Source organism: Salinivibrio sharmensis, from assembly GCF_001995985.1.
Classification (GTDB): Bacteria; Pseudomonadota; Gammaproteobacteria; order Enterobacterales; family Vibrionaceae; genus Salinivibrio; species Salinivibrio sharmensis.
The window spans coordinates 1-57263 of sequence record NZ_MUFC01000013.1; the positions used below are offsets into that span (position 1 = coordinate 1).

General features: G+C 49.4%; 57 protein-coding genes and 1 pseudogene (1 of these 58 running past the window's edge). 16 read left to right on the forward strand and 42 right to left on the reverse strand.

What is annotated here, in order from left to right; genetic code table 11:
• Positions 1-173: 173 nt before the first annotated feature.
• The 3 genes from BZG74_RS11885 to BZG74_RS11895 all read left to right on the forward strand — a co-directional run bounded on the left by BZG74_RS11885 (position 174) and on the right by BZG74_RS11895 (position 2123).
• A complete protein-coding gene (locus tag BZG74_RS11885; RefSeq protein WP_077772795.1) occupies positions 174-557 on the forward strand; it encodes a cytochrome b562 in 384 nt (127 codons plus the stop codon).
• 37 nt (positions 558-594) lie between these two features.
• On the forward strand, positions 595-1326 hold the full coding sequence (locus BZG74_RS11890; protein ID WP_392397594.1) for a lipoate--protein ligase family protein: 732 nt from the start codon (positions 595-597) through the stop codon (positions 1324-1326).
• 65 nt (positions 1327-1391) lie between these two features.
• Positions 1392-2123: a glutamine amidotransferase-related protein gene (locus BZG74_RS11895; protein WP_077662506.1), complete on the forward strand. Its 732-nt coding sequence runs from the start codon at positions 1392-1394 to the stop codon at positions 2121-2123.
• Between the two features lie 93 nt (positions 2124-2216).
• Here the strand turns inward: BZG74_RS11895 and pcp are convergent, their stop codons facing one another.
• From pcp to BZG74_RS11915, 4 genes are all read right to left on the reverse strand, one after another.
• Entirely contained in the window at positions 2217-2861 is a 645-nt protein-coding gene (pcp, locus tag BZG74_RS11900) for a pyroglutamyl-peptidase I (RefSeq protein ID WP_077772797.1), read from the reverse strand.
• A gap of 74 nt (positions 2862-2935) precedes the next feature.
• A complete protein-coding gene (msrB, locus tag BZG74_RS11905) occupies positions 2936-4075 on the reverse strand; it encodes a peptide-methionine (R)-S-oxide reductase MsrB (protein WP_077772798.1) in 1140 nt (379 codons plus the stop codon).
• 120 nt (positions 4076-4195) lie between these two features.
• Positions 4196-4906, reverse strand: coding sequence for an LrgB family protein (locus BZG74_RS11910; protein WP_077608514.1), 711 nt, complete (start codon positions 4904-4906; stop codon positions 4196-4198).
• Positions 4907-4912: 6 nt separating this feature from the next.
• Entirely contained in the window at positions 4913-5344 is a 432-nt protein-coding gene (locus BZG74_RS11915) for a CidA/LrgA family protein (protein ID WP_046075946.1), read from the reverse strand.
• A gap of 129 nt (positions 5345-5473) precedes the next feature.
• Between BZG74_RS11915 and BZG74_RS11920 the strand changes: the two genes are divergently transcribed.
• The gene (locus BZG74_RS11920) at positions 5474-6376 is read left to right on the forward strand and encodes a LysR family transcriptional regulator (RefSeq protein WP_077772799.1); all 903 of its coding nucleotides are present in this window, start codon (positions 5474-5476) and stop codon (positions 6374-6376) included.
• A gap of 203 nt (positions 6377-6579) precedes the next feature.
• Here the strand turns inward: BZG74_RS11920 and BZG74_RS11925 are convergent, their stop codons facing one another.
• From BZG74_RS11925 to folM, 14 genes are all read right to left on the reverse strand, one after another.
• Positions 6580-7215 (reverse strand): hypothetical protein, encoded by a 636-nt coding sequence (locus tag BZG74_RS11925; protein ID WP_077772800.1) that lies wholly within the window; start codon positions 7213-7215, stop codon positions 6580-6582.
• 655 nt (positions 7216-7870) lie between these two features.
• Positions 7871-9118, reverse strand: a complete 1248-nt coding sequence (locus BZG74_RS11930; protein ID WP_235605757.1) for a hypothetical protein — start codon at positions 9116-9118, stop codon at positions 7871-7873.
• Between the two features lie 209 nt (positions 9119-9327).
• Positions 9328-10401, reverse strand: coding sequence for an LPO_1073/Vpar_1526 family protein (locus BZG74_RS11935; RefSeq protein ID WP_077772802.1), 1074 nt, complete (start codon positions 10399-10401; stop codon positions 9328-9330).
• The gene (locus BZG74_RS11940) at positions 10391-10573 is read right to left on the reverse strand and encodes a hypothetical protein (RefSeq protein WP_077772803.1); all 183 of its coding nucleotides are present in this window, start codon (positions 10571-10573) and stop codon (positions 10391-10393) included. Before BZG74_RS11940 ends, BZG74_RS11935 begins: the two co-directional genes overlap by 11 nt.
• A gap of 96 nt (positions 10574-10669) precedes the next feature.
• Positions 10670-11317, reverse strand: coding sequence for a GNAT family N-acetyltransferase (locus BZG74_RS11945; RefSeq protein ID WP_077772804.1), 648 nt, complete (start codon positions 11315-11317; stop codon positions 10670-10672).
• A gap of 520 nt (positions 11318-11837) precedes the next feature.
• The gene (locus tag BZG74_RS11950) at positions 11838-12719 is read right to left on the reverse strand and encodes a metal ABC transporter permease (protein WP_077772805.1); all 882 of its coding nucleotides are present in this window, start codon (positions 12717-12719) and stop codon (positions 11838-11840) included.
• Complete coding sequence (locus BZG74_RS11955; protein ID WP_077772806.1) at positions 12716-13561, reverse strand: metal ABC transporter permease; 846 nt, start codon at positions 13559-13561, stop codon at positions 12716-12718. Before BZG74_RS11955 ends, BZG74_RS11950 begins: the two co-directional genes overlap by 4 nt.
• The gene (locus BZG74_RS11960) at positions 13558-14439 is read right to left on the reverse strand and encodes an ATP-binding cassette domain-containing protein (protein WP_069362891.1); all 882 of its coding nucleotides are present in this window, start codon (positions 14437-14439) and stop codon (positions 13558-13560) included. Before BZG74_RS11960 ends, BZG74_RS11955 begins: the two co-directional genes overlap by 4 nt.
• The gene (locus BZG74_RS11965; RefSeq protein ID WP_077639996.1) at positions 14426-15328 is read right to left on the reverse strand and encodes a metal ABC transporter substrate-binding protein; all 903 of its coding nucleotides are present in this window, start codon (positions 15326-15328) and stop codon (positions 14426-14428) included. The genes BZG74_RS11960 and BZG74_RS11965 overlap by 14 nt, the downstream gene beginning before the upstream one ends.
• A 191-nt stretch (positions 15329-15519) precedes the next feature.
• Positions 15520-16227 carry an HAD family hydrolase gene (locus BZG74_RS11970; protein WP_158020651.1) on the reverse strand — a complete coding sequence of 236 codons (708 nt, stop codon included), beginning with the start codon at positions 16225-16227 and terminating at the stop codon, positions 15520-15522.
• A 101-nt stretch (positions 16228-16328) separates the two neighbouring features.
• Entirely contained in the window at positions 16329-16898 is a 570-nt protein-coding gene (locus tag BZG74_RS11975) for a YceI family protein (RefSeq protein ID WP_046075932.1), read from the reverse strand.
• Positions 16895-17434, reverse strand: coding sequence for a cytochrome b (locus BZG74_RS11980; protein WP_077772808.1), 540 nt, complete (start codon positions 17432-17434; stop codon positions 16895-16897). Before BZG74_RS11980 ends, BZG74_RS11975 begins: the two co-directional genes overlap by 4 nt.
• Positions 17435-17545: 111 nt before the next feature.
• On the reverse strand, positions 17546-17911 hold the full coding sequence (gene folX / locus BZG74_RS11985; RefSeq protein ID WP_046075930.1) for a dihydroneopterin triphosphate 2'-epimerase: 366 nt from the start codon (positions 17909-17911) through the stop codon (positions 17546-17548).
• A 21-nt stretch (positions 17912-17932) separates the two neighbouring features.
• Complete coding sequence (gene folM, locus BZG74_RS11990; RefSeq protein ID WP_077772809.1) at positions 17933-18631, reverse strand: dihydromonapterin reductase; 699 nt, start codon at positions 18629-18631, stop codon at positions 17933-17935.
• A 193-nt stretch (positions 18632-18824) separates the two neighbouring features.
• Between folM and BZG74_RS11995 the strand changes: the two genes are divergently transcribed.
• On the forward strand, positions 18825-19415 hold the full coding sequence (locus tag BZG74_RS11995) for a DNA-3-methyladenine glycosylase I (protein WP_077772810.1): 591 nt from the start codon (positions 18825-18827) through the stop codon (positions 19413-19415).
• Here the strand turns inward: BZG74_RS11995 and BZG74_RS12000 are convergent.
• From BZG74_RS12000 to BZG74_RS12010, 3 genes are all read right to left on the reverse strand, one after another.
• A complete protein-coding gene (locus BZG74_RS12000; protein WP_077772811.1) occupies positions 19412-19894 on the reverse strand; it encodes a C40 family peptidase in 483 nt (160 codons plus the stop codon). The genes BZG74_RS11995 and BZG74_RS12000 overlap by 4 nt on opposite strands.
• The gene (locus BZG74_RS12005; protein ID WP_077772812.1) at positions 19891-21120 is read right to left on the reverse strand and encodes a GGDEF domain-containing protein; all 1230 of its coding nucleotides are present in this window, start codon (positions 21118-21120) and stop codon (positions 19891-19893) included. The genes BZG74_RS12000 and BZG74_RS12005 overlap by 4 nt, the downstream gene beginning before the upstream one ends.
• Positions 21121-21336: 216 nt before the next feature.
• Positions 21337-23319, reverse strand: a complete 1983-nt coding sequence (locus BZG74_RS12010) for an exoribonuclease II (RefSeq protein ID WP_077772813.1) — start codon at positions 23317-23319, stop codon at positions 21337-21339.
• Positions 23320-23670: 351 nt separating this feature from the next.
• On the opposite strand from BZG74_RS12010, the gene BZG74_RS12015 reads away from it, so the two are divergent.
• Together BZG74_RS12015 and BZG74_RS12020 are read left to right on the forward strand one after the other, a co-directional pair.
• Positions 23671-25473: a DEAD/DEAH box helicase gene (locus BZG74_RS12015; protein ID WP_077772814.1), complete on the forward strand. Its 1803-nt coding sequence runs from the start codon at positions 23671-23673 to the stop codon at positions 25471-25473.
• 234 nt (positions 25474-25707) lie between these two features.
• The gene (locus BZG74_RS12020) at positions 25708-27168 is read left to right on the forward strand and encodes a TrkH family potassium uptake protein (protein ID WP_077772815.1); all 1461 of its coding nucleotides are present in this window, start codon (positions 25708-25710) and stop codon (positions 27166-27168) included.
• Here the strand turns inward: BZG74_RS12020 and BZG74_RS12025 are convergent, their stop codons facing one another.
• From BZG74_RS12025 to BZG74_RS12035, 3 genes are all read right to left on the reverse strand, one after another.
• Positions 27169-28836 (reverse strand): pyridoxal phosphate-dependent decarboxylase family protein, encoded by a 1668-nt coding sequence (locus BZG74_RS12025; RefSeq protein WP_077772816.1) that lies wholly within the window; start codon positions 28834-28836, stop codon positions 27169-27171. It lies immediately after the preceding gene.
• Between the two features lie 165 nt (positions 28837-29001).
• The gene (locus BZG74_RS12030) at positions 29002-30912 is read right to left on the reverse strand and encodes a methyl-accepting chemotaxis protein (protein WP_077772817.1); all 1911 of its coding nucleotides are present in this window, start codon (positions 30910-30912) and stop codon (positions 29002-29004) included.
• Between the two features lie 504 nt (positions 30913-31416).
• Positions 31417-31650 carry a DUF3283 family protein gene (locus BZG74_RS12035; RefSeq protein ID WP_077772818.1) on the reverse strand — a complete coding sequence of 78 codons (234 nt, stop codon included), beginning with the start codon at positions 31648-31650 and terminating at the stop codon, positions 31417-31419.
• A 149-nt stretch (positions 31651-31799) separates the two neighbouring features.
• On the opposite strand from BZG74_RS12035, the gene BZG74_RS12040 reads away from it, so the two are divergent.
• A complete protein-coding gene (locus BZG74_RS12040; RefSeq protein ID WP_077772850.1) occupies positions 31800-32177 on the forward strand; it encodes a hypothetical protein in 378 nt (125 codons plus the stop codon).
• On the opposite strand, the gene BZG74_RS12045 is transcribed toward BZG74_RS12040, so the two are convergent.
• The 4 genes from BZG74_RS12045 to pdsR form a co-directional block, all read right to left on the reverse strand.
• Positions 32145-32351 (reverse strand): DUF1289 domain-containing protein, encoded by a 207-nt coding sequence (locus BZG74_RS12045; protein ID WP_077772819.1) that lies wholly within the window; start codon positions 32349-32351, stop codon positions 32145-32147. The two genes, BZG74_RS12040 and BZG74_RS12045, sit on opposite strands and share 33 nt — an antisense overlap.
• A 78-nt stretch (positions 32352-32429) precedes the next feature.
• Entirely contained in the window at positions 32430-33098 is a 669-nt protein-coding gene (locus BZG74_RS12050; RefSeq protein ID WP_077772820.1) for a glutathione S-transferase family protein, read from the reverse strand.
• Positions 33099-33209: 111 nt separating this feature from the next.
• The gene (gene pdsS, locus BZG74_RS12055; RefSeq protein ID WP_077772821.1) at positions 33210-35435 is read right to left on the reverse strand and encodes a proteobacterial dedicated sortase system histidine kinase; all 2226 of its coding nucleotides are present in this window, start codon (positions 35433-35435) and stop codon (positions 33210-33212) included.
• Positions 35432-36130, reverse strand: coding sequence for a proteobacterial dedicated sortase system response regulator (pdsR, locus tag BZG74_RS12060; RefSeq protein ID WP_077772822.1), 699 nt, complete (start codon positions 36128-36130; stop codon positions 35432-35434). Before pdsR ends, pdsS begins: the two co-directional genes overlap by 4 nt.
• A 202-nt stretch (positions 36131-36332) precedes the next feature.
• On the opposite strand from pdsR, the gene pdsO reads away from it, so the two are divergent.
• Entirely contained in the window at positions 36333-37049 is a 717-nt protein-coding gene (pdsO, locus tag BZG74_RS12065) for a sortase-associated OmpA-like protein PdsO (RefSeq protein WP_077772823.1), read from the forward strand.
• Between the two features lie 106 nt (positions 37050-37155).
• On the forward strand, positions 37156-37584 hold the full coding sequence (locus tag BZG74_RS12070) for a GNAT family N-acetyltransferase (protein ID WP_077772824.1): 429 nt from the start codon (positions 37156-37158) through the stop codon (positions 37582-37584).
• Between the two features lie 7 nt (positions 37585-37591).
• On the opposite strand, the gene BZG74_RS12075 is transcribed toward BZG74_RS12070, so the two are convergent.
• From BZG74_RS12075 to BZG74_RS12085, 3 genes are all read right to left on the reverse strand, one after another.
• Positions 37592-38116, reverse strand: a complete 525-nt coding sequence (locus BZG74_RS12075) for a methylated-DNA--[protein]-cysteine S-methyltransferase (protein ID WP_077772825.1) — start codon at positions 38114-38116, stop codon at positions 37592-37594.
• Positions 38117-38154: 38 nt separating this feature from the next.
• Positions 38155-38586 (reverse strand): DUF3010 family protein, encoded by a 432-nt coding sequence (locus BZG74_RS12080; RefSeq protein ID WP_077772826.1) that lies wholly within the window; start codon positions 38584-38586, stop codon positions 38155-38157.
• Positions 38587-38662: 76 nt separating this feature from the next.
• The gene (locus BZG74_RS12085) at positions 38663-39814 is read right to left on the reverse strand and encodes an HD-GYP domain-containing protein (RefSeq protein ID WP_077772827.1); all 1152 of its coding nucleotides are present in this window, start codon (positions 39812-39814) and stop codon (positions 38663-38665) included.
• Positions 39815-39997: 183 nt separating this feature from the next.
• Between BZG74_RS12085 and BZG74_RS12090 the strand changes: the two genes are divergently transcribed.
• From BZG74_RS12090 to BZG74_RS12100, 3 genes are all read left to right on the forward strand, one after another.
• A complete protein-coding gene (locus BZG74_RS12090; RefSeq protein ID WP_077772828.1) occupies positions 39998-40537 on the forward strand; it encodes an NUDIX hydrolase in 540 nt (179 codons plus the stop codon).
• Positions 40538-40554: 17 nt separating this feature from the next.
• The gene (locus BZG74_RS12095; RefSeq protein WP_077772829.1) at positions 40555-40770 is read left to right on the forward strand and encodes a DUF3820 family protein; all 216 of its coding nucleotides are present in this window, start codon (positions 40555-40557) and stop codon (positions 40768-40770) included.
• A 236-nt stretch (positions 40771-41006) separates the two neighbouring features.
• Positions 41007-41822, forward strand: coding sequence for a hypothetical protein (locus tag BZG74_RS12100; RefSeq protein ID WP_077772830.1), 816 nt, complete (start codon positions 41007-41009; stop codon positions 41820-41822).
• 152 nt (positions 41823-41974) lie between these two features.
• Here BZG74_RS12100 and BZG74_RS12105 read toward each other — a convergent pair.
• Positions 41975-42892: pseudogene (locus BZG74_RS12105) on the reverse strand (IS5 family transposase).
• 272 nt (positions 42893-43164) lie between these two features.
• On the reverse strand, positions 43165-43680 hold the full coding sequence (locus tag BZG74_RS12110) for a hypothetical protein (RefSeq protein WP_077772831.1): 516 nt from the start codon (positions 43678-43680) through the stop codon (positions 43165-43167).
• A gap of 209 nt (positions 43681-43889) precedes the next feature.
• Here BZG74_RS12110 and BZG74_RS12115 point away from each other — a divergent pair, with 209 nt between their 5' ends.
• Positions 43890-45587: an SgrR family transcriptional regulator gene (locus tag BZG74_RS12115; protein WP_077772832.1), complete on the forward strand. Its 1698-nt coding sequence runs from the start codon at positions 43890-43892 to the stop codon at positions 45585-45587.
• On the opposite strand, the gene BZG74_RS12120 is transcribed toward BZG74_RS12115, so the two are convergent.
• Positions 45584-46237, reverse strand: a complete 654-nt coding sequence (locus tag BZG74_RS12120; protein ID WP_077772833.1) for a hypothetical protein — start codon at positions 46235-46237, stop codon at positions 45584-45586. The two genes, BZG74_RS12115 and BZG74_RS12120, sit on opposite strands and share 4 nt — an antisense overlap.
• 406 nt (positions 46238-46643) lie before the next feature.
• On the opposite strand from BZG74_RS12120, the gene BZG74_RS12125 reads away from it, so the two are divergent.
• Positions 46644-47072 carry a hypothetical protein gene (locus BZG74_RS12125; RefSeq protein ID WP_077772834.1) on the forward strand — a complete coding sequence of 143 codons (429 nt, stop codon included), beginning with the start codon at positions 46644-46646 and terminating at the stop codon, positions 47070-47072.
• Positions 47073-47127: 55 nt separating this feature from the next.
• On the forward strand, positions 47128-48108 hold the full coding sequence (locus BZG74_RS12130) for a L,D-transpeptidase family protein (RefSeq protein WP_077772851.1): 981 nt from the start codon (positions 47128-47130) through the stop codon (positions 48106-48108).
• A gap of 125 nt (positions 48109-48233) precedes the next feature.
• Here the strand turns inward: BZG74_RS12130 and BZG74_RS12135 are convergent, their stop codons facing one another.
• From BZG74_RS12135 to malT, 8 genes are all read right to left on the reverse strand, one after another.
• Positions 48234-48479 carry an Lpp/OprI family alanine-zipper lipoprotein gene (locus BZG74_RS12135; RefSeq protein ID WP_077772835.1) on the reverse strand — a complete coding sequence of 82 codons (246 nt, stop codon included), beginning with the start codon at positions 48477-48479 and terminating at the stop codon, positions 48234-48236.
• Between the two features lie 175 nt (positions 48480-48654).
• Positions 48655-49131, reverse strand: coding sequence for a copper chaperone PCu(A)C (locus BZG74_RS12140; protein WP_077772836.1), 477 nt, complete (start codon positions 49129-49131; stop codon positions 48655-48657).
• Positions 49128-49721, reverse strand: a complete 594-nt coding sequence (locus tag BZG74_RS12145) for an SCO family protein (protein ID WP_077772837.1) — start codon at positions 49719-49721, stop codon at positions 49128-49130. The genes BZG74_RS12140 and BZG74_RS12145 overlap by 4 nt, the downstream gene beginning before the upstream one ends.
• A complete protein-coding gene (locus tag BZG74_RS12150) occupies positions 49718-50197 on the reverse strand; it encodes a hypothetical protein (RefSeq protein ID WP_077772838.1) in 480 nt (159 codons plus the stop codon). The genes BZG74_RS12145 and BZG74_RS12150 overlap by 4 nt, the downstream gene beginning before the upstream one ends.
• Positions 50198-50200: 3 nt before the next feature.
• Positions 50201-51130, reverse strand: coding sequence for a DUF368 domain-containing protein (locus BZG74_RS12155; protein ID WP_077772839.1), 930 nt, complete (start codon positions 51128-51130; stop codon positions 50201-50203).
• Positions 51131-51214: 84 nt separating this feature from the next.
• Positions 51215-52981: a PAS domain S-box protein gene (locus tag BZG74_RS15940; protein WP_077772840.1), complete on the reverse strand. Its 1767-nt coding sequence runs from the start codon at positions 52979-52981 to the stop codon at positions 51215-51217.
• Positions 52982-53309: 328 nt separating this feature from the next.
• On the reverse strand, positions 53310-56186 hold the full coding sequence (pulA, locus tag BZG74_RS12165; protein ID WP_077772841.1) for a pullulanase-type alpha-1,6-glucosidase: 2877 nt from the start codon (positions 56184-56186) through the stop codon (positions 53310-53312).
• A gap of 192 nt (positions 56187-56378) precedes the next feature.
• A protein-coding gene (malT, locus tag BZG74_RS12170) for an HTH-type transcriptional regulator MalT (protein WP_077772842.1) crosses the window boundary here: on the reverse strand, positions 56379-57263 show its final stretch. The gene runs 1824 nt beyond the window's last position; 885 of the gene's 2709 nt are visible here — the last part of the coding sequence; its start codon lies beyond the right edge, outside the window; its stop codon occupies positions 56379-56381.

Below are 57263 nucleotides of genomic sequence, written 5' to 3' on the forward strand. Positions count from 1 at the left end.
GTTTCATATTATCTAACTTAAAATCATTATCATTTACAATTAATCATACCATCTGGATGCGGAATGTGTAAGTGCTTTACATTGTTTTACGCTTCTATACTAGGCAATACCCTGAGAAGTGAGTAAGATACAGACGCATTATTATTACTAAAAAACAATTACATGGAGCAAAAATGAAGAAAGTCATACTCACGGGCGCGATGGCGGTGCTGCTGACGTTGAACGTCTCGGCCTCTGAGCTAAAGCCGATCATGAAAGAAATGAAAATGACCTTTAAAGAGGCGGCGAGCGCACAAAGTATCGAAGCCATGCAAGCCCCGGTTGCGAAATTAGAAACCCTGATCGCGCAAGCTAAAGCGGGTAGCTATCCACCGGAAAAAGCAGAGACCTTCATGGAAGGGTTCGATAAGCTGGCGGTGACAGTAGAGGAAATTGATGCCGCGCTGAGCGAAGGCGACCTTGATAAGGCGCAACAAGGTTTGCGCCAAATTGATGCCTTGCGTGAAGAGTACCACGACAAACGCAACCCAAGCATTTGGCAGCGCTTATTCGGTTAATCGCGCAATCAGTGAACGTGACGATAGCGAGGGTATGATGGCGACTCAAAAAACGATTCTGCGTTATCCCTCGCTGTCGGTAGCATCTGCATTTGAGAAAGAACAGGCGTTGATCTACCGAGTAGAGCAGGGTGAACTCAACGAGGCATTACTGCTTTGGCAGCCAGATGCGCAAACCTTGGTGCTGCCAGCAGGCCAAAAATGGCTCCAAACGCCTGAATTGCGTCGCGCCCTATCAGCGTTAGGTTGGCAAATACAGAGCCGCCGAACAGGCGGGGCGCCGGTGCCGCAACTACCCGGCGTGATCAACGTGTCTTACCTGACGGTGTGGCCGAATAACACCCCTTATCATATCCAAACGGCGTACCAGTATTTTTGCACCATTTTGCAGTCTTTTTTCCATCAGTTAGGCATTACGACCACGGTGGGTGACACGCCCGGATCGTATTGTGATGGTGACTACAACCTCAATATTGCCGGCAAAAAAGTGGTGGGAACCGCCCAGCGTATTCTGCATTTAGGTGCGGGTGCAGGCAAACAAACCGTAATGCTGGCACAAGCGTGTCTGCTGATTGATGCCGATTGCCAACATATTGTTGCCCCTGTATCGCTGTGTAATCAGCTTTGTGGTCAAACCGATCGCATTGAGGCCGAGGTGCATACCCCCTTGTCGGCGCACTTAGGTGAATTGCCGACAACCGAACAACTGTTTCAGTTGTTGACTCAAGCGTTTATAGCAAGGCCACTACTCGTGGTGGGCAAGGCTTGAGGCCGCGGCTCAATATAGTATGCTTTAGCACAATCGTGCCTAAAACAAATCCCAAGGAGAGAGGAATGCGCGTCCATCTTGTTATTCACGAGGCGTTTGAAGGCCCAGGAGCCATTTTAGATTGGTGTGACGAGCGTGCCTATCATGTGACCACCAGTCATTTGTATCGGGGCGAGCCGTTGCCAGAAAGCGGTGAAGGCATTGACCTGCTGGTGGTACTCGGCGGGCCGCAGAGTCCAGATACGCCACAGTCTGAGTGTCCGCATTTCGATAGCCAACGCGAGCAAGCGCTGATTAAGCAGTGCATCGAACAAGGCAGCGCGGTGTTAGGGATTTGCCTCGGCGCGCAACTGATTGGTGAAGCCTTGGGCGCGCCGTATCAGAAAAGTCCTGAGCCCGAGATTGGCTATTTCCCCATCCAATTAAGCGAAGATGGTCACATCGACGAGCACATTCCGCACTTCGCACCGCAAGAAATTGTGGGCCATTGGCACAATGATATGCCGGGGCTGACACCAAATAGTCGTGTACTGGCTAGCAGCGAAGGCTGTCCGCGCCAGATCGTGAAGTACGGACCACGGGTGTATGGCTTTCAATGCCACCTTGAGTTGACGCCTCTGGCGGTTGAAGGCTTACTGCAAGCCGCCTATCCAGAGGGTGAGGCCGCTAACAAGCGCTTTATTCAAGACCCTGCCTCCATTCGCGCCTTTGATACGGCTCCGATGAATGCGCACTTGTTTGCCTTTCTCGATAGCGTTCTGACTGACAACGATCTCGTCACTGAGTGGCTGTTTTAAGCAATTAGGTTAGGAGCACGGTAACCGCCACTGTGCTCCACCTACTAAGCGCCATTGTTGGAGCGTCATCGTCTGAGCGCCATCTACCGCGTGTTAGTGCAACATGCCTTCACACACGGCGGTGACATCATCATCCAATAAACTCAGTTCGATGGCTATCTTCATTGCTGCCACCACATCACTTACCGGCATGCTCGGGGCGCGGTGTTTGCACGCTTGTGCTGGGCTGTAGGGAATATGAATAAAGCCGGCGCGTACCTCGGTGTGATGAGCCAGCGCATGCATCAAGCCATAAAACACGTGGTTACACACAAAGGTGCCCGCGGTGTAAGAAACACTGGCAGGATGATGCGCTTCGTTCAATGCGTTCACTAAACGGTTGAGGGGCAAGGTAGAGAAATACGCAGCGGGCCCAGATGGCACCACCGGTGTACCATGCGGCTGCTTACCGGCGTTGTCGGGAATGGGCGCGTCCTGATAATTGATCGCGACCTTCTCTAAGCTTATCTCTGCGCGACCACCGGCTTGGCCAAGGGCGATCACCATCACCGGACTGAGCGATTCTAGCGCGCTGTGTAACGTCGGTAAGCTGTCTGCAAAGGTGCAGGGCAGGCGCACGGCTTTAACAATGCACTCCTCATTAGGCTGCCAGCCTTCTAATGCTTTTGCCACTTGCCAAGACGGGTTATTGCTTTCGCCGCCGAAGGGTTCAAATCCGGTTATCAATATCGTATGCATCCAATGCCTCGCGTAAAAAAGCGGTAGAGCTGTACTCTACCGCAGGTTTCCAAGCCAATCACGCAAAGGTTGGTTTATTCAAAAAGATAGAGATAATCCTCATAACCGGCATCGGCCATTTTATCGACGGGCACAAAGCGCATCGCGGCTGAGTTCATGCAATAGCGCAAGCCGGTGGGGGCGGGACCATCCTCAAACACATGACCAAGGTGCGAATCGGCGACCTTGCTGCGGACCTCGGTGCGCGTGTAGAACAGGGAGTTATCCGGCTTGGTAACCACATACTGCTCATTAATGGGCTGTGTGAAGCTTGGCCAGCCAGTACCGGATTTGTATTTATGAGTGGAGGAGAATAGCGGCTCGCCCGAAACGATATCCACATAAATCCCCGCTTGCTTGTTGTCCCAATATCGATTGCGGAACGCGGGTTCAGTGCCGTCTTCTTGAGTGACTTCATACTCAATGTCTGACAACATCGCACGAATTTTTTCATCCGAGGGGCGCGAGTAGCGGGTGTTCGTTGATGTCATCTCTTCCGCTTTTTGCGCATCAATCATCTCACGCAAGGTGACCGGGTTGTCTTTGCGATCATCACCAAAAATCTCGTCCAGATACTGGTCACGCCCTGATGCATAGCGATAGTAGCTATAGCGAATGCTGTGGTTTTTGTAGTAATCCTGATGATAACTTTCTGCGGGCCAGAATTTCTCGAACGGGATCAATTCGGTTTTCAGCGGCTTTTTGAACACGCCTAACGCTTCAATCTCCGCCATAAAATCCGCGGCAATTTGCTTTTGTGTTTCAGAGCGATAAAAAATCGCGGGACGATATTGTGGGCCACGGTCAACGAACGAGCCTTGGTCATCGGTAGGGTCGATATGACGGAAAAACTGATCGAGCACCTGTTCGTAATCCACGACTTTTGGATCATAGGTGACATCAGTCACCTCAATATGCCCGCTGGTGCCGGACGAAACCTCTTTATAGGTGGGATTTTCAAGCTCACCGCCTGAGTAGCCAGACACCACATCAATCACACCGTTGAGCTTTTCAAGATCAGATTCTGTACACCAAAAGCAGCCGCCAGCAAGCGTCGCTTTATGGTAGCCTTGGTCTGTGGTGGCGGTATCTTTTACCGCCGCATAACTTGCTATCGATAGCAAACTGAACGCTGTAAACGCGATAACGCGCCACATTGACTTGTGCTGTTTCATGATCGCCTCGTTATTGGGGTTGGTGAGGATAAAGACCTGCGCGCCAAGCAGAAACTTTCATCCTCTCCCACTTTTCTATTGTTACAGATAACGTAGCGCAGAAAAGTCCTTAGCGATCACCTACCAAAGCAGCTGACCCAATACAGGGGCAAGCAACACAGTGACCATGCCAGCAATCATCATCACCACACTCGACACCACCCCTTCGGCATGGCCTATCTGATAGGCTTTAGCAGTGCCTGCTCCGTGTGCTGATGCGCCCAAACTTGCGCCGCGTCCTAAGCGCGAGCGAATCGCAATCACGGTCAGAATACTTTCACCAATCGCCATGCCAATCACCCCAGTGAGAACCACAAACAGCGCGGTGAGATCGCTTTGCCCGCCAATCGCTTTGGTGGCTTCTACGGCAAAAGGGGTGGTGATTGAGCGCATCGCCAAACTGCGTTGCAGCAGTTCAGACAGCTCAAACACCCGCGCTAGCACCACAGTACTGGTAATCGCGACCAGCACCGACACAGTGACACCGATTGACAGGGATAACCAATGGCGGCGGATGAGCGCGCGGTTATCATACACAGGGATCGCAAACGCCACAGTCGCCGGACCCAGCAGCCACAGCAGCCAGTACGATTGCGCCATGTAGTCTTGATACGGAATATTAAACCCAACCACTACCGCGACAATCAGCAAGGGCGCGAGCAACAATGGCATCACCAGAATGGAGGGGTGACGGCGATACAGCCATTTGCTCATGTAATAAAAGCCAAGAGTCATTAAAAAGCAGGTAACGCTTAATAACGAGGCGTGAAGCCAAGTAGGTAAAGCAGACATCATGGCTTAGCACTCCGGTTTTAAATCAGGGTGGTGCGTGTGGTGGTGGTTACTGCGGCGGCGCGCCATTTTAACCTCAAAACGGTACACCTTATCGACCACCCAAGCGGTTGACGCAATCACCATCGCGGTACTTAAAATCAGTACAACCATGATTTTACCGCCTTCTTGCAGCAATAAATCTTGGTAGTTGACCACCGCCACCACCGCCGGCACAAAAAACAGCAGCATCTCGGCTAATAGCCACGCCGCCCCGCGGCGCAACCAATCGGCACGGACAATTTTCAACATCAATGCGCCTAACAACAGCAACATACCGGTGAGGTTGGCCGGTAGTGGAATAGCAAAGGTTGTGACCAACCAATCAGACAAAAACCAAATGCCTGCTAAGACAAAGACTTGCAGTAAGGTAAGTAAGGCGTTTTTAATCAATTGCATCGAAGGCGAGCCAAGAATCTGTGAGATGGCTCATAGTTTACGTCTTGGCAGAGAGTGAATAAAGTGACTTTTTTTTATTTAAACTATGCCAAAATGGCATGATTAACGATTGGCTTTTAAGGGCCGTTTATGGATATTCGTGCGTTGCGCTATTTTATTGCCTTGGTGGAAAAGCAGAGCTTTACTGCCGCTTCGGCGTCGTTGCATGTGACGCAACCGACAATCAGTAAAATGGTGCGTAACCTTGAGCAAGATGTGGGTCAGCCGTTGTTGCACCGAGAGGGAAGGCGGTTTTGGTTAACCGATGCTGGAGAGGTGGTGTATCAGCGCGCGCAGAGCATTATTGCTGAGTTCGAGCAGCTAAATACCGAGCTGGACGATCTCAACCAACTGGCGCGCGGCCAGCTTAGATTGGGGATGCCACCGATGATAGGGCCGCTGTACGCCAACGTGTTGCGTGAGTATCGCCGGCGATATCCGAACGTGGCGCTCAGTATTGTTGAATACGGAGGGCGGCGCACCGAACAAGCGCTGATCAATGGTGAGATTGATGTGGCAATCACCATGCTCACCGACACCCAGCCCGAGTGCTTGCAAAGTTTACCCTTACAAACTCACCCCATTTATGCAGTGCTGCCTAACCAAGCCGCGTGGCGTGCGCAAAAAAGCCTGACATGGCAAGAAGTGAAAGACGAGCCGTTTTATCTGTATAGCGCCGAATTTACCTTAAGCGATCGGATTATTGCCCGTTGTGAAGAGCATGGTTATCAGCCCACCATTGCCGCGCGTAGCAGTCAGTGGGATTTTTTAGCCGCTTTGGTGAAAAGTGGTGCAGGGGTGGCGTTTTTACCTGCGCCCTTATGCCAGCGCCTTAGTGCCAGCTTGGAAGACAGTGAGTTATTGCTGGTGAAACCGATAAGCCCAGCGATTGAATGGCAACTTGGGTTAGTCTGGCACGGCGAGCGTTATGTCTCACGCACCGCCGAGGCCTGGATGCAGTTGTGTCAGTCGACAGAGGTGATGGAGAAATAATGACTGCTTTCCCAGAATTGCTACAGGGAGGCAGAGCTATCGCGTGGATAGAAAGCGACGTGAACGATTGAGTTGTGGCAAGGGTAGCAGTGCGAGATTGTGTGATGGGGTGAAAATCATTTAGATTTGTATCGTTTGATGTAGGGCCCAAAACTTCAGGAGCTCAATTACTTTTTTATATGACTAGCCCAAAATTAAAAAAGCTACCTCAGCCTTTTTATGTGATATTGAATATTACTGTTTACTTCGAATAATAGGTTTGAACCATAAGTATCAAACTTTAAAGTTTGCTCCGAAATATTAGTTCTAATTATCACCTTAAGGTGCTGGTTTTTAAAGTTATTAATTTCCCTGACCGATACAAGTATACTCTCTTGATCTTTTATGATTCTGAACTGAGCTGCGTCCTTTTTGTAGTACAACTTTGGCTCAAGGTCGCCTAAAGGATTCCAATGAACCCCTTCAGCTAACCTAAAGTCTAAATCTAGGCCTTCAGTATAATGTTTATATAAGTTTCGCAATGTCCTCGGCTTACAGTCATAAATATATACCTGCACGCTTTCAAGCTTGATTGGTCTATCATAGACATTATAAATCATAAACCTTAATTTAGGGCTGTCGGTTTTTTCATCCACAATTTCTACAAAATCTACCGAAGGATACGATTGCACCGCCACAAGTTTAGATTGGTATAGCGTTTGCTCGGCTAGTTTTGCTGTAAATTTTGTGGAATTTGCAGAGATTCTGGCATAAAGCGCAGCTATTAAAGCGACAACTAACGCTAATGAAGCTATTATTGTATCTAAATAGGAAAGTGCATTAATATCGTCTTGATTCACGTACTACCTCATGAGTTCTCCGGCTCTGCAATGCCACACCAAAAATGGCATGGCTCCCCCCTCTTGAAGATAGGCCACACTGAGGTATGGTCTTTATTATCGGAGGTAACTATGTCTAGTTAATCATACCGTGTCGTTAACTTTACTAGGCGACACTTTATCTTTACACGTTAACTTACTGACTATATTAGCAAACATGCCTGCGATGTGCATAGGCATTGCAGCCTGAAGTGGTGGGCTGGTTATTGGTTCAGGTAGTTGATCCCAGATGTCATGAATCGAACTGTTGTTGCCCTCGCGACAAAACGTACGTATTGTGTTGACGTTTTGCACCATCAAACAGATTATCAAGACTACGCGGCCTAACTCGTCGCTGTCGTAAGGAGAAATACACCAACCGGGTCATTGCACACGCAAGTTGATGAGTATCGGTGAAAACCATTTGCAGAGAGCCTGTTAATGCGGCGGGCACCTTGATGCCTTCTAACGAATTAGGCACTGCAACCGCGCAATGTCATCAGGGCCATGACGTGAGTCAGTAAAAGGCCGAATGTAGAGCGGCAGTCCAAACCAAACTCAATACGCTTCGCGGATGCTTAACGAACGGGGGAATCCATGTAGCCGCATTCAGCGGCTTGTCCGCTTCAATGCTTTGTTAGCTCGATAAATTTCCATCTATAGCAAGAGTTTCAACAACTTTTTCTTGGTAAGACATAACTAAAGGAAAACTATCGACATTCACAAATAGTTTAATTAATTCTTCTTTCTTTACATTTTCGATGTTTGATCCTCTGTAAACAATAGGAGACGTTTTACTTTTATTTCCCCCATCAGAGAGCATTAGATTTAATTTCATTACGCGTGCGAGCTCTTCTTGATAAAGAAAAAACTGTCTCAAATGCGTATCAGTAACGCAGGCCTTACCCGCCTGATTTACTGTTAAGACCTCATCAATGAGTCGGTTTAGCCTAGAACGCGACTTAACTGCATCATCCATAACACCAACCCAACTTTCTTTTGATTCAGAAAGCAAGTTCATAAAATACAAAGTCCTAGCCTTGTTATAATTTATAAATCCAGGCCACATTACATCCTCACTCGATATCTCAAGCGCCCGATCGAACTGTTCACATGCAGACTTCAAATACATGATCACTTCTTCAATAACTGAGGGCGAGCAAGAATCAATATTAGATCTAACAAAATCAAGTCCATCTATCGAAAGGATATCCCTAATCTCCATGCTCAAGGACTCTTTAAGCAAGTGCATACCTTTTTTATTGTAATACAAGCCTAGGTAATTGTGATAAATCGTTTTTGTGACCGGATTTCGCAGAATAGGACCTCGGACATGAAGAAGATCAGCATGGATGTTGAAGTTGCCATTAGCTACAAAACTTTGATAAGAAACAACCGCTTTGAAAAGCTTGATAGTTTCAGTAATTTGTATGGAATTACCTTTACTAATAGATTGGAGAATATCACGTTGCCTATCTATGTTTTTTAGTATCCTATCCATTCGCTTTTTATAGCGTTTTTTGTCAGTTTCAACAGCATTGAAAACTGCAGGAAATAGTACGATTAGATCAACTAAATACTGTAATGTGTCAGCGAAGAGCACCGCCGTATTGGAATCTATTTTTAATTTTAGCTCTATCGACTCAAACAGCTCCTCATCTAAATCCTTTTCGTTTTTAGATTTATATTGACTTATAAGTTCTGGTAGAGAAGTTACATATCTTTCGTTATCGAGAATATTGCCGTCCATCTTGCTTATATTGTTTACACTGTCGATTGAAGTATAAGTGCGAACAGCGATAAATAAGGCCAACAACGCAATACAAAACCCTACTATTGATATGGTGAAATTCAGTAGGTCTTTGCCTTCCTTCAAGTAATACACCCATATTGCTAGACAGCCAGAAAATAGGACAAGCAAAAGAATGGTTATGTATAAGATACTGGTTCTTTTCATTAATTACCTAATGCATTGAGAATATTGTGAGATATCAAGCTAACGCTTGCTTAAGCGGTGAGTGAACGTGTGCCATGTTTGAGCGATAGCGAGTCGGCACGCGTTTACGAATCCTTCTTAAAGCACTTGTTATACGATTATTTAACCCATTTCCCAAGGTCAAAACTTATATCTTTAACTTTTTGCTTATAGTTGGCTTGTGCCAGTGCAATACCAACTGTCGTCAGCTGCAGTTTTGAAAGTTGATTATTTTCACCACCCCAGATATCTAACAAAACACCCAGCCCCGGGATTTTTTCCATCAACCATTCTTTAACCTCATTTTGATTCATCAACTTGGATTTGAAATATTGCCGCAGCTTATTAACTTCCTCGCCATTAATTCCAAGAGAATTTGCTTTTTCAGCTAAAACATTCTCGTCCATGGCGTTAAATTGAAATAAGTTTATTGTATGAAAGCAGTTCATTAACAGTGAATTGAAGTCGGACATAGGTTTTCCAAAAAACTGTTCGAACTCTTGCTCATCAAACCCCTTTTGAAACAATGCAGGATACTGACCAAGCATAAACACTGGAATTTCTTTGTACCAACTTGCTTCCATAAGGGTTACACAACCACTATATGCCAAGTGTTCAAACCATGAGTGATGATATTCAATATCTTGGTCGACAAAAACTAGTAATTCAGTGTTTATATATTTGATTAGGCTATCTAAGTCGTTCACATCCCCCCTGGCTAGACGAGTAAGAGAAAAATTTAGTGATAAAATATTTAGTTGCTCATTTGTGAGTTTGCTAACAACCTCAAGTGCTTCGTCAAGTACGATTTGCTTTGTGTTTCGCTCTGGAGTGGAAGCCCTTTGAACAAGTATGTCTACCAACATGTATTCCAAATCTTCGTCACCAGACTTAGCATATTGCTTTTGAGCTTCAAATAAAGCTGATTGCATTGCAGGCTGCTTCATTTGATTGATACCAGATTCATTTGTGTCTTGTAATTTTTTTAGAAAACTATCGGTAAGTTCTTCAGCTCTATTTTTTGCAAGTTCTGCGGCATCGTGTGAGAGTTGTATAAAATTTGACTTATAAACATCGAGGGCAATATCGCGGGCATCAGTGTAACTAATTCCTTGGTTTATGACTATAGATTGCCCTTGAAGGTTAGTCGACGAGTCACCAGCTTGTTGCTTTTGTACTTGATCATTTATCATTTTTATTACCTATATTGATATCACCGCCTGATTGGTAATTTGTAGAATTGTCACCCGATTTTTGTATTTGCGTTGAACTAGGATTTTTCCTAAACAATGAAAGTAAAAAAATCAGCACAGATACACCAATACCACTGAACACCCACTCTTTATTTTCGAGCAACCAACTCATAAATCCTCCTAATCATATAACGCTTTGCACAGCGGAAAACAAAAGTGGAGGCCACTTTTTGGCCGAAGCTTTTGGTTTTCCGACTGCTGCAACTTGTTAAATGCATTTCCTCTCCATTGGTATGCCACTATCTAGTTCTATGGCTTGTTTTGCAAAATCTGTATCTTCTACCTTAAAACCGTGTTGCTCAAAATACGAAATTTGATCATTTGAGGCTGCTGATAGAGTAATTTTCTTGATATTATTGGACTTACCTAAACTAATTATATTCTCTAGTAGCTCGGAAAATAGCCCTAAGCTTCTATATTCATGAAAGGAATATTCTTGGTTAGACTCATCAACTGGTTCATAAGGGTTACTAAACTCAACATCTGATATGTGAAGATTATTTGGATATGTTCTTGAGAGTAATAGCTGACCACAAATGTCTCTTTCGAGGGAATCATCATCAACATGAGCACGAATCAGAACGATATCTTGCACAACCTTCCGCTTCATTATTTTTTCAACTCGGCGAAATATAAGAGGATCTCGTTCATCAAAATATTTTGATAGCTTCTGAGGATTTACTTTTGCTCCAGCCTCAATGTAATGCATCCAAGCACTGGCTCCAAGCTCAAATAAACACCCAGGTTCTAACTCAGAAATTTCTTCAATATCATCCATTCCGTAATAGTCGATAAGGACGGGTTTATCGAACTTGCTTTCTAAGCTGTCGACTGGATAAACCTCTTCAAGATTCATGCATTACTCCTTTGCATTTAACATTGTATTAGTACGCATGCGAGATTTCCCAAAACCGTTACACGCACTCTTTTTCATCTACTAACTGAAATATCTACAGTCTATCGCCTCTCATACATATCGCTTTTCCGCGAAAATGTACACGCCGCCTATCTCTGTTCCAGCCTTCATACTATCCCCAAGCGTTAAGCTGTCACCGATTGACTAATCAATGCTTTTAATCATCCATTCTGGGGGAGTGTGCATCTGTCACGGATAAACGCGCACGTTTTGCCATGCTACCGCCAGCTAGTTGTCGGCACCTAACACGCCATTGAGTGGGTAGATTTGGGATTAGTGTATCAAGGCCTGTTTTGGTTTTCGTACGCTATTGTCCAAAGTGTTAGGTAAGCCATGTTTTGTGAGGTGGGTACAAGAAGCTGGTTAGAGCGCCAAGGAGCGAGTCGGGATGATGGGGCGGTGCGCGATTAGGGCTATGGCTCTTCTCGCGCACTGCTCAGGTTGGGATCGCCGATGCCGATCAGTGCGATTGCGCCGAATGGGTGGTAGATGGGCGCGTTGCTTTTGTGGTTTGCTGCGTTGGCTGTGGGCGTTGTTGGTTGCGGTGGATTTGATATTGCTGCCACGCGAAGGTCACCACAAAACAGCCGGTGAGTAACAATACAATGGTCGGGCCGGGTGCACTGTCGAGGTAAAACGACAGGGTGACGCCGCCCACGGCGGTGACTAAAGCAATTGCACAGGCAATCCATAACATGCGGCTAAATTGTTTGCTGAGCATAAAGGCGGTGACGCCCGGTGCAATTAACATCGCCACCACTAAGATGATCCCCACGGCATGTAAGCCCGCCACAATGGTAGCTATCATCACCGAGAGCAGGAGCCAATGAAGTTTCTGCACGGGGAGCCCGAGCACGCTGGCTTGCGCGGGGTCGAACGATAGCAGCATTAAATCTCGCCCTTTAAGGAGCACCAGCGCCAGCACGACCAAGCCGGTGATGGCGGCGGTGAGCAGCTGTTGGTGGTTAATCCCCAACAGGTTGCCAAATAGAATATGATCAAGGTGCAAATCAGACGGGAACTGACCTTGCAAAATCAGCCCCAGTGCGAAAAAGCCAGAAAACACAATCCCCAGCAAGGTGTCTTCTTTCACACGGCTATTTTGTTTGAGCCAATGCACACTGGTGGCGCATGCAGATCCGGCGGCAAAGGCGCCGACAATCAGCGGCAGGCCAAACAAGTTTGCTAGCACCAATCCCGGTAGCACCGCGTGTGCCACGGCATCACCAATCAATGACCAGCCTTTCAACACCAAATAGCAAGAAAGCAGCGCGCAGGGTAGTGCCACTAAGATGGCCATCAGCAAGGCATCTTGCATAAAAGTCAGTTGATACGGATTCATTGCAGTGCCTCCTGACGTTTGGCGCGCCGCGCGAGCAAACCGTGTTTGGGGCTAAACACAAAGGCGGCTAAGAAGAGTCCCACTTGGGCCAGCACAATCAGTGCGCCGGCATTAAGGTTGGCGAAATAGCTGATATACACCCCAAACAGTGAGGTGACTGTGCCGATGACACCGCTTAGCACCAACACGGGCCCGAAGCGATCACTCAATAAATAGGCGGTGGCGCCGGGGGCGATCACCAAGCAAATTACCAAAAAGGCCCCGACACTTTTAAGTGCCGCCATGGTGCAAGCGCTGAGCAGCGCAAAAAACAGCACCTTGAGCCCCACCACAGGTAAACCAATGCAGCGGGCGTGGCTTTCATCGAAAAAGGTCAGCATAAAATCACGCCATTTCACCGCCAGTACGGTGAGGCTGACCAAGGCAATGACTAGCATTTGCATCGCATCAAGCGGGGCAATGGCAAGCAAGTTGCCCAGCATAATTTGTTGAATATCGACCGCGACGGGCGAAATGGAGACTAAAAAGAGCCCGAAGGCGAAAAAGCTCGAGAAAATTAAACCGATGATCGCATCTTGTTTGATGTGGCTACGTTGGTGCAAAAACAGCATCACGCTCGCGGCCATACCGCCGGCAACAAAAGCGCCGAGCGAAAAGGGCAGGCCCAGCATATAAGCGCCGGCAACGCCTGGTACAATCGCATGAGAGAGGGCATCGCCCATCAGCGACCAGCCTTTGAGCATCAAAAAGGCCGAGAGCAAGCCGCACACGCCGCCAATCAAGGTGGTGACCAGCAATGCTTTTTGCATGTATTGATAGGCGAGGGGATCGAGTAAGCTCATTCGCGCCGCTCCTGCGCGCTTTGTTCGCGCTTGCCATACACCACCAAGGGCCGCTCGTCGTCGGAAATCACCGACAGTTCGCGCGGATCGGCGTCTTGGTGGAGCTGATCGCTAGGCATGACATACTGGCGCAGTTTGCCGCCAAAAATGGCACTCAGGTTCTCGGTGGTAAAAACATGCTCGGTGTGTCCGCCTGCCACCACCGCGCGATTGACCAACACGGTACGATCGCAAAAGTCGGGCACGGTGCCAAGGTTATGGGTGGCAATCAAAATGGTTTTGCCTTCGTCTTTGAGCTCGAGCAGCAAACGCATAATCGACTCTTCACTGGTGACATCTACGCCAGTAAAAGGCTCATCCAGTAAAATCAGCGGGCTGTGCTGAGCCAGCGCACGGGCGAGAAAGACGCGTTTTTTCTGTCCGCCGGACAGTTCACCAATTTGGCGCTGGCGAAAGGCTGTCATACCCACGCGGGCTAAGGCTTCATCCACTGCCTGATGATCCGCCGCTTTGGGGCGACGCATAAATGACATCTTGCCGTAGCGGCCCATCATCACCACGTCTTCCACTAACACCGGGAACGACCAATCAATCTCTTCTGATTGAGGCACATAAGCGACCAAGCCTGCTTTTTGCGCTTGCTTAATTGGGGTGCCGTTGACTGCGATGCTGCCACTGCCGGGGTTCACAAACCCCATGATCGCTTTAAACAAGGTGGATTTGCCGCTGCCATTGGCACCGACTAGGGCAGTAATGGTTTGCGCTGGCAGCGAGAAGCTGGCGTGTTCAAGGGCACACAGGCCGTTTCGATAGACGACACGTACCTCGTTGACATCTAACACACTGGGCGTGCCGTCGGTTAAATCATAGTGCGTCATGGCGTAACCCCGCTAACACGGTTTCTGTGGTAACTGTCAGTAAGGATAGATAGTCAGGCACGGGTCCGTCAGCTTGACTGAGCGAATCGACATATAAAATGCCACCATAGTGTGCGTCGGTTTCCGCGGCGACTTGTTTGGCGGGTGCATCAGACACGGTGCTTTCAGAGAAGACGGCACGCACTTGGTGTTCTCGTACGGTATCAATCAGCGCGCGGACTTGTTGCGGGGTGCCCTGGCGTTCGGCGTTAATCGGCCATAAATAGGCTTCGTTGAGGTTTAAATCACGCGCGAGATAAGAGAAAGCGCCTTCACTGCTTACCAACCAACGCTGTGATTCGGGGACAGCGGATAAGGCATCTTGCGCACGCGCGAACACGGCTTGAATTTGCGCCTTGTAGGCTTTGGCATTGGCTTGGTAGTGCGTTTGGTTGGCAGGGTCGTACTTAATCAGGGCTTGCTCGATGTTATCGACATATCGCATCGCATCTGAGGGCGACATCCACGCGTGTGGGTTGGGCTTACCACGATACGGGCCCGAGGCAATCACAATCGGCTCCACCCCGTCAGATAAGATCACATTCGGCACCTTATCAATGTGCTGGAAAAAACGTTCGAACCAGCGCTCTAAGCCTAACCCGTTCCACATCACCACATCCGCACCTTGCGCACGCAGAATATCTCCCGGAGTGGGTTGGTAATTGTGGATCTCCGCGCCGGGTTTAGTGAGAGACACTACCTCGGCATGCTCGCCCGCCACGTTGGCAGCCATATCAGCCAGAATGGTAAAGCTGGTCACCACTTTTAACTTGTCCGCGTGTTTTAATTGGTCGGCGTGCGCCATCGGAGAGAGCAAGAGCGCCGCAATAATTAGCAGGTGTTTTCTCATAAGCGTTAATCTCGTTCATTATGCGTGTGACTACGGCGTGAGGTCGCCAGCCGATCATACGTTAAAGATAACGTTTATGATAATCATTCTCAAGTAAGTGGTAATAAAAAGGGCGCGGATAGCGCCCATTCATTGCTGTAATCGATCATTGCTACAACCCATGTGGGGTTGCATACAGAGAGAACGCACATTCAATCACGAATGGTGTCGTGCCTGGCCCACTCCATTATAGTCCAATCTTTTTCTTGCGCGTGCAGGCTTAAGTGTGGGTCGGGGTTGACGGCAAATGCGTTATCAACTTGCTCGAGAAGTGGCACATCCCAGTGCGAATCACTGTAGCCGTAGGTGTGGCCCACGGTATCGTGGCGGTCAGAGAGCCACGCCTGCATATAGTCATGTTTGCCACGAAAATCACGCACACAATGAGAAATGGAGCCGGTGTACACCCCATTTATGGTTTCGAGCTCAATCGCAATCACGGTGTCGAGCTTGAGTAGTTCGCCAATCGGCCTTGCTAAGTGTGCGGCGGTATTAGACACCAGCACACAGTGGTCACCACGGTTACGGTGCCATTCAATCCGCTCTAATGCTTGGGGCACTACGACTGGCGCGACCCGTCTATCGATAAAGTCAGTGACCCAGCGCTCAACAGTTTGGGTCGATTGCCCCTTTATTGGCGTGAGCTGAACGTGCATGTATTGCTCAAGGTTAATACGCGCTTTTTTGAAATCGAGATAGGCTTGCTTTTCTTGCTCAACCACATTTTGCGGGGCGAGATCGCGTTGGCAAAGATACTCCAGCCACGCTTGCTTGGTGTCAGTGGCGATAAGGGTTTCGTCGAGATCGAAAAATGCGATGTTGATAGGTGCCGTCATAGCTAATTGCTGATTGTTTTCCATGCTGCTCATCCTAGACAACAACTATGACGATTGGGTTTCAGTGTGCGACAAAAAAGCCTCGGAAGACCCGAGGCTTAATCATGATATCGATTGACGGTGGTTTACTGACGAATACCTTCTACGTGCAGCTCCATATCAACATAGGTGGCAGGGCCCATGGTAGGAATACCGAAGTCTTCAAGTTCAAGACGGGTGTTACCCATAAAGCCTGCGCGGTAGTTGCCCCAAGGATCTTCACCGTGGCCGACCAGTTCCGCGTCGATTTCAATTGGCTTGGTTTGGCCATGCAAGGTGAGATCGCCTGCAATGGTCATTGAGCCGTCGCCGTTGTCGGTGACCTTGGTGCTTTCAAAGGATGCTTGGCCATATTCGCCTACATCCAAGAAGTCACCGCTACGAATGTGCTTATCACGCTCAGCGTGGTTAGAATCGACACTGGTTGTATCAATCGTCACCGACACACTTGATGCGCCAATGTTATCTGGGTCGAATTCAAACTGGCCGTCAAACTGATTAAAGCGACCTTTGATAAAGCTGTAACCCAGGTGTGGCACTTTGAAGTTGACCGAGGCGTGTGCGCCCTTGGTGTCAATCATATAAGTGTCTGCAAGTGCAGGCCCAGATAAGAGTGTCGCGGCGCTCATTCCCATGGCTAACATGAGTTTTTTCATTTCGAGTTTCCTCCGATCATCTTCCGTAACGTGTTGTCTTTATCAATAAAGTGGTGTTTAAGTGCCATAAGTGCGTGGCCGGCGGCCAACACAATCAAGGTAATGGCAACGTAGTAGTGTACATCCCCAGCAATGTCTGACTGGTTAGGGAATAGCTCACCAGCGCTTGGCACGGTAAACCAGGTGAAGACATCTATGCCTCGGCCATCTGAGGTGGAAATCAGATAACCAGAAACGAATAAAATGATGAGCAACAGGTAGATTGTATGATGTCCCGCCGTTGCTGCTTTACGTTCCCACGCTTTGCCCTCTACATCGGGCATGGTGTGGGTGGCTTTCCACACCAATCTAACCAACGTGGTGAGCGCAAGTAGCAACCCGATTGATTTGTGCCAGTGTGGCGCGGTTTGATACCAACTGCTGTAATAACTGAGATCGACCATCCAGAGCCCAACAGCGAAAAGGCCGATAATCACAATCGTTGATAGCCAGTGTAGCGTACGCATCACCAGATCGTAGCCCGTTTTCGTTGTCATTGTTGTCGCCCCCATTCACTATTCAGACACAGTATATAAGGTGAACGGCAAGACATAACCGGCTCACCTTGAACAAGATGTTCGAATAATTCTAACGAACTCTTTACTGGGTTACGACTCGTCGGCGGTCCAGCTTAAACTGAGTGAAACAGAATCGGCGAAGCGGAGTGCGTGGGGCTTATCAATGGTGACTTGCGCATAACGCACCCAATGGTGGTCACGCGCAATGTCTAGTACGCCGGCGACAAGTTTCTCCAGCAATAAAAAACGACCATTTTCGACATAGTCGATGATTGCTTTAGTGATCACTTTGTAGTTGAGTGCATCATCTACGTTGTCTTCTTCACACGCTTTGTGGCCGGGATAGTGGATCTCAACATTGATCACCACATCTTGCTTTTTCTCTTGCTCGTCGGGATTAAAGCCAATGTAGGTGCGTAGGCGCAGGTTGGTTACTTTAATGACAGCGTCGTTCATAATCTTTCCCTGGTCACGAAATTAAATGAGATGGCGTCCGCCATCCAACTTGATGGACTGGCCAGTCATATGCTGACTGGCGAGAATAAATTCGCAGGCGTTCACCACTTCCTGCTCACCCGGTACGGTGCCCAAAATCGATTTACGGCGAGCTTTATCACGATAGGCCTCATCATCGCCCTCATTAAACATAATTAGCGCAGGTGAAATGCTGTTTACTTTTATGTGTGGTGCGAATTTTTGTGCGAATGAGAGCGTGAGGTTTTCTAGCGCGGCTTTGCTGGTCGCGTAGGCAGTGTGTTTTGCGCTGCCCTTTTGTGCGACATAGTCGGTAAGGTGAATGATGTCACCTTGCTGCATCCAGCGTGCCGCAGCCGTGTTAATAAGATAAGGCGTTTTGGCGTGAATTTGCATCATATTATCGAATAACGTGGCAATATCTTGGCTTTGCGTTTCGCTATCCCACGACGATGCGTTGTGTATGACGGTATCGAAGGTCGGATGCATCGCATCGAGCGACTCGATAAATGCGTAAACGCCCTCATCAGAGGAAAAGTCCGCTTGCAGGCAGTGTGCGCCGCGCGCCCTTAAGTCCGCCACTTGAGGTCGCTCGGTGCGATAAGATAGGGTCACTTGATGACCTTGATGAAGAAAGTGGCAGGCCAGTGCATAGCCGATACGCTGCCCGGCGCCAGTGATCAAGAGATGCTTTTTTGTCACGGGTTTTCCTTTCTGTTTATGGGTGTCATCAACAACACGGAGCAACGGTTCTGTTACGTTTCATAAACTTATCGCGATCAAAGATAGCGTGATATTCAGTGAAACGATAGCTTTTGCATGGTTAAGTCGCTGATTTCGTGCCACAAGCAACAAAACGGCTGCGTAAATATGTATGACAAGGGTGAGGTTAAAGATGGACATTTGCCAATGGGCACAACAAAGCGAGGCTGAGCGGCATTATCACGATACCGAGTGGGGCGTGCCGACATTTGATGATCAAGCGATCTTTGAGTTTATTTGTTTAGAGGGCTCACAAGCAGGGTTAAGTTGGCGACTGATTTTGCAAAAGCGTGCGGCTTATCGCGCGGCTTTCTGCGATTTCGACTTTTACCAACTCGCGAACGTGACCGAACCGAATATTGCTGAGATCATGGCCAACCACGAGATTGTCCGCAATCGCTTGAAAGTGGCGTCTGTGTTTACCAATGCGAAAGCGGCGGTGACGCTGGTGGAAGAGTATGGATCCTTGGCGAAGGCACTGTGGCAGTTTACTGACGGTGTACCGATTGTGAATCAGCACCAATCGGATGCCGATGTCGCCACCGCGACCGACGAGTCACGCGCGATGAGTCGCTTTTTGAAAAAGCGCGGGTTTAAATTTGTGGGCGAGACGATTTGCTATTCGCTGATGCAAGCGCTTGGTATGGTCAATGATCATGTCGTCACGTGTCCGCGCTATCAACCCTGTTGCGAACTGGCTGACTCGGTAAAAGCCTCGCCTTAGAAATAACGACGGAATTGCCAGAAGCGCGCTTGCCAATAAGGATTGTCTAAGCGTGACACTGTCACACCCTTTGAGGAGGAAGCATGCATAAACCGCTGTCCACCCAGAAAGATGCCGACATGGCGAAGGCCGGGGCGAATATGAAAAAACACCAGATCGCCTTGGCGTGCGGATTTATAGTCAATGGCATAGCCGGTTTTTGCTTGGCCGTGGGTGGTGCGCGGTAGTGGCGTGGCGAGCGCTTCTTGATAGACGTGCTGCGTATACGCTGAGCAATCGATACCTTGGTGTGAGGTGCCTCCCCAACGATAAGGTGTGCCTTGCCACTGACGATAAAGTTGAGTGAGTGCCTGGTCTAGCGCGTGGTCGCTAATTGTTTTGTCCGAACTAGGCATGTCAGCTGTCGTTGCGGCGTCACGCTGCGTCGCACAGCCTGCTAACATCAAGGCTAAAAAAGGTATCACTAAAACATGTTTCATACACTGCCCTTAATGCAGTTACGCCCGGCCTCTTTGGCTTTGTACAAGGCTTTATCCGCTAACTGCAATACCTCGTCGGGGGTGTCGGCTTGCGAGGCATCGGCATAGCCAATGCTGACAGTAATATTGACCGGTTTTTTGTCGCTGGCATGTCCGCGCTTTTGCCGGCCTTGCTTGTCATCATGAGGACGAGACTCATCACGCAGCACTAAGGGGTAATTGGCGATATCCTCACGCAGTGCGTCAAGAAACGGTAAGCAGTGCTCGGTGGTTTTTCCTTTAAACAACAACGTAAATTCTTCGCCGCCGTAACGAAAGGCACTGGCGCCCCCTTCACAATGCGCCATATGTTTGGCGACAAGCTTAAGAACATCATCGCCTGTTTCGTGACCGTATTTATCGTTAAATTTTTTAAAGTGGTCAACGTCGAGCATCGCAAGAGTATATTGGCGGCCTAGATGTTTGAGCTCGTCTTCAAGTGCGCGACGACCGGCAATTTCGGTAAGCCCATCAATAAAGGCCAGTTGGTGGCTGAGTGATACTTGGTTGGCAATCAATAACACACCCGCCAACGAAAATATCAGCGAAGAAATGAAAGGCACGTTAAAAAATACGAGGGTTGTGACACCGCATAATACGCTGACAAAAGCGGCATGATCCTCAATGCTATTTTTTCGCAACAGTCGAATGGTGCTGACACAGACCAAAATAGAAAGCAGCACGATCAGCAGCAGTGGCATGGGGCTCACTGACGTCACTCTTACTAATACCGGGTGTTGATGGAGATAGGAGGACAGCTCACCGAATTGCTGCACGAGAAGCGCACACCAACCGATTTCCATACCAATGGCGAGGAAAAAGAACAGGCCAAACCGAGAGGTGAGTTTTTGATCGCGCACGATGATCATATACAGCAAGTTAATCGGTAGTGCGACGGTGAGCAGCAAGTACTCCATGTAGGTCGTACCATGATTGAGTGGCGATTGCAGCCGCGTGAGGATCACTGTGTAGCCCACTAACAAGATCACCACCATCATACCGACGCGGGCGCTTTTGAATAAGTGGCTTAAAAGTAGCGCGGTGAATAACAGAAAATACGGCGCTGCGTATATTAAGTTGTAATAGGGGGCTAGCGAGGCAATCAAGGGTTGATAGCTCGCGGCAAGCAGCAGTAATAAAACAATGGGGGTCCCCATACGGACCACAGATGAACGCAAAAACCCCATGAAACCTCTTATCTGGTTGAGGTAACACCATTAACTTACCACGGATAGCTTCTTAGGGGATGGCCTGACGCTGAGAATGTGATAACTGCAATGGTCTAGCTAGTCAGTTTATTTTAATGATTAGATTATCATTTTGGGGACAAAAAGAAAGCCAAGCGATGGCTTGGCTTTCTGCGGACATTTTGTACCACGGGCGTGGTGAGAGCGAGAACAGGTTTATTCGCTCTGTGACGCCTCAGGCAGGGTAAATACCTGAGTCGGCTTGGCCACAATTGAGCGCGTTGTCTCTTTAATATCGGCAATCACCACTTCTAGGCTATCACCGAGCTTGAACTCAACGTTACCGTCGATAGTCACTGTGCCTGTTTCTTTATCACAGGCAATGCGGGTTTTGTTATCGATGATCAGCGATGATGGAATAAAGGCAGGTGCCCCGTTTTCCAACAAGCGTACACGCATTCCGGCACGGTTGATGTCAAAAATCTCCGCGGTATAGCGGGTTTGCGCTTCCACTTCTGGCTTAAGCAAGCGGGTGTATAGCCAGTCGGCGACATCACGCTCTGCCATACGGTGATGTTTACGATGACCGGCAAGCTCTTCACCCACGGTATCGGCCGGGGCATTGGCTTCGGTTTCGCCGCGAATAATCGCTTTAAGCAAGCGGTGGTTGATCATATCACCGTATTTACGGATAGGTGATGTCCACGTGGCATAGACATCTAAGCCCATTGCGTAGTGTGGTGCTGGCTCATGACCAATCTCGCTGTATGCTTGGAAGCGGCGCAAGCGGTTATCAAGATAGGTGGTGTCTAGGCTGTTTAACCAGCGACGGAGTGCACTGAAGCCTTCAACGGTGGCGAGGCTTTCGCTGTCCGCCTCGCCGTCATGCGCTTTTACCAGCTCGACCACATCGTCGAGCTTTTCGCTGTTAAAGCCGGCGTGTGTGTTGAAGATACCAAACCCGAATGCGTCACGAAGCTTACGACCCGCGCAGATGTTGGCGCTGATCATCGACTCTTCCACGATCCGGTTGGCAATGCGGCGCTGATCGGTGTGGATGGCAATCACGTCGTTGTCTTCGCTGAGCTCAAAGCGATAGTCAGGACGGTCGGGGAAGGTGACAGCATGCGTCTCACGCCACTCAATGCGTGCAAGTGCAAACTGGTGAAGCTGATGAATTTGGTCGGCGATGGCTGCTGTTTCTGGCTGCCACGACGCTTGTTCACCGAGTTCGATGTAATCAGACACTTTGTCATACGCAAGCTGACCGTGTGACTGAATCCAAGCCGAGAAGAATTCAGCGTCATCGATAATGGTGCCATCAGCATCAATATTGAAGGTGCAGCATAGTGCTGGGCGCTTTTCGTTGGCACGCAGTGAACATAAGTCATCACTCAGATCACGCGGCAGCATTGGGATGTTGCGCCCAGGCAAATAAATAGTAAACCCGCGTTCACGCGCGACTTTATCGAGCGCTTCGTCGGCATCAATGTATGCCGTTGGATCAGCAATGGCCACTGTCAGGGTAAAGCCACCTTCTGCGTTGGCTTGGACGTACAGGGCGTCATCCATGTCTTTGGTGGATTCGCTGTCGATGGTCACAAACGGCAAATCAGTCAGGTCACGACGCTCTAGCCCTTGCTCCAGTAGTGGCCACTCATCTTTTGGTGCCGGTTCTTGGTTGGGCAAGTTGTGTTTTGCCAGCGTGACCCACCAAGGGGCTATTTTATCGTCCGAATCAGTGATTTTTTCACTGACCTGGCACATAAAATTGTCATCGCCTTTCAGTGGATGGCGGATGAGGGACGCGACGACCCAGTCACCTTCTTTCAAGTTGTCTTGCGACAAGCCACGCTGCGTTTTTGCGCGCAGGGCGTCTTTCATTTGCGGGTGATCGGGAACCACGTTTAGACGGTTACGGATCCACTGCACACGACCAATAAAGCGATCTAAGCTGGCTTCTACCAGCGTATCCGGCTCAGCCACTTCGCGGTCTTTCTCCGTGCGAACGAAGGCTTCAACACGGTCACCGTGGAGCACTTTCTTCATATAAGGAGGCGGAATGAAAAGGCTGGTCTTGTCATCAACTTCGAGGAAGCCGAAGCCTTTTTCGGTGGCTTTTACCTGGCCTTCTTTTTTTGGCAAGGTTTCTTGGATCTGTTGCTTTAGCTGTGCTAGCAGGGGATTGTCTTGAAACATAACTCGGATCTCGATAAACGGATCGCCACACTATACGGATTCACTGTTTCAAAACCAACCCGTGGCACTAAAATCCTGTGACCTGACTTAAGTGCATGGAAAGTGCGGGGAATACCTGCGAATTTCGATGTTTCTGTGAACAAATTGCTATAAACCTGCCCATACGCCGCAAATTTTGTGAACTTGTTCAACTTTTTCTGGCTTTTTTGGTGTAAATAGCGCAGAATGCACATCCTTAATGACCGAGGCCCATGGCGCTGGTGACTGTCACTGCATGAAAGACAGTGTTGCATGGTTGAGCAGAACGCTTGAGGGGCCCCGTTTCGCTACACTCTATAGATTGGGATCCCAATGCAAGAATCTGTTACCAAATTTCGCCAGTTAGATCTGGCCGACACCCTTTTGTCTGCGCTTGACTCAATGGGCTTTGAAACCCCCACTCCTATCCAAGCCGCTTCCATCCCTGTACTTCTCGAAGGCCGTGATGCACTCGGTAAAGCTCAAACCGGTACGGGTAAAACCGCTGCATTCTCGCTGCCACTGCTGAACAAAGTCGATCTGAGCCAACGTAAACCCCAAGCGATCATCATGGCCCCGACTCGCGAGCTTGCCATCCAAGTCGCAGCGGAAATGAAGACGCTGGCACAGAACATCAAAGGCTTAAAAGTCCTTGAGATCTACGGTGGTGCGTCGATTGTTGACCAAATGAAAGCGCTGAAAAGCGGCGCACACATCGTGGTGGGTACGCCAGGACGTGTGAAAGATTTGATCAACCGCGATCGCCTGAAGCTTGACGAAGTGCATACCTTTATCCTCGACGAAGCGGATGAGATGCTCAAAATGGGCTTTGTGGACGATGTTACCTGGATCATGGAGCAAGCGCCTGAGAGTGCACAGCGCATCCTATTCTCGGCAACCATGCCTCCTATCGTTAAACAAATTGTTGACCGCTTCTTGCGTGAACCGGCACGTGTCGACGTCGCGGGTAGCAACCGCACGGTTGAGAAGGTTGAGCAGCAGTTCTGGGTGGTTAAAGGTGTTGAAAAAGACGAAGCGATGAGCCGTCTGCTAGAAACCCAAGACACCGATGCATCTATCGTCTTTGTGCGCACCCGCCAAGACACCGAGCGCTTAGCTGATTGGTTGTCAGCGCGCGGCTTTAAAGCTGCGGCACTGCACGGGGATATCCCGCAGTCATTGCGTGAGCGCACGGTTGATCACTTAAAGCGTGGCGTGATTGATATTTTGGTCGCGACCGACGTCGTGGCACGTGGCCTTGATGTGCCGCGTATCACTCACGTATTTAACTATGATATTCCGTTTGATGCTGAATCTTACATTCACCGTATTGGTCGTACCGGTCGTGCAGGCCGCGCGGGTAAAGCGATTTTGTTGGTACGTCCTAACCAAATGCGCATGCTGCGCACGGTTGAGCGTGTTACGCAGACCAAAATGGAAGAAATTCAGCTGCCAAACCGCGATAAAGTGGCGGAAGCGCGTGTCGCCCAGCTAGCCGGTGAGTTGGCTGAAAAGAAAGACGGCGACGCCATGGCACCTTTCATTGAGTTGATTGAGCAACTGCAAAACGATATCGACGTAGATGCAACCACCTTGGCGGCGATGCTGCTGCAGCGCCAGCAAGGTAAGCGTCCATTGTTCTACAAAGGCCCTGACCCGATGATTGCAGCGATGGAGCGTGAGAAACAACGCCGTGAACGTCGTCGTGACGATCGTCAAAATGGTACTGACCGTCGTGATACCAACCCGGCTGATTGGGATACTTATCAGTTGGACGTGGGTCGTGAGCAAGGTGTACAAGTTAAAGATATCGTCGGCGCAATTGCCAATGAGCTTGGCTTAAACAAGCAAAACATTGGCGCAATCAAGCTGGCACCAGCACATACATTTGTACAGTTGCCAAAAACCATGCCGAAAGACGTGTTTGCACAATTGCAAAAACTGCGTATTCGCCAAAAAGAGACCAACGCACAGCGTGTTGAAGGTCAAGTCATGCGCGAGCGTCGTGGTGGTGACCGCAATGGTGGCGGACGTGGCCGTAATGAGCGTGGACGTGGTGAACGTCGTTTCAACCGTGACCGCGGCAACGAGCGTCGTGGTAGCGCTGCGCGCGGCGAACGTCGTCAAGCACAGTAAAAAGAGGAAGCCGGGCAGTGATGCCCGGCTTTTTTATAACGTGTCTGCGATGTAATGCCTTGTATGCAGGGTATTAACGACGTAGATATGAGGTCTTAAACCACCATGACATTCTGGGGTAAGACCGATATAGTTAAGCAGTGAGGTGATACGCGTCACGCCACTGTTTGTCGCTACGCGTGGTGGCGATGGATCGATAAACCACGAGCGTGTTAATGATGAGTTGCCTCTGTCATGATTAACTTTAAAAATACTCTGCGTCTGCTTGGCATGCCGATTCTATGGATGGGCATTGTCCAATTTGTATTCGGGCTCTTATCGCTGTTTTTGTTTCGCGATGGGGTCTCAAAGCACTTCTTTTATCCTTCCTTGCTAATGATGATTTCATCATTGGCGATCTCGTGGCTGTTTCGGCAAAGCAAATTGAATCAGGTCACCTTTCGCGACGCTTTACTATTTTCAACGCTGACCTGGATACTAGTGGGTTTGCTTGGCGGTATTCCGATAGAGCTAGTGACTGGTGTGAGTTTCACCGATGCCACCTTTGAGTCGATCAGTGCGCTGAGTACGGCGGGTGCCACCATTTTGAGTGGCCTGGACAATATGCCTGCTTCATTCCTGCTCTATCGCCAGTTTTTACAATGGATGGGGGGACTTGGCGTGGTGATCTTTGTGGTCGCGGTATTGCCGATGCTCAACGTGGGTGGTATGCGGCTATTAAAAGCGGAAACACCCGGACCAATCAAAGACGAAAAACTCTCTCCTCGAATATCAAAAACGGCGCACTATTTGTGGGGGGTGTACATGGTGATCACCATTGTATGTGCACTGGCTTATTATGTGGCTGGAATGAGTGTGTACGATGCGATCGCACATAGTTTTTCTACCGTCTCAACCGGGGGGTTCTCCACCCACGATGCCAGTATGTGGCACTTTCGAAGCCATCTTATCTTAATGATTTCTAATGTCTTTATGCTGTTAGGCGCGATCAACTTTGGCTTGCATTTTCGTATTTTTCGTCTCGGTTGGCGCGGCCTAAAACTATATATTGATGACGAAGAATCACGGGTGTTTTTGATTGTGGTGGCGTGCCTGTCTCTGATGTTAGGCTTGTACTTGTTCGGCGAAGCGCGTTATGAGTCACTTTGGGTGTCCCTAAGCTTTGCAGCGTTCCATGTGGTCTCTTTTATTACCAGTACCGGTTTTGGCGCGGCGGACCTTAGCTCGTGGCCAGCGGCAACCGCTTTATTCTTGGTGTTTTGTGCCTATCTGGGTGGCTGCTCAGGATCAACGGCGGGCGGCAATAAAATTATTCGCGACATTGTTACTTTTAAAATCATTCGTCGCCAATTGCATCAATTGGTGCACCCGTCCGCGATCATCCCCATCCGCTATCAAGATAAGGTGGTTTCGAACGACGTGACCCAAGCGGTGATGGCGTTTATGTCGCTAGCCGCGTTAACCACAGGTGTGTTCACTTTGTTGATGATGATGACCGGGCTGGACTTTTGGTCCGCCTTTACCGCCGTGGTCGCATGTATCAATGTGCTTGGGCCAGGTTTTGGTGAAGTCGGCAGTAACTTCCAACCGGTGACAGACACTGGCATTTGGATCCTAAACGTTGCCATGATCCTTGGACGTTTGGAGTACTTCACCGTACTGGCGCTGTTTATGCCGCACTTTTGGCGTTGGTAACTAGACCAATTGCTCTGTGTACTCGGGGCATAGTGAAGCCACAAACTCATCAATGTGTGTATAACGCGTATACGGATTTAAAAATACCGCTTTTTCCCCAGGAATAAATAGGCATTGGCCATTGGGGTCAAACTCCGTGTGTGCAATAGACTCGACCCAATTGGTCTTTAGTTTTTTGCCTTGGCGCTCGAGAAAGTGTTGTCGGTGATACAGGCTATGTTGGGTAATGCTGTCAATACGCGCCCCGACTTGATGCAGGGTTTGTTCTTGTTGGAACATCGCAGCCACATCGAGTGTCGGTGAAGGTTGGTAGAGGCGAAACGCTACCGTCGGCCCCAGGTTATCACCAGCGACGACCTTGCAATGGGGGAGGGCGTCTAGGTGTGCTTTTAAATACTCGGCATTTTGCAGGCTGTGGGCAATCATGGTCTGATAACCACGTTTGCCCAACATATTGAGAGCGCAATAACTCCCATAGGCGCCTGCTGCGCCACGTGAGCACTCTATTGTCGACTGTAAATGGGTTTGCTGTGTTTTACTGGTTTCAAAATAAGAAAAATAATGCGGATCTTGCTTAAGGTGTTCCATGTCCGTTTTCTGTTTGAACATCACCAAACTGGCGGTATAGGGTACAAACCCCCACTTTTGAAAATCGATAGTGATGGAATCGGCAAAGCGTAGCCCGCGAATACGCGGTAGTAATGCTTGCAGTTTATTCTGTGTCGCGGTGTTGATCCCAATGGGGTTGGCGGCAAAATCATAATCGTTGAACATCACTAATGGCCACCCGACTGCCGCATCAACATGAATATGTGGTTTTACGGACGTGTGAAAGCGTTGGCAGGCCTGCATCGTGATCTGATACATGCGCTCAATATCATCAATCGCGAAGGTATCTGTGGTGCCAAAGGTCAGCAAAATGGTAGGCACCGGCATCTTCTCGGCTAAACAATGGTTGAGCGAGTAGGCAAAATCGTCCAGATCAAGCCGGTTGTTGGCATCCACTTTAATACGCAATACCTGGTTGGGGATATCTGTGCCCAGTAAACCGAGGTTAGTCATATTAGAATAGTGACCGGCGAGTGAGTTAATCATGCGAAAGTCTTGCCCTTGCAACCCTCGCTGGCCTGATAGCGGGAACTGCTTTCTTAACCCCATCAAATAGCCGTACAAATTGCCGAAAGTCCCGCCTTGGGTAAAGATCCCGGTTGCGTGGTCAGGGTCGTAACCAATCAAATTAGCGACTTGGCGCACGACTGTTTTTTCCAGCTCCACAGACATCCCGGCGTATTCGCTATACACGAGATTGGGGTTCGCCATGGTAGCAAGGAGAGCCCCATGTATCGCGGGATCGCAGGGGGCGGTGATCACGTTTTCTACCGCGCGAGGTGATGTCCAATCTTTGGAGTAGGTGGCGGCTTGTAGTGCCAGATGAGGCAGTGTTTTGGCGCTAATATCACTTTGCTCGGGAATATGCGTTTGTTGATTAAATTGACTCGCCGCGTCGGCCACGGCAGGATGCATGCCGTTCTCCAGCCAATGAGCCAGCTCTGGCGTCCGGTAGACAGGCCAACGATCAGGGTCTCGATTGAAAAAATGCTGACGAATGGTTTGGTATTGTTGTGCAAACGTCGCGGTTAAAGCGTGTGCTGGAAAAGAACGAGACATAGGTACAACCCTCGCCAATAGGGAGCAGGCAGTCGCGCACTGCCTGATCGGGTGAACGTCAGCCATAATCGGCTTGTGTCGTGCTGAGCCGAGTTTGGCTTGGTACGAGGTATGGCGCCGCTGATTTGCAACGCCAACTTCGCTGAGCAATATGGCTTTGGTGGTTTATTGCAACTTAAAGTTATGAACCATGCGGTCCAGCTCTTCGTTCGAGTGAGTCAGCGACTTGGTGGCCGCGGTGGTTTGATTTCCGCTTTCTACCAGCTTGTTGACCATATCCCGAATCGAGAGCATGTTCTTGCTGAGCTCTTCGGCGACAGAGCTTTGTTGCTCGGTGGCCGTGGCGATTTGGGTGCTCACATCGTCGATTTCGGTGACAGATGAGCTCATGATGGTCAAGCTGTTAGACACTTCTGAGGTTTTGTCTGCCGTGGTCTGACACTGTTCTTTGGTCTTCTCCATGGCCTCGACCACACTCGAGGTGCCATCGAGTAACGCGGTGAGCATCTCAGAAATTTCGGTGGTGCTGCTTTGCGTGCGAGCGGCGAGGGCGCGGACTTCATCGGCAACCACCGCAAAGCCTCGGCCTTGCTCGCCAGCGCGCGCTGCTTCAATGGCGGCATTTAATGCCAGCAAATTCGTTTGTTCGGATATTTCGCCAATCACTGTCAGCACGTCACTAATCCGGTTCGCGTCTTTGTTCATGCTGGTGATTCGGCCAGACATTTCCTCAACTTCATCCACTAACGCGCTGACCGTGATCACCGCGTTATCAACCACTTCTAGTGACTGGCTGGCTTCTTTACTCGCTGAGGCGGTAATGCTGTTTGACTGAGAAACGTTTTCTGCAATGTTTCTTGCGCTCTCACTCATTTGAGTGATGGCAGTAACCACTTGCTCGGTTTCGGCGGAGTGCGCGTCCAGTACAGATTCATTTTCGCTGGTGGTTTGTGACAGCTGGCTAATGTTGGCGGAGATCGCCTGACTGGACTCGGCGACGCTCAATATCATGCCTTGTAGATTTTCGACAAAGCGATTGAAACCGTCACTGATTTGCGCTAAATCATCATTGCCGTTCACATCGAGACGAGCGGTGAGATCCCCTTCGCCGCGCGACAGATCCAAAACCGCTTCTTTGAGTTTGAGTAAGGGGCGATACGAAAATTGAATAATCGCATAAATGGCCCCCAGACTGACGATCAGCAGTATCACGCCTGTCGCGACAGAATCGAATTGAGCATCGCGAACTCCCGCCAGGGCGGTTTGTTGGTCGACAAAGACCATCAGCGTCCAATATCTGTCTTCGGTTAAACTCACGCGTTGGAAATAGCCATCAAACTGAATGCCTAAATAGGGGAACGTGAGGTGACCTTGCTCGCTACTGCGGAACATACTTTCCATTTGTGAAAAGTTGGGACTAATTTGAGACGGCGTTTTACCGATATCATTGGGGTCGTCACTGGCAAAGAACACCGCGTTTTGATCCGTCAATGTCGCGGCCCCACCAGCAAAGCGCATCTCACTCACTTGAGTGATGACACTTTCTAGGGGAATATCGCCAAGCAGTGCGCCGATAAACTGGCCGTTTTCAAACACAGGAGCCACGGCACTGATCACTTTCCCACCGGTGACCTTGTCTGTATAAATTTCAGTTAAATGAATGGATTGATCGGATTTAACTGTGCGGTACCAGTCTCGGTTTCGGAAGTTATATTCGTCGGTTGTGACGCCATCGCCACTGTGGTTAGACATGTACGACGCACCGTTTTCGTAGGTCATGATCACATTGGCAATACCAGCGGTATCCGCGAGCATGCGTACTTGCGCCACATTCTCCTGACCGGTGAGAGCCGTTGAGAAGTGGTCGGCACCTTGGTCTACCGCATTAAGCTGAGACTGAACCAGCTGCTCTAGCTCCGTCACATGGTGGTCAAGCTTGTTTTGTGTTTGGGTGACCAAGGCTTCAACCATTCTATCGCGCAGCGAAAGTGCGTTAATTGAGCCGAGGATCACGAGTGAGAGCGTGACGAGCAGTCCGACCCCCCAAATAATGCGAGATTTAAACCCTAAGGTCATAGCGATTACCCCTTACTGAGCACGTATTTTCTTGTCTAAAAAGTAAGGGTGCTTCCTGTGCTTGGTGAGCGTATGTTGTCCGCTTTTTTGTGCGGTTTTTTGTGTTGCCCACCGAGGAGTCACCCAGCCAACGTTTATTTGAAATTAGTGTAGATATAGCTTTTATGCCAAATAATAAAGACTTCTTGATAAGAATAACAATAGAGGGGGAGTGCGTTTTTTGCTAGGTGGGAAGATGAAAAATGTATAACAATTTGGCGCATTTTTATTGAAAGAATTGTTAGGAAAGAAAGACAGGTGCTTGGGTTTTAAACGCGCGTGTAAGACGTCCACTTATCTAAGCGCTTTATTTTAAGTACTTATCACTAGTGAGTGAAATAAAACCAAACAGCGGCAAGGCGTTGAGACGCATGAAATCATGGTACGATGCGCTCAGCGATAAAAACCGTGTGGCGTATGCTGACTGACAGGTTCCAGCACCAGTGCGAGGGTGCTGGTGAAACCTTATTCGGAGGGAGCGGCCTCAGGGATGATAAAAGCGTCAGGTTGCGCACGGTATTTCTCTACACTGGCGAGGTACACCTCGCGTTGCCAGTCGACTAGGGCACTGGCTTCTTGCTGGTAAAGGCTTTGTGGCGCTTGGTTATTCACTACCTTCCATACAGCGTAGGCAGCTTGCTTATCGAGTTCAATTTTTTGTTTCTCGTCGGCAGGTAGATTCGCCAAGTTGACGTCCATAGCACATCTCTTATCTGATCAGGGCTCTCGGATCCTAACCGAGCCGCACGATTCCAGCAAGATTTACTCGCCGTTTACCCCGTGCTGACATTATAGGTAACAGGGTTGCTAGGCTGGATGCTTTTAAACGATAGCCAGTGGAAACCGTGATGACCTTTAATGACCAAGACAGACAGGCTTTGTACGAAACATGGATGTCTTATAAAGCTAAAGCTCGGATTACCCAGATAGAAATGGCAAAAAAGCTTGAGATCAGTCACCTTAGCTTCTCTCGGTGTATTCATGGTGACGCCGTGCTCGATAGTCGGTTTGTGTTTGCGTTTTGCCAAGCAATGGGGGTGGAGCCGAACAAGGTCATACCGAGCTTGCGCGATCGTGAACAGGTTGATCAAGACGTGCTCGTCACCAGTAAAGTGATTGTCGATGGGGCGATTGAAGCCGTGCATTATGAAGGAAGCACGGTGATCATTGAATACCGCAAACCGTTGGCACCTTCATCTAATGCCACGCTTGAACGGGTTTCGTGAGCGGCGAGGAGGCTCAGTAGGGCAAGGGTCAGGCCGATTTGCTAACTCTAACATAATCGTTTCGCGCTCGTTGTCGGTCATTTTTCCCCAGCGGACAATTTCATCAAGCGTACGTTTGCAGCCGACGCAAATATCGTCTTCACGTCGACAATGACCAATGCAAGGTGTTAACACGCGACCTCCTCAAAACGACTAAACAGTAGACAGGCAGCTAATACACTGCCTGTCCGACGCGCTAGTATAGCGATTGTGCTATCGCGTCACCATGCCGCGTACTTGTTTGGCACGTTCGTCGTCTGTTGCCTCGTTGGGCGCAGGGGTGAGTAGTGCCTTTTGACATGCAGGGCGTGCGGCGAGCTTGTCTAGCCAGGCTTGTAACGCGTCTAGTCCGGTAACATCGACACCGCTCCATTCATGGATTCTAGCCCATGGCCAGGTCGCCATATCGGCGATGGTGTAGCTGTCGCCGGCTAGATAAGGGTGTTTTTGCAGCTGTTCATCCACCACTTCTAGCAGACGGCGCCCTTCTTTTTGGTAGCGCTCAATGGCGGCGGGGATCTTCTCAGGAAAATACCGATAGAAGACATTGGCTTGCCCCATCATTGGCCCAACACCCCCCATTTGAAACATCAGCCATTGAATCGCTTGTGAGCGCGCCTTGGGATCGCTGGGTAAGAATTGCCCCGTTTTTTCCGCGAGATACAACAAAATGGCGCCTGACTCAAACACCGGAAAGTCACCATTGGCTTTATCGACAATCGCGGGAATGCGGCCGTTGGGGTTAATGGCTAAAAAGTCGGGCTGTTTTTGCTCATTGGCCATTAAATCAACGCTGTATAGTTGATAATCCAGACCCATTTCTTCTAAAGCAATGGCGACTTTCTGACCGTTAGGTGTCGCGGCAGAATAAAATTCAATCATGTTGGCTCCTTGCTAGGGGGCGTCACACTAAGTGTGACCCCGTAAAAAAGCGGCCCCTTACCAATCCGGGGCACCACTAATCAGTATTGGGGCCAATGTGGTTGAGATCAATCATCGTGTGAGCACCTGGCTATTTGACCACATTAGTGACAGTGTCACGCCATCTTGTTGCGGCCGATTCTCAGCTATCAGTGTCGCTTGGTGAAAATCGGCAATCAGTCGCGCAATATACAAGCCAAGGCCGAGATGCGGTTTATCGCTGCCATGACCGTCCGGGCGAACGCTGACCATTGAACTGAATAACTGGTCACGCATGTGCTCGGGAAGTAAAGGGCCGCAGTTGCTGACTGTCATGGCTGACTGATGGGCATCTTGTGACAGGGTCAGTGAGATAGGCGCTGTCCCATCATCAAATTCCACGGCGTTGGACACAAGCTTGTCCAGCAACTGCGCAAGGTAGTCGGGAGCCCCCAACACTTCTACAGTATGATCGGGCAGCCGTAAGGTGAACGCCTTGTCAGGGTATGCGCATTGGTAGCCTTGGGTACAACCTTCTAGCAAGGCATTGAGATTAACCGTTTCCTTGTCAGCGTTATCAAAGCTCTGCTCCAGGCGCGTGGCTTCGGTTAGTGTCGACAAAATCCCCGCGAGGCGATGAACCCCATCTTGCGCGCGATTAATGTAGGTTAATTGCTCTGGGTTGTCCTGCGTATAGGCCATATTCTCGAGCGAGGAGCGAACCACGGCAATCGGCGTGCGTAGCTCGTGGGATAACCGTGAGCTCATGGCTTCCAAGTAGTGGTTATAGCCAGCAATTCGATTAACCATGTCGGCCATAGTGCGTGACAGTCGGCCAATCTCATCATGGCTATGCGTGGTGGTTATGTGCCCGGTGACCCGGCCTTGGCTATCGATAGCATGATCGGCCTCGTGCTGAAGGCGGCGTAAACGCTTGGCAATATGGGAGCCAAATAACAGCAGCAACAGCACGCCGGTACAGATAACCGCCAGCATGACGGAAAATAAAGTTTCTAATGCCTCATTGCGTAAGCTGCGAATGCCGTTGGTGGTCTCTTCGACGATCACTGCACCGGCGACACGGTCGTCGAGCCAGATAGGATAGGCGGCCGATAAGATCATCGCTTGGTTATCGTCCGAGCTGCGCCAACCTGCATAAGGCCGCCCTTGCAACGCTTGCTGTGCCTGCACGCCCTGGTAAATAGAGGCTTGCTGCATGGCGTCGATGAAGTGATCGGGTGGTGTCACGAGTAAGCGATCATACCAAGGGCGTAGCAGTGTCTCGGTTATCCAGGGGATCAAACCCTCTGGCTGGTGTGAAGGCGACTGAGGTTGCCAAACGCCATTGGAGGTTTGAATATCACCGTCTTTGGCGAGCACGCGACTGTGCTTGTCGACGACCCAAACCCGTGAGGCATCGTTATTCATTCGCTCCACCAGAGATTGGATAGCGGCCGAGGGCATCATAAAGCTGCCCAGAGTGGTGGGAGAGCGCGTTGAAGCACTACCAATGATGGCGTTAAGTGGCCGCTCGAAAGCATTGCCGCGATCATAATAGGCAAGGGCTAATTGCTGACCCACCCATGTTGCTGGGAGTTTCACTTCAATGCTGTAGCCCTCATCTGTCGCTTGCCATTTTGCCGCAATGGGTAACGGCTGAGCGGGGCCTTCTATCGTGGTCTCATCAGCCTGCTCGGGCAGCCCGTTGGCGAGATGAGTAATGTGGGCATTGTCGCTATTGCGGGCTTGGCTTATCGCGACGCGATAAAACGCCCCTTGGGGGGATGTGAGTGCGATAATCAAGTGATCTTGACTGGTTATATCCCCCTTTTTCTGGACCGGTGTGGGGGTAGCATCGGTGACATTGATACCAAAATAGACGGAGTGGGTATTGCTGCCGGTGAGCACTGACAATGCTAGTTGGTCGCTATGGTAGGGGCCTTGATTAAAAATCAGGCCATCACGCTGGTAGAAACGTTGATGGTGGCGATCTGGGTGCCAGTCGCTCAAGTCGCCATCCAAGGTTATCGGGTGATTGAGGCGAAATGCGTGCAGATCTTTTCCTGGGTCTAACCGTGAGGGCGTTTGACGGTAAGCAAAGAGCGCTGGCCGGTCATTCATTCCCATGGCAAAGGCGCGTGCGGTGCCCATCAAGGTTTGCTCTTGCCCTTGTCGTAGTACGGTTTCCATCTCCCACACATATTGATACCCCAGGTAGGGCAGCAGCAGCAAAAAGCTCGATAGCACCACTATTTTGGTGCGGATCCCAGCCAGGTGTTGCCATACCCGACGCGCAAATGGGCGTAATCTCGCGATCATGCAGATGCCTCGTCCCAGCGATACCCCATGCCATAAACTGTACTAATACAGTCAAATTGGCTATCAACGACCATAAACTTTTTGCGAATACGCTTAATGTGTGAGGTGATAGTGCTGTCATCCACCACCGCGTGTGCTTCATCCATGAGTGCCTGCCGACTTTTTACGTGGCCCGGGCGTTTAACCAGCGCATGTACCATCCAAAACTCGGTCACAGTCAGATCAATAAGCTTATCGTGCCAATAGACGCGCATTCGATCGAGGTCAAGGTCAAGCGGCCCGCAATGGAGGCGCTTATCTTCTTTAGATGGGCTTTGTGCCAATAAGTCTGAGCGACGGAACAAGGCGGCAATGCGTGCCATCAAATGCGGCAAAGACACATCCTTGGTGAGGTAGTCATCCGCGCCCATCCGCAAGCCGACGACTGTATCTATATCACTGTCGCGAGCGGTGAGGAAAATGATCGGCACGGTCGCTGATAATGCGCGTAACGATTGGCAAAGGGCAAACCCTCCATCAATTTCACTGCCTAGCCCAATATCGATGATCGCCAAATCGGGCAACCGCAACTCAAATGCGTCTTGGGCGGATGGTCGATCTTGGTAGGTGTGAACTTGGTAGCCTTGGCGGCGAATAACATCGGCGTAGTTCTCTCGGATCGCCGCATCATCTTCCACTATCGCGATGTGTTTCATAACTCTGTCTTATTACTTGCGTTGTGATGACTATACCCAAACTGTGTGGAGAGAAAACCCTCTTCTCGCATGAAACGTAAATTGCCATTTTTTTGCCATTATTGGTCGCCAGATTGCCATTTTTACTCCCGCAAAATGCCCGAAGACCTTGCTTTAATAGCCTCATCGCCACCAGGCATTATTGATCGTAAGCGAGGATAAAATGGATATTAAAAAATTACTGACTCACTCTGTATTTGCCGTTTCCATGTATGCGGTTGCTACGCCGCAAGGGTTAGCCGCGAGTGAGGTTGAACGTAATAAGCAACCCGAACTCATTGGGATGGGAAGCGGCGCTATCGCAGGGGCGGTGGTGGCAGGCCCCGTCGGCGCGGTTGCAGGGGCCATTATTGGTACCGTGATGGGGCAGAATGCCAGCTATGAAGACTTGGCCAACGAGCAGGGTGATACGATTCAAACGATCCGAGATGAGAATCAATCACTGAGTCGTATTAGCCAAAAATACAATGAAGCGCAGCTCGAGCTGGCGCGTTTGCGCAGTGCGCAGAATCAGGTAGATGATCTTGCCTTGGCGATGAACATCCAGTTTCGCACAAGTTCAGCTGATATCGAGCCGCACTTTATGATTCAGCTTGACGAACTCGCCGGGTTTATTCAACAAATGCCAAACGCTCAATGGCAACTCGCAGGCTATGCCGACCCAAGAGGCCGTCAAGGCTACAACCAAGCGCTGTCGGAACGTCGTGTACAGGCAGTAAAAGATTATCTGGTATCGGTGGGGGTTGATCCGCGTCAGCTCAATACGGTGGCGTATGGGGACAGTCAGCCACTGGACAACCAAGCCGGCAATGAGGGCTTTTTCTTTGACCGTCGTGTGACGGTAAGCCGTATGACGGGGACGCAAACCGCTCAGCGTTAGTCACCAATACCCGCGCGCTTTTTGCAAGATAATGACGTATAACGCCTCACCGGTAGATTGAGCCAGCAGTCTGCGGGTGGGGATAACCCAAACAAGGAAGACGATAATGATAAGAAAAGCCACTGATAGAGATATCGATACTATTAGCCAACTCTGCGCGCTTTGCCAGTCAGAGGCGATAGACAAACGTCAGATGCATGCGCACATCAAGCACTTACTTAATCAGGATTTGGTGTCAGTGAATGTGGCCGAGCTTTGTGGCTTGGTGGCGGGAGTGGTGGTCTGTCAAGTGATCCCACAGCTGGGACTGTCAGGCCACATGGGGCGCATTAGTACCATTATTGTTGACGAACCGTTCCGCGATATGACCTTGGGACGTCAACTACTTATTGCTGCCGAGCAGGCGCTGTTGGCAAAAGGGTGTGATCACATTGAAGTGGTTCCAAGCTACCAAAAAGATGACGCACAAAGCTTCTACATACATTGTGGCTTTCACCTGACCCCAGAACGGCTGGTTAAACCGCTTGCCGCGTGAGCGGATGCTAAGGCAGTGCTGGATCGGCGCCGGTCAGTTCGGTTGAAACATAGTCGGGCCACTTGCCTGTGGCCTCCCACGTCAGCAAGGTGCGTTTGGCGGGTAAACCACCTCCATAGCCGACTAGTTGTCCTTGGCGACCAATAATCCGGTGACAGGGGACAATAATCGAAATTGGATTTTTGCCATTGGCACTGCCCACGGCTTGGTTGGCTTTTGGGTTACCAATAAGATGAGAAATCGCTTGATAGCTAGCCGTTTCGCCAAAGGGAATGGATTGCAGTGCCTGCCATACACGCTGTTGAAAGGCCGTGCCCCGCGGTGCAAGTGGCACCGAGAATGTCTGTCGCGTACCCGCAAAGTACTCATCCAGTTGCTGGCAGGCCAGCTCGAGAATAGTGGCGCTTTCTTGCGAACTGACGTGATCAATGTGACTCGGTGCGCGATTAGGGAGGTACAGAGCCGTTAATCCCTGGCTATTGGCCAGTAGTGTCAATGGCCCTAGCGGGGAGGAGTAGATTTTTTTGCTCATGGTACCTCCGTTTCTACGCGTTATTTTTGTATTTATTACTATTTCTTGTCTTTATTGCAATAGGCGCAAGCGGTAAGAAAGGCGTTTTCCTGAAACTGCTTTAAGCCTAGTTCCTTTAAATTTACGTCGACAGGGTGACGTTTTAGCGTTTGTTTCATCACGCTGGAGGAGAAAACTTCGGCGTCAACGCCTTCGATGAGCTGCAGCGCGGCCTCCATTTTAAAGCCGGCACTACTACCTGCAAATTTGCCTTTAGTCTGGCGCTCACGGATAACGATTTTATCCACTTGATAGTCTTCGATGAGCTTGCTCATGGTGCGATGGAAATGTTGAATGCTCTCTTGTGCTTCTGGCGAGGGTAGCGTGATTTTCTTGGCTCGACACTCCGGTACCGAAAACAAATCGTTGTCACTATCTAGCAAGACTAGGTTCGCTTCATTCGCTTTTAAATCAATCGCGCAAACTCTCATTTTTCTCTCTCTTTCCTAAAAGGCATTGTCACTGAGGGAGGGCAGTATACGCAAAAGCCCTCGCGTCGTCACAGGATTAACGAAAGGCATCAACACGAATATCGAGTGCCATTTCGCTGGTGGCACGGGCGATACGCAAATCATGGCGCTTATCGAGATCAACATATTCCACTTCACGAAACCGCTGACTCCGAACCGAATAGAACAACTTGACCACAGGGCGGGTCAGGTCTTCAAGGTTTTCTTGGCACACAAGGCCCGCGCGTCCATCTGCCAATTCCACGAGAGACCCAACAGGATAAAAGCCAATACATTGAATAAAGGCGCGCAATAAAGTGGGATCCAAATGAAACGGCGTGAGTCCCATCATGATTTTAAAAGCTTCAGACGGCGACATCGCCCGCTTGTAACAGCGGTCAGCTGTCAATGCATCATAAATATCGACAATGCCACTCATACGGCCAATGGTGTGTAACTGTTCTCCTTTTAGCCCGTTTGGATAACCATTGCCGTCCAGTTTCTCGTGATGCATCAAACTCACATCGCGGGCGATTTGTGAGAGATCTGGGATACTGTCTAAGACCGGTTGAGAAAACACTTGATGGAGTTTCATGTGGTCGAATTCTTCAGCGGTGAGTTTTCCTGGTTTATTGAGCACTTCATCGGTAATCAGCACTTTACCAATATCATGCACTAGCCCACCGACGGCAAGCTCTTGCAAAGTAGCATGATCAAACCCTAGATGCCTGCCAAAACTCACCAACAAAAAGGCCACGTTGAGCGAGTGCTCCATCAGGTAGGCACTTTTATCCCGAATGCCGCTGATCCAGGCAATGGCGTGCTGACGCTCAAAAATGTTGTCGACAATGTCACTGCCCAATGCCTCAAGGGGCGTAACATCAATGGCTTTATTGGCATAAATGTCATTTAACAAGCGACTCAGTTGTTGCTTCGACGAATCGATGAGCGCACGTGCTTTGTCAATATCCGCGCCGGTTGAAGCATACTTACCTTGATAGAGTGCGCCTTTGTACTGGATTTCATTGATATCTAGGATCTGATCAGCATCTATCCAGACATAGTTAACGCCACTTTGTTTTAGTTTTTGGATAGTCTCAGGACGGCGAACATAGCCAGGCTTTGCTATGCGTGTTCGGGAATGTTCAGTTTCGATTCGTTCAACATACATACCAAGGGTTAGCTGCTGTATGTCAATTTTTTGCAACATCCTAGATTGTCCTTTCTGCAACATTATCCTGACTTGCATCACAGCATCAGTATTACTCAAATAGCGCACTAACGTTATTCAAAACGCGGATAAAATTAAGTTTTTGTGCGCGCAGAAATCATCCGCTTTGTGATGCGTTATGTGTGATATGCTTGTGCGCCTTTTTTAATGACGCGAGTTACTATGCAAATCATAGCCAAACATACGGATGAGCGGGTACTACCGCTGGCAGGTAAAGCCATTATCAAGCGAAATGCTGCGCGAGCCATCGCGTTAGATGGCGATGAGATTTTGCTGATGTATACCGCACGTTATGATGATTATTCGCTCCCAGGTGGCGGTATGGATGAGGGGGAAACCCCAGAGCAAGCCATGATCCGTGAGTTAGAAGAAGAAACAGGCGCGCAACATATTCGAGATATTCGCCCGTTTGGGTGTTTTGAAGAGTACCGCCCCTGGTATCGAGATGGTGCCGATGTGATGCATATGTTTTCTTACTGCTTCTATTGCCAAGTCGATCGAGAACTTGGCACTCCCACGTTCGAGCACTACGAGATCCATAACGGTATGCGGCCTGTGTGGGTGAGCCTTGACCATGCAATTGCGCATAACAAAGCGGTGATGGCAAACAGTGAGAAAGCAGGCCAATCGCTGGTCCGTGAAACCATGTTGCTTGAGATGATTGCTCAGCAGCGTGAGAACACCCAACAAGCCACGGCGTAATCGACAAGGTATGCTTCATGGACAAAGCGCAACTGATTAAACTGGCCAACATGCCCATGCCGTTTGGCAAGTACGCAGGCCGTGTATTGATTGATCTGCCTGAAGAATATCTGTTGTGGTTTCAAAACAAAGCCGAGTTTCCGAAAGGCGAGTTAGGGGAGCTGATGCAATTGTGCTTAGCATTAAAAGTTGAAGGCTTAGAAAGCGTCGTTAAGCCTTTAAAGCGGATATAACCTGCCCCGACTCAAACAGTCAGGCCATCCGTCTGACTGTTTTTCCCTCATCTCGCGCTGGTGACGAGAAGAAAGCTCTCTCGGTTGCTTAGATTTCCCTTTTCCCTGTGTGAGTTTGGATGATTGAATACTAAATTCACGAAAGATCCATTTGACTTACTTTTTGTAATGCAAGTAATGTGTAGATAAAACCATGATTGATTCACAGAATCCAAAGATTAGCAATAGAGAGTAGAATGTTCGAAAAAAATAAAGGGTTGCTTGTTAGTATTGTTATTACTACTTATTTGATAATAATGATCACTTTACATCGATATCCTGATATGTCCGTTGGTGATTTAGCAAGTATTTTTGCAGCGCTAACATCAACAGCAGCGATTGCTTTTACTGTTATTTCAGCAAAAAATCAGAAAAAACAATGGCTCAACGATAGCTTTATAAAGTATGAGGCTGAACAACTACTAAATTTCCGTAAGATGTTAGTTGAAGCTGATGACTCAATAAGTTTTTTCCTAAACACATATCTGCAACCTGATAACAAATATGGGGGAACACCACCAAAACAAGCACCCCAAATAAAATACTCAGAATTGTCTGCTCACTTCAACCAACTGGTAAAACTGAATGACTACTACAATACAAATCAACATATTTTTCGAAAGCATAGATTAGAACGAAAGCTTGAGTGTATTACTTTGCTCTTAGAGTCAGCTCGATACGCTCCTGAACGAGATATCAACTACCAATTTATTGGAGAAGAAGATGCGATCTGGACTTATAGAGTTGAGGATGAGGTGCTCGAACAGATTTTGAGTTTCAATGTTTTTGCACATATCCATTTTGATATCAATCCAAATCAACCAGAATCAATCGATGAAATGAATGTATATTTGAAAAAAGACCGCTTTAAAGAGTTGGAAAGATTACGAGGTCTCACAGGACAATCTTTGCTATCATTATCGTTTGACATAAACAAACTTACTACGTTTTCAGATACCGCATTACCATCATCGTTCAATGGCTATAGAAAAAAGTTTTTTACTAAAAAGTAAAATAGCGATAGCTAAAGCCACTCCAACGATGATGGCAAGTATGGTGTTTAATATAGTTACTGTACCGATAAAAATAAAAGCTTTCCATACTATTAGGGCGTTGTTGATCAAATCATTCATCTAACGCACTGATCCCAATGGGATTACTCCCATCAATCAACTCGGTAACTAACAGGCATACCAAGTCTTATGACTTTGTTTATTGCTTTCACGTTGGCCAATGCTTCGCCAACTTGTGCATCGTAATCACGTAGTATCAGCTGAGGGCTGATTAACGTTTTGTATCGAGACATGCCTGTTTCTGACAGAGAGCGTTGGTGATAACCTTCTTCTCGTTTCCAGTTTGCCAAGTTACCTGACTTTAAGGCGCTGACGGCTGCATTGCGAGGGTGACCGTCCTCCCAATAACCCGCATTGCTGCGCGGTGGGATGGTCGGTTTGATGCCTTTTTTCTTGAGCACCTGATGACAGTCTTTCGTATCGTAAGCGCCGTCAGCACTGACTTGGGCAATTTTTCGGCGTAACGGGTTGAGCAGCGTCGGCAAGGCTTCATTGTCACCAACAGACGCTAAGCTAACGACGGCAGAAATCACTTCATGTGTACTGTCGTCAATCGCGAGATGCAGCTTGCGCCAAACACGGCGTTTTTCCTTGCCATGCTTGCGCATTTTCCATTCCCCCTCGCCGAACACTTTTAAACCGGTGGCATCAATGACGACGTGCGCAACGGGCCCACGACTGGGTAACCGGTAGTTAACCTCAACCGTCTTCGCCCGTTTACTGATACAACTGTATGACGGCTATTTGAGCGGTACGTCCATCAGACCAAATATCGAGTCGAGAAAGCCTTGCAGGGCGCGAAGAGGGAGCTTGAAAATACCTTTAACCATCAGCGCTGTTTCAATGGCACCATCGGTAAACGTAAAGCCTCTGCCTCGTTTGCCATGATGCTCTTTGCAGTGCCAAGTCTGGATAGCGGCGTCATCAACCCAAAAGGTAATCGAACCACGGTTAATCAATGCTTGATTGTATTGCTTCCAATTGCTGATTTTGTACTTGGCTTTGCTCATCATCTGAGACCTGTTTTGAGGCTTTGATGATCTGATCGCGGCTCGGATGATAAGTTCAATGATTTAGGAAACAACGCCTACTATTAGTAATCTATATCTTTCTATATTGATGAGGAACACAACACACGTCTGTCTAGGACCTTCACAGATGGCACTTCTAAACTCAGAAGTGCCCACAAAAAATCCCGCTTTCTTCTCCCAAACATAACACCCTCTTTCCCGTGAAGTACTCCTTGAATGATGAGCGTTGTAAGGTCGCTTGAGCGTCAGGGTTATCCGGCAATTACCCATTGGCGGTTGTCGTTAGTCGCCTCCATCATTGCGCGTAGAAGTTGTGCGCGGGCGTCGTCGCTGGGGGCAATCAGATCATAAATACCGCTGACCGTTTGACCGTCTAACACTGTATCGACCCGCATAGCAGCGGCGCAGGTTTCCCCATTTAGAGTACCGATACATAGAGACACAGTGGCATCCGCAATTTCAACGCCATCTTCAAGGGCTAGTTGCGCGAAATAGGCCAGCATATTAGCACGATCTGACTCTGGCCACTGTTGAGCCTGAAGCTTGGCATACTGAATCATCAGTGGGTGATTGTCGACCCAATAGAGAGTGAGTGGCTGATGAGTGGGTGCGTCTGGTTTGTCAAAAGGTTGTGGGGGATGAGCAGCGGCATGATAGATATCAAAACCCGCAAGGCTTTCCTTGGTTGGGAATTGCGCTTTTTTTACGTGGCAAGCCATCCAGCGTTGTTTGATATCAAAATGGGAAATAACAGCCGGCGCGATCATAAACACCCTATTCATTATCGACAAAGAGGAAGCATCATAACTGAGTCAGTTGGAATAACAAACCACTGTCGGGGAATGGCGGTTTGTAATGCCTGCCAGAGATCACAGCCTGAGTGCGAGTGATCAAGATATGAGCAGACGTCATGCCTTGTTCTGCGTAAAATAGGAAATACTTCCACTGGTTTTTGTGATTATTGGGTTCCTCTTTTATGTCAGGTCAGCGACTTCGCGCACAGTTCACCCGCCTTTATCATCACTTTAACGGCGACGATACCGATACCACACTACAGGCCGTCGCTGACATTTTGGCATGTACGCGGCGTAATGCGCGGATGGTGCTGAGTAAACTAGAAGAGCAAGGCTGGCTGACCTGGCAACCTTCCGTGGGGAGAGGGAAGCTCTCACGCCTTGCGTTCTTGCGCAGCGAAATAGCACTAAGAGAAGAGCAGGCAGCACATTGGTTGGTGCAGGGCAAAATGGATCAAGCCCTAGCGTGCCTGGATCATGATTCGACCAAACTCGCGGCGTTAATTCAAAAGCAAATGGGGCCAAGTACGCAAAACGGGCGGCAAATTGTACGCTTACCTTATTACCGCCAGCTTGAAACCCTCGACCCTTGTAAGCCTTTGCGCCGTTCCGAGCAGCATATCGTGGGGCAAATTTTCAATGGCTTAGTGCGATATGGTGACAGTGAGCGGGTTGTTGCACCGGATTTAGCCCATCATTGGGAAGCGGTGTCGCCGACACATTGGCGGTTTTATCTTCGCCCAGGTGTTCGCTTTCATGATGGCCGGCTGATGGATGAGCAGGATGTGGTTGCAAGCTTATCTAACCTTTCAACACGGCGATTCTTTGCTCATCTTTTACGTGTCGAGTCACCGGGACCGAGGATGATTGATGTGTACCTTTCCTCTCCTGACCCGAGGTTTGATCATACGCTTACCTTGCCTGAAGCAGTCGTTCGCCCGGCTGAGCGACAAAAAAGCAAGCAATGTGACGATCAACCGATAGGCACGGGCCCTTATCGCGTGGCAGAGAAGCAACCCCATCGCTTAGTGCTTGAGGCATTTGATGAGTATTTTGGCTATCGCGCGCTGACCGATGAAATCCAGATTATGGTCTTTGACGAGGCGGCAATGTGTTATTTAACCCCGAGTACCTCGTTGACGCCGGAACGATTAGCAAGCCACCAAACCAAGCTTAGTCAAAAACTAGAGATGGATCAGGGGGCGGGTTACCTGTTGCTGAATTGTCGGAATGGGTTGGCAAAACAGGCGGCTTGGCGTGAATACTTGCACGCCAAGCTATCATCTTTGCAGCTGCTTCCGCGTTTGGCGCATTGTGGCATGGGCGAGTACCGGCTTTTTAACGCTTATGGGCTCATGCCTGGTTGGATGCATCATGAGCAGGCAGATGCAGCGCCAAGTGCTCCTGCTCCGACGTCACTGACGATCGCCTATCTATCTGAGCATCCTTTGTATCCGATTATTGCGAAAGCGATGCAGGCACACTTAAGTGAGGATGGCATTCAAGTTAACACTCTCGCGCTATCTTCTGCTGATTACTTTAGCGGTCAACACGGTCGTAAAATCGATATTTGGCTGGGGGCATTGAGTTTTGGCGAGCGCGGTCAGGCGGGGCTATTCAACTGGCTTGGCACGCATGATCTTATCTTGAGTGCTTGTACTGACCATATGCTCGAAACCATTGATGCCTATACTCAGCGCTGGCGAGAGACACAAGATGATGGCTGTGCGGAAAACTTGGCCCGACACTTGGTGGCCCATCAAATGGTGCCGTTGTTTCATATCTGGATGGGCGTCATGGCGACGCCAGATCTACAGGATGTGGCATCGAATGCTGTGGGTTGGTTTGATTTTAAATCCGTGTGGCATAAGCCGCATTAAAGACTGTTATTGTCCTCTTCAACACCGAGCGGGAACGTGGCGGTGAGTAGAAGGTATTTGTGCAACGGTAAGCTATCCTTTATGCGAAACAAAGGGTGAAAGATACGGTATCTTCCCTCGGTTAACCCCAAGGGTGCGATGGCCTCAGCAAGGCTAGTTGTCGCACTGGTTAGTCGGATACCTTGTGCTCTGTAGGCGTCAGCATGGATAGGTTGATGGCCTAACCACCAAGAAGGGATGGCTTTGCTGGCGTTGGTTCGGTCTATCCAGTGATCACTGACCACAATCACGCGCCCAGGCTCGGCAGGGTCTGTGATGCCATGATTCAATAGCCAAGCAACGTCACGCACTAAGGCATCACGACAGGCGTTATTGCCGCTGAGTAGTCGGTGGGCGAGTATGTATATCGCGCTGCCATCAAGTTGTAGTTGATAAACGGTTTGGCTATGTGGGCGAGTATCATCAAGCAGGTTAAACTGTGTGGGCTTGTCGTGTGCTTCTAGCACTCGCATGAGTCGACGTGCGAGTGCTTTGCCCATGTGGGGATCACGCATCCCTCGGTTATGAACCGTCGGGTAGTGATGCTCGCACAATTTGACGCAATCTTGCTGAAACTGGCGCAGTGCCAGCGAGATCAGATCATCTAACAAAAACCCGTTACTCCTACCAAAAACGTCTTGAAAGCGGATGTTGCCTTGTCGTGCACACTCTTAAAGGTGCACAACCTAAAGTATGCAGTATATCACTTAAATCGCCCAATAAATCAGGGAGAAACGCTACTTTGTGCGCACTTTCTCATCGCTTTAGCTTTGAAACTGATGATCGGTGGCCTTTTGGGACGCGCAAACGGCACGATCGGCAACAAGCACGCATGCGAGTATTGGCAGATTATTGCCACCCTGTTCGGCTAGGTGCCGATGAATGGAGCCCATGTGCCGTCGATTTAGATAAAACAGAACACAAAATACGCATCATGGCGTGATTTTTCATCACATTTCTCTTGGCACCAAAATTGCTTCACTGCCATTGCATGTTTCAGTGATACAACGGAATACAATGAATTTTAACGTTTTGCTTCGTACGGCAATTTGGCTGATTGCTGCTTCTGTACCTGTTTCTTCTTATGCGGCGGACGGCCTTGCGGCGGGGGTTTTCTTTGGCTCGCCAATGTCAGGTGTGACCGTGAAACAAAATCAGTTCAAAATCCATGCGGGTATCGACAAGTTTGGAGTGGCAGTGGATGGCACGTGGAACTTGGGAGAATGGCTCGGACGGATGGAATATGCTCCGATGTACGTGTACGCTGGTGGACAGTGGGTGGATGACTCAACGCACCAATGGGGGCCGCGAGCAGGGCTCGGCGTGACGCTTCCGGTTGGTACTGGCGATATGGAGTTGTTCGCCGAGGCGGGCACGACGTGGTATTGGGAGGAGAAAGGCGATATTGAGTTTGAAGGCGCCGCAGGAGCGCGGATTTATTTCTAGCCTACTTCCGTCGTTGTTAAGCGAAAAGGTCGCACGGCTGGGGTTAGCCTGTGCGATGCTTTGGGCGCTGGATGTGCCAGGCGCGTTAGCCACGCAGTACCCGTTACCCACAGATGGCAGTCGACTTGTTGGCTATCCAGAAGCGCACATCGTCAAAGAGGGCGAGCACTTAGAAGCCATTGCCAAAGACTATGATATGGGGTTTCTCGCGCTTTTAGCGCTCAACCCAGGGATTGATCCCTACTTGCCTGAACCCGGTTCTCTGGTGCGCTTACCCAACCAGCTCTTGTTGCCCCCGCCTCCTCACTCGGGGATTGTGATCAATCTTGCTGAATTACGTTTGTATTATTTTCCCGAACCAGACGCTAAGGCGAAGGGAGAAAAGGTGGACGTTCAACGTGATGTTCATGTCTTTCCCATCGGGATTGGTAGAGTGGGGCGCGAAACCCCCACCATGAGTACCTATATTAGCCAAAAGCGCGAACACCCGACGTGGACGCCACCACAAAGCATTCGAGAGGAATATAAAAAGGAGCGTGGCATTACCCTACCGGATGTGGTGCCAGCCGGTCCTAATAATCCGTTGGGCGATCACGCTTTAAGACTGGGTTATGGCCACGGTGAGTATTTAATCCATGGTACGAATAAGTCGTTTGGCATTGGGCTGCGAGTCAGTGCGGGTTGTATCCGGCTTCGCCCTGATGATGTGGCATGGCTGTTTGACCAAGTAGACATTCATACACCGGTGAGGGTGATTAATCAGCCGGCGAAGTTGAGCGTTGAGCCTGATGGACGCGTGATGGTTGAGGCGCATCGCCCCTTGTCAAAAAACGCAAGTGAGACCAAAGAACGTTTGGCGATTGAGCCTGATCCTCAGGTATTAGCGATTTTGGAGCGATTGGAGCTGTCGACTCGGCGCTACCGCGCCGCTTTATCCGTGCAGGAAGGAACACCGATCGAAGTAGCAGCGTTGACACCAGCACAGCTACAAGCCTGGCAGCGCTTAGAACGTCTGAATGTAGACACGAAGCGTTGACGTGATTGGGGTAGAAAAAATGCGTGCAATGCGCTGATGCAGATAGCGGGCAACGAGATAAAAAAAACGGCGCAGGGATTGCGCCGTTTTTTTTTATTCAATGCGTCATTGGTGGTAGCACTACGTTATTTCGTGTAAGATTGCGCCATGTTATCGATGCGCTTGTTAGCACGTTTGGCTTCGTCGTAGGCCATTTGAGAGGTATCTTTGGTATCACTCACGTCACTTTTCATCATGGAAACGTCGTTGGACAATGCATCGACTTTCGCTGATAAATCATCAACGCTTTGTTGTAACGCTGTGTTGCTGGTACAGCCGACGAGTAACATGCTCGATGCGATGGCGGCTAGCGCCATTGGACGGATTTTCATAAATAACCTCGCTATTGTTGTTTGTCATAGCAATCGCGTCGTCAGGGTCACGCATGAGCGCGACTATCGTCAACCTTAGACCCTCTAACGCATTTTTGCTGGATAATCCTTTACTTAAATAGCATTGCTTGACCCAGTTAACATTTAGCGAGGTGAACAATGATAGAGATAGCGGTTATTCGTGGTTAGTGTGCATCTCTTTGCTGTGGTGTTTCATTCCCGCCATGACTGACTTCACAGGGATTTTTTTGGTCAGTGAATGACCGTCCGCGGTGTTTAATGTCAATGAAATGTGCTCGCCTACTTTGAGTGGCTGAGTAAGATCAAACAGCATCACGTGTAGGCCGCCTGGCTTTAACGTGACTTGTTCACCTTTAGGCACCAGGATTTGCGCGATTTGTCGCATTTCCATCATGCCATCCACCATCGCGTGTTCATGCAGCTCAACCCGCTTGGCGGCAGGAGTGCTCGCGCTCACTACCCGTTTTAGCACGTCACTTTGATTATCAATAATCATAAAAGCGGCACTATTTGGTGCGCCAGGTGCAGTGGCACGCGCATAGGCATCATGAATAAAAAACTCACCATGGGCATGTACGAATGGTGCAACCATAAAGGCGATAGCGGCAACAAAAGATTTGAATGATGTCATTGTTGTTCCTTGTTTTTGTCAGTGACCCGTTCAATCGCTGCGACCAGCATCTCAGGGTTTAAAGTGTGGGGGACTTTTTCTAACAGCTCACCATTAGGTGAGAGAAAATAAAAAAAGGAGCTGTGATCTACGGCATAGTCCATGGCGGAGTCTTCCAGCTCGGTGATGCGGTATAAAACCCCGTAGCGCTTTGCCAGCTGTGCGATTTGTGCTTCGGAACCACTGGCGCCGGTTATGCTGGGGTGGAAAAAATGGGCATACTCCGCTGCTTTCTCGCTTGTATCACGCTTTGGGTCTAGGGTGATAAAGATTGGCGACACTGCGTTTCGTGTCGACTCAGGGAGCGATTTTAACGCTGCAGACAATACGGCGAGTGAAGTGGGACAAACATCAGGGCAATGGGTATAACCAAAATAAACAATGCGCGGACGTGGGTCATCGCTGTTGTAAAGATCAAACGGTTGTCCTTGTGACTCTAATGTCCCTGCTTGCGCCTGCTGTTGTGAGGTTTGATAGTTATCAAACAGCGCGCGGGCACCTAAGCCAAAACAAACAGCAATAATGGCGACAAGCCAAGCTTTCTTACTCATAGTCGCTCCATGCGTACTTTAATGGGGAGTGAGTTGTTTGCGTCATCATTCAGGGTAATGGTTCCTGCCCATGTCATGCTGTCTTCGGTGCAAACGGGCAGCATCAACTCGCCTTGATAGGTGAGTGTATCGATTTTTTTGAGCGCAAGCCGATATTCACCCATATTCATTTCGACTCCTTTAAGCTTGACGATCATGGTATCCGTAGCAAGCGGTTGGGGGGCGGTTACCGTGAGGGTATTGGCATGTAGTGGATGAACCATTGGACTGCCTAAGCTGGCTTGATAGTCCTTGTATTGGCACGTCTGTTGATTGAGCGAGCAGTATGCGGCTGGCGCGATACTTGAACTCGAGGTGGTAGAGAAAAAGCCAGATAGCCAAGAGGGAAGAAAAAAAGCAACCACTGCCAGCATCAAAAGACCGACAGTGATAAATAGTGGGCGACTCACGGGTGATTGTGAGGGTGATGTATTCATGATTCAGTCCTGAGCAGGCGAGAAACGCTCCAGTAGTAATACCAGCACAAAGCCACCTATCATGGCAACGATGGCCAAGCTAACTTGTGCCGAGTGTCCCACGATTGCTTCATAGGCGCCGGGGAGAAGGTTATCTTGCATAAGAGGCACTTGCTCACCAGATGAATTTGTACGCCACGTGAGCGTGTGTTTCCAAGGCCATATTTTCCCTAGCGTCCCCAGCATCAGGCCGGTGAGAAAAGCCAGCGAGAGCGCATAATAGTGACGCAACAGCCAAGATAAAAGATGAGAGAAGGTTAACAGACCGCAAATCGCACCCACCGCAAATAGCCCGAGTAAACCGAATTGACCTTGATGTACCGCATCAAGAATGGGGCTATACATGCCCAGCAACAGTAGAATAAAACTGCCAGAAATCCCCGGCAAGATCATCGCACAAACGGCGATCGCGCCAGCAAGGAATACGGTAAACGGGCTTGCAGTAAGCTGTAACGGGTTGGCAATGGTAATCCAGTAGGCAAACCCGATCCCAAGTAGTGCTGCTAGGATGGTTTTAGCCCTGATCTTAGGCGCGGGTAATTGTTTGGCAATATGCAACGCTGAAGCGATGATCAATCCAAAGAAAAACGACCAAAGCGGGATGGGGTGATGGGTGAGCATCCAGCTGATCCCTTTTGCCAAACTGGCAATGCTGGTCAGAATGCCGGCTAACAGTATACAAAGAAAGGTGCCGTTAACATGTTGCCAGACGGTCTTGAAGCCCTCCTTGCGCCACAGTGTAAAAAGGCGCGGCGTAATACGCCGAATACTTTCCAACAGCTGAGTGTAAATGCCAGTAATAAATGCGATGGTGCCGCCAGAGACACCAGGAACTACATCTGCAGCCCCCATTGCCATCCCTTTTAGATAGGTTGCAACCAGGTTCTTGATCATAATGCTATTCATCGATAAAAAAGCTGAAACGCGCATTATACCGAGATAAATCAGCAGCGATAGACTTGGCTGTTTTTCCCTTACTTAACTCCCCTCTTCATTAAGGGTTTGCAGTGCATCGGCTAGTGCGCGAACGCGTTCGTTGGTTTGGTCTACCAGCCGGCGGATCTCTGCTGCAGATTCTCCCGAGCGCTGAGCCAGTTGGCGTACCTCATCTGCAACGACGGCAAACCCTCGGCCTGATTCGCCTGCACGCGCAGCTTCGATGGCGGCATTTAACGCGAGAAGGTTAGTTTGATCCGCGAGCCCATTAATAACGCCAATGATTTGCTGAATTTCATTACTGGATGTTTCCACTTTATTCATTTCCTGTTCCGTTACTTCGACGGCTTGCGCTCTATTGGTTACATCAATGCCGTAGGAGACGAGGTAAACAGGGTTTCCTTCGGAGTCAAAAATGGGGGCGACGACAGTGTCGAAACGGCGTTCACTTCCGTCTGCAGCGGTAAACGGCAGTACTTCTTTTATTTGTTTACCCGAGAGCACATCATTAAATGTTGACTCTCCGAGCTTATTCTTAAGGTTGTTACTCAGAATTTCTGAGTTTGATGCTGTTTCTGCGCGCAAGTGGTCGAGCATATAGGAGTTAAACGAATCAGGTTTACCATCAAGCCGCCATTGCATAATCCCGTTGCTAACACTGATGGCTTCGAAGCGTCTCTCTGCTTCCAATGAGCGTTGCTTGGCTTCGGTGATATCGGCTTGAATAGAAATAAAGCTAGACAACTGTCCGTTATCATCAAAAATCGGATTGATAGACACAGAAATCCAATAGGCCTCACCTTGTCTGTTATAGTTAAGCAGTTCGTCGTAAAAGGGCTCGCGATTTTTTAGTTTCTGTGAAATTTTTGCCACCGTTTCTGCGTCGGTGCCTGGCCCTTGCAGCATGGTCCCTGGCTTTTTACCGCGCATGTCTGACATCGTGTAACCGGTGAGCTTTTCGAAGCCCTGGTTTACATAGCGTGTATAGCCGTTGGCATCGGTGATAATGACTGAGTTATCGGTCTCATCCGCTACCATCGACAGCATTTTGAATTCTTCGCGACGTTCTACTTCTTCCGTCACGTCTTTCACAAATGCGGTGTATTGAATTTCGTTGTCGAGTTCTATTTTTGATATAGAAAAGCTGCCCCAACGGTGCTCGCCGTTTTTACGTACTACAGGCACTTCTCGCGTTGAACCCACTATTTTATTGATGCCAGTCCGGCGGTTTTTATTGACCAGTTCATCGTGCTCATGGCGGTGTTGCTCTGGCACCAGCATCTTGACATTATTTCCTAACATCTCATCGCGTGTGTATCCCCACAAGCGCTCCGCAGAGCGGTTGGCGAAGGTAATGATGTTGTTACCGTCAATGGTCACTACGGCATCCAATGCTTGGTCGAGCGTTTGATTGACTATTTCTTGGGCTTGTTTTTGAGACGAAATATCGTGCACAAATGCAGTATAAGTGGACTTGCCCCGATGTTTAATCTGGTTGAGTGAAATATTAACCCAAACGCGTGAGCCGTCTTTTCGTTCGAGCTGGACGTCGCGAGATGTACCCACGATACGATCTTGGTTAGTGGTACGATGATGTTCAATGAAGCTATCATGACTGGCACGCATTTCGTTTGGAACGAGCATTTTCACGTTATTGCCTATTACTTCATTACGTTGATAACCCCACAGTGATTCCGCAGCGTCGTTGAAGTAGATAACTTGATTTTGCTCATCGATAGTGATGATGGCGTGTATCGACTGATCCAGTGTTTTTTTATAGCGCCCATCAACGACCAAATCTTTTAACATTAACTTATTCCTTGTTGACCGCTCACTTTCATCGTTAGCGGCTGGTGAAGTGTGATTTTAGTTCCAATTGAAGATGAATACCGTACCACATCCTGTACTCCGGTGTTGAGTGAACCGATCAGCATTTATACCAACAGCAATACAAAAAACGAGGAAACACTGTCAAAACGTGTTCAAGTACTGATATCACTATGAATAACGCGAGCGCGGAGCAGAAAACTCGTGTATTTAACGGCTTTTTAAAGGAAGGCTAAGTTGATGATGATGGCGTTAAGCCTGTATGTGCGGGCGGCAAATGGAGCGGGGGAGCAGCACTCCCCCAATACGACTAAGGTTGATGAGGTTTCTCGAATACGGCGACGGACCATGCGGGGATGGTGAGTTTGCCGTTGGTTACGTGAGCGGCCTGTTGGTTATACGCTATCGAGTGGTTGCCCGCATTGGTTTGCAAGCTGTGAAGCTGATAGTCGGTGGCGTCGATGTTGGTAAAGTCATTGACCGCCGTGCCCGAGGCATTGATCGCGACGATAATGCCGTCACGCGTTGCATCCATCGAGCTGTCGTGCAGACTGCCACTGTTATCAATAAGCATCACAATTAGCCCTGGCATTTGTGAGGCGCCCGTGTTGTGAAAACTGACACGTTGGTTAATCACGCTGCCTTGGCCTAAGTGGAACAGCCCTGACGACGCACGCAGCGCCACCAGCTCATTAAAGAAGTTGTTCATGTTGCTGATTGCCTGTGGTGTTGGTTTGGCCTCGCTGTTGTGGTTGGCAATCACGGTTTCAATCGTTGGCCAGTTGTAGCCGTCTTTATCTTCACGTGGCAGCCCTTGATCCCACTGCGTGGTTTGTTGGGTGAAGTCGACGCGGTTATACCAATCGCCCGAGTCGTACGAGTCACGCTGCATGGATTTTGAACGAAGCAGTTCGCTGCCCATGTGAATAAAAGGCACCCCTTGTCCCAGCAGAGTAGTAGAGAGTGACACGGCTTGGGCGCGGACGCGTGTCGCAAGCGGCATGGCGTAAGGGAGTTTGTATTGATTGTTATCCCACAAGGTTTGGTTGTCGTGCTTGGAGACATAGTTTTGAATCTCCCACGCATCTTGCGCGTAGCCAGCCGGTTGACCGTTGTAATCGACCTCGCCACCGCGAACGACATCACCATTGGCAATTTGTAACTGAAAATCTTTTAAGTTACCCGCCATACCCAAACGAACTAGATCGGCATTATGCAAGGCATTGGCTCTTTCCCCGCTGTTTTGCTGTTGCAAATCATTGGGCGCGACCCATTGACCATTACCAAAGCCTTGGTTTTTGCGCAGGTACTCGCCGCCATCGAACGGACCGCCGCCGCGAACCGCATCTCGAAGTCGGTCAGAGAATGAGCCAATACCGGTGCCTGCAAGATTTGCTTGGGTGGCTTGGACAAACTGCCGATCGTTGGTGACTTCACCGAAGTTCCAACCTTCACCATAGAAATACACATCTGGGTTGATGGCGCGGGCAACGGCAAGTGTGTGCTCGACCTGGGCCAGCGGATGGTGCCCCATCAAGTCCCAACGGAAGGCATCGATTTTGTAGTCTTTCACCCAAGTGGCAATCGAGTCATCGATCAGCTTGGCAAACATGCGATGCTCAGGCGCGGTATTGGAACAGCAAGTGGATTGCTCAACGTCTCCAGTGACGGGGTTAAGGCGCTGATAATACCAAGGCACGACTTTATCCAGCACAGAATAGGGCCCTAAGCCTGCTTGGTGGGTGTGGTTGTAGACCACGTCCATCACCACATTCATGCCGATATCTTGTTTGATGGCCATGACCATTTTACGAAACTCAAGGATACGCGCGGTGCCTTCAGGGTCGGTGGCATAACTGCCTTCAGGCACGGTGTAATGGAAAGGATCGTAACCCCAGTTAAAGCTGTCGTATTGACGCATCGCCGCCATTACCGTTTGCACATAGGGGGTGCCAGCACTGTCTTGGGTGGCTAAATCCGTTAAGGCCGCTTGGATGGTTTGATTGTTGTCGCACTCACTGGCCAGCCTTGGGGTCTGTTTCAGTGAGGGGACTTTGTCACATAGCGTGGAGAAGCGGTCGGTGACATCGATACGCTGCGATGCGTCTTCGTTGATGGAGGCAATATCAAATACGGGGAGCAGGTGCAAGTGAGTAACCCCAGATTGCGCAAGTGCGTTTAAATGTTTGACCGGCTCAGTGGTGTTTTGTGTAAAAGCAAGGTACTTACCGCGCAGATTTTGGGGAGTGGATAGATCGAGCGCGGAAAAATCACGCACGTGCGCCTCATAAATCACGCTGTTGGCGGGATTTTGCTGCGAGTGAGGCGCTCTCAGCGTATCCCAACCACTGGGTTTAAGCGCGGGCGCATTCAGATCGACCACCTGTGAATAGCTGGAGTTGGTCGACAAGCTATGTGAGTAAGGATCCGTGACTTCGAGACGCTCGACACGGTGTGTGGCAGGGTGATAGACCGACAGTTGATAACGGTAATAGTCGCCATGATTCAGCGCCGTGGTGGCAACATGCCAGCTTCCTGACTCGGCGTCGAAGTCCATTTTAATGGGCGTTTGGCGCTGTTTTGGCGCGTTTTGTTCGCTCGCCGATTGATAGGGCACCAGCGAAACTTGCTGTGCGGTAGGGGCCCAAAGACGAAACTCAGTGTGTCCGGCGTGAGGGATAGCACCAAAGTTAAGTTTTTCGGCGTGTTCTGCGTACAAGGCATCGAGCGCGCGGGCCGGCTGCACATCGGTTGCGGTTAATACGGTATCACCGTCTTTGGCGATAGCGAGAAGCTGTCCTTTAAGCCATTGCTTTAGCGCAATATCGGCGCTAACAAAGTCAAAATCGAACCCTTTGACGTTACCTTGCAAATGGGGAAACGATGTTTGCCAATGATCGCGCGTGGCAAGGGTAGATTCGACACTCGCGGTGGCGTTTTCCACCTGCTGTGTGTCCGGGTTATAGTGCATCGTGCCATCAGCGGAGTAATGCAAGGTGAGCGAGGTGGCGTTAGTTTGATGGGTGAGCAGGGTATCGGCGTCAGCAAATAGCACACTGGCGTCTGTGGTACCGACTTCTCTTGGGGGGAGATTGGTTTCTTTATCGGTATTACAACCCGTTAAAGCGATGATAGTCGCAACGGCAAACGATGCGCCGAGCGGTTGCAAAAAGTGAGTGCGCTTCATTGATTATTCCTCATGTGTCAATACTGAGCGCAGCTTACTCAAGGTGAGCATCTACCATGCGTGATCGGGTTAAAATTCAGGGTGTCATGACAAAAAAGATGATGAAATTCAGCAAAATATCACGAAAGGTAGGGGTAGAGCTCGAGGCCTCTACGCCCCCACAAAAAAGTCTGGGGGCGTAGGCATGGCTGACTAGTTACCCATAAGCTGAAGGAGGTTCTCGGCGGTGACGACCGCTTCTTTGCGATTTGCAATATTCAGCTTTTGGTAAAGATTACGAATATGGGTTTTGATGGTGGTGCCGGCGACATCCAGTTCATGAGCAATTTGCTCGTTACTGAACCCTGAATAAATCAAGCCGAGCACTTGCCATTCGCGTTGCGTCAGTGAGCTGGTTCGTACGAGCTCTGGCACGTTGGGATGCTTGACCAGTTTTTCGACAAAGGCTTCATCAAAGTGGGTGGAGCGCGAGCGCTGATGGCTGGCAATTTCTTTTAATAGCTGCTGTGCCCGGTGGCGCTCGAGGGCGCCGAGGGCGTGTTGTTCAATTAAGGCATGCAGGAGCGGAGAGAGCGCCTCACCCTCAATCAAAAAGTTACCCATCATTCCGGTTTGATTGGTTAGGATCAGCGCATCTTGCAAGAGACTTTTGGCGTACTCTGCCTCTTGTTCTTTGCTGGCGAGCACGGCTTCTACAATCAAATTGCGGTTTTTATCCGTCACCAAATTGGCTCTATTGGACTCGCGGCGCAGAAAATCAACCGCTTGACGTGCTTGGTCATACTGACCCAAATGCAGGTGCGCGCGGGCAATGTTTCGCCACTGAAGTTGACTAAAGTGGTTGCAGGCGGTCGCGGGGCGAACGGCTTGATGTAACCACTCGTCCATGTTGTTGAGTTCATTTTTGGCTTGCCAATAGAGCAACAGCGACAATGATGCATTGGCGGTCCAATCAACGTGATAAACAGACTCGCGCAAAAGGTGCTCAATGTGCTCAATGCTTTTTGCCGCTTTATCTAACTCGCCGCGGCTAACGGCAACACGTGCGAGCATGGAGTAACTGTGCAGGTGCTTGCT

Coding starts and splice junctions, on each gene's coding strand:
- BZG74_RS11885 (WP_077772795.1), top strand. CDS start 174: ATGAAGAAAGTCATACTCACGGGCGCGATGGCGGTGCTGCTGACGTTG.
- BZG74_RS11890 (WP_392397594.1), top strand. CDS start 595: ATGGCGACTCAAAAAACGATTCTGCGTTATCCCTCGCTGTCGGTAGCA.
- BZG74_RS11895 (WP_077662506.1), top strand. CDS start 1,392: ATGCGCGTCCATCTTGTTATTCACGAGGCGTTTGAAGGCCCAGGAGCC.
- pcp (WP_077772797.1), bottom strand. CDS start 2,861: ATGCATACGATATTGATAACCGGATTTGAACCCTTCGGCGGCGAAAGC.
- msrB (WP_077772798.1), bottom strand. CDS start 4,075: ATGAAACAGCACAAGTCAATGTGGCGCGTTATCGCGTTTACAGCGTTC.
- BZG74_RS11910 (WP_077608514.1), bottom strand. CDS start 4,906: ATGTCTGCTTTACCTACTTGGCTTCACGCCTCGTTATTAAGCGTTACC.
- BZG74_RS11915 (WP_046075946.1), bottom strand. CDS start 5,344: ATGCAATTGATTAAAAACGCCTTACTTACCTTACTGCAAGTCTTTGTC.
- BZG74_RS11920 (WP_077772799.1), top strand. CDS start 5,474: ATGGATATTCGTGCGTTGCGCTATTTTATTGCCTTGGTGGAAAAGCAG.
- BZG74_RS11935 (WP_077772802.1), bottom strand. CDS start 10,401: ATGATAAATGATCAAGTACAAAAGCAACAAGCTGGTGACTCGTCGACT.
- BZG74_RS11940 (WP_077772803.1), bottom strand. CDS start 10,573: ATGAGTTGGTTGCTCGAAAATAAAGAGTGGGTGTTCAGTGGTATTGGT.
- BZG74_RS11945 (WP_077772804.1), bottom strand. CDS start 11,317: ATGAATCTTGAAGAGGTTTATCCAGTCGACAGCTTAGAAAGCAAGTTC.
- BZG74_RS11950 (WP_077772805.1), bottom strand. CDS start 12,719: ATGAATCCGTATCAACTGACTTTTATGCAAGATGCCTTGCTGATGGCC.
- BZG74_RS11955 (WP_077772806.1), bottom strand. CDS start 13,561: ATGAGCTTACTCGATCCCCTCGCCTATCAATACATGCAAAAAGCATTG.
- BZG74_RS11960 (WP_069362891.1), bottom strand. CDS start 14,439: ATGACGCACTATGATTTAACCGACGGCACGCCCAGTGTGTTAGATGTC.
- BZG74_RS11965 (WP_077639996.1), bottom strand. CDS start 15,328: ATGAGAAAACACCTGCTAATTATTGCGGCGCTCTTGCTCTCTCCGATG.
- BZG74_RS11970 (WP_158020651.1), bottom strand. CDS start 16,227: ATGGAAAACAATCAGCAATTAGCTATGACGGCACCTATCAACATCGCA.
- BZG74_RS11975 (WP_046075932.1), bottom strand. CDS start 16,898: ATGAAAAAACTCATGTTAGCCATGGGAATGAGCGCCGCGACACTCTTA.
- BZG74_RS11980 (WP_077772808.1), bottom strand. CDS start 17,434: ATGACAACGAAAACGGGCTACGATCTGGTGATGCGTACGCTACACTGG.
- folX (WP_046075930.1), bottom strand. CDS start 17,911: ATGAACGACGCTGTCATTAAAGTAACCAACCTGCGCCTACGCACCTAC.
- BZG74_RS11995 (WP_077772810.1), top strand. CDS start 18,825: ATGGACATTTGCCAATGGGCACAACAAAGCGAGGCTGAGCGGCATTAT.
- BZG74_RS12000 (WP_077772811.1), bottom strand. CDS start 19,894: ATGAAACATGTTTTAGTGATACCTTTTTTAGCCTTGATGTTAGCAGGC.
- BZG74_RS12005 (WP_077772812.1), bottom strand. CDS start 21,120: ATGGGGTTTTTGCGTTCATCTGTGGTCCGTATGGGGACCCCCATTGTT.
- BZG74_RS12010 (WP_077772813.1), bottom strand. CDS start 23,319: ATGTTTCAAGACAATCCCCTGCTAGCACAGCTAAAGCAACAGATCCAA.
- BZG74_RS12015 (WP_077772814.1), top strand. CDS start 23,671: ATGCAAGAATCTGTTACCAAATTTCGCCAGTTAGATCTGGCCGACACC.
- BZG74_RS12020 (WP_077772815.1), top strand. CDS start 25,708: ATGATTAACTTTAAAAATACTCTGCGTCTGCTTGGCATGCCGATTCTA.
- BZG74_RS12025 (WP_077772816.1), bottom strand. CDS start 28,836: ATGTCTCGTTCTTTTCCAGCACACGCTTTAACCGCGACGTTTGCACAA.
- BZG74_RS12030 (WP_077772817.1), bottom strand. CDS start 30,912: ATGACCTTAGGGTTTAAATCTCGCATTATTTGGGGGGTCGGACTGCTC.
- BZG74_RS12035 (WP_077772818.1), bottom strand. CDS start 31,650: ATGGACGTCAACTTGGCGAATCTACCTGCCGACGAGAAACAAAAAATT.
- BZG74_RS12040 (WP_077772850.1), top strand. CDS start 31,800: ATGACCTTTAATGACCAAGACAGACAGGCTTTGTACGAAACATGGATG.
- BZG74_RS12050 (WP_077772820.1), bottom strand. CDS start 33,098: ATGATTGAATTTTATTCTGCCGCGACACCTAACGGTCAGAAAGTCGCC.
- pdsS (WP_077772821.1), bottom strand. CDS start 35,435: ATGATCGCGAGATTACGCCCATTTGCGCGTCGGGTATGGCAACACCTG.
- pdsR (WP_077772822.1), bottom strand. CDS start 36,130: ATGAAACACATCGCGATAGTGGAAGATGATGCGGCGATCCGAGAGAAC.
- pdsO (WP_077772823.1), top strand. CDS start 36,333: ATGGATATTAAAAAATTACTGACTCACTCTGTATTTGCCGTTTCCATG.
- BZG74_RS12070 (WP_077772824.1), top strand. CDS start 37,156: ATGATAAGAAAAGCCACTGATAGAGATATCGATACTATTAGCCAACTC.
- BZG74_RS12075 (WP_077772825.1), bottom strand. CDS start 38,116: ATGAGCAAAAAAATCTACTCCTCCCCGCTAGGGCCATTGACACTACTG.
- BZG74_RS12080 (WP_077772826.1), bottom strand. CDS start 38,586: ATGAGAGTTTGCGCGATTGATTTAAAAGCGAATGAAGCGAACCTAGTC.
- BZG74_RS12085 (WP_077772827.1), bottom strand. CDS start 39,814: ATGTTGCAAAAAATTGACATACAGCAGCTAACCCTTGGTATGTATGTT.
- BZG74_RS12090 (WP_077772828.1), top strand. CDS start 39,998: ATGCAAATCATAGCCAAACATACGGATGAGCGGGTACTACCGCTGGCA.
- BZG74_RS12095 (WP_077772829.1), top strand. CDS start 40,555: ATGGACAAAGCGCAACTGATTAAACTGGCCAACATGCCCATGCCGTTT.
- BZG74_RS12100 (WP_077772830.1), top strand. CDS start 41,007: ATGTTCGAAAAAAATAAAGGGTTGCTTGTTAGTATTGTTATTACTACT.
- BZG74_RS12110 (WP_077772831.1), bottom strand. CDS start 43,680: ATGATCGCGCCGGCTGTTATTTCCCATTTTGATATCAAACAACGCTGG.
- BZG74_RS12115 (WP_077772832.1), top strand. CDS start 43,890: ATGTCAGGTCAGCGACTTCGCGCACAGTTCACCCGCCTTTATCATCAC.
- BZG74_RS12125 (WP_077772834.1), top strand. CDS start 46,644: ATGAATTTTAACGTTTTGCTTCGTACGGCAATTTGGCTGATTGCTGCT.
- BZG74_RS12130 (WP_077772851.1), top strand. CDS start 47,128: ATGCTTTGGGCGCTGGATGTGCCAGGCGCGTTAGCCACGCAGTACCCG.
- BZG74_RS12135 (WP_077772835.1), bottom strand. CDS start 48,479: ATGAAAATCCGTCCAATGGCGCTAGCCGCCATCGCATCGAGCATGTTA.
- BZG74_RS12140 (WP_077772836.1), bottom strand. CDS start 49,131: ATGACATCATTCAAATCTTTTGTTGCCGCTATCGCCTTTATGGTTGCA.
- BZG74_RS12145 (WP_077772837.1), bottom strand. CDS start 49,721: ATGAGTAAGAAAGCTTGGCTTGTCGCCATTATTGCTGTTTGTTTTGGC.
- BZG74_RS12150 (WP_077772838.1), bottom strand. CDS start 50,197: ATGAATACATCACCCTCACAATCACCCGTGAGTCGCCCACTATTTATC.
- BZG74_RS12155 (WP_077772839.1), bottom strand. CDS start 51,130: ATGATCAAGAACCTGGTTGCAACCTATCTAAAAGGGATGGCAATGGGG.
- BZG74_RS15940 (WP_077772840.1), bottom strand. CDS start 52,981: ATGTTAAAAGATTTGGTCGTTGATGGGCGCTATAAAAAAACACTGGAT.
- pulA (WP_077772841.1), bottom strand. CDS start 56,186: ATGAAGCGCACTCACTTTTTGCAACCGCTCGGCGCATCGTTTGCCGTT.